Source organism: Streptomyces sp. NPDC020780, from assembly GCF_044334475.1.
GTDB lineage: Bacteria > Actinomycetota > Actinomycetes > Streptomycetales > Streptomycetaceae > Streptomyces.
In genome coordinates this window covers 686,709-742,442 of sequence record NZ_JBIRTB010000001.1, presented here as the reverse complement: position 1 = coordinate 742,442, position 55,734 = coordinate 686,709, and the positions used below count along the sequence as shown (strand labels likewise).

The 55,734-nt window shown below is 71.3% G+C and carries 52 protein-coding genes and 5 tRNA genes (2 of these 57 running past the window's edge); 11 read left to right on the top strand and 46 right to left on the bottom strand.

Annotated elements, in window-relative coordinates:
* The 9 genes from lepB (ACH4VO_RS03340) to ACH4VO_RS03300 all read right to left on the bottom strand — a co-directional run.
* A protein-coding gene (gene lepB, locus ACH4VO_RS03340) for a signal peptidase I (RefSeq protein WP_360997477.1) crosses the window boundary here: on the bottom strand, positions 1-171 show its beginning. It extends 753 nt beyond the left edge of the window; the window shows 171 of its 924 coding nt (coding positions 1-171); the start codon lies at positions 169-171; the stop codon falls past the left edge of the window.
* Positions 92-1,147: a signal peptidase I gene (lepB, locus tag ACH4VO_RS03335; protein ID WP_360997447.1), complete on the bottom strand. Its 1,056-nt coding sequence runs from the start codon at positions 1,145-1,147 to the stop codon at positions 92-94. The genes lepB (ACH4VO_RS03340) and lepB (ACH4VO_RS03335) overlap by 80 nt, the downstream gene beginning before the upstream one ends.
* The gene (gene lepB / locus ACH4VO_RS03330; protein ID WP_360997445.1) at positions 1,140-1,910 is read right to left on the bottom strand and encodes a signal peptidase I; all 771 of its coding nucleotides are present in this window, start codon (positions 1,908-1,910) and stop codon (positions 1,140-1,142) included. Before lepB (ACH4VO_RS03330) ends, lepB (ACH4VO_RS03335) begins: the two co-directional genes overlap by 8 nt.
* Positions 1,911-1,955: 45 nt before the next feature.
* Positions 1,956-2,306, bottom strand: coding sequence for a 50S ribosomal protein L19 (rplS, locus tag ACH4VO_RS03325; protein WP_069170461.1), 351 nt, complete (start codon positions 2,304-2,306; stop codon positions 1,956-1,958).
* A 124-nt stretch (positions 2,307-2,430) separates the two neighbouring features.
* The gene (trmD, locus tag ACH4VO_RS03320) at positions 2,431-3,252 is read right to left on the bottom strand and encodes a tRNA (guanosine(37)-N1)-methyltransferase TrmD (RefSeq protein WP_360997443.1); all 822 of its coding nucleotides are present in this window, start codon (positions 3,250-3,252) and stop codon (positions 2,431-2,433) included.
* Positions 3,252-3,893 carry a ribosome maturation factor RimM gene (gene rimM / locus ACH4VO_RS03315; protein ID WP_360997441.1) on the bottom strand — a complete coding sequence of 214 codons (642 nt, stop codon included), beginning with the start codon at positions 3,891-3,893 and terminating at the stop codon, positions 3,252-3,254. Before rimM ends, trmD begins: the two co-directional genes overlap by 1 nt.
* 105 nt (positions 3,894-3,998) lie before the next feature.
* On the bottom strand, positions 3,999-4,238 hold the full coding sequence (locus ACH4VO_RS03310; protein WP_014153811.1) for an RNA-binding protein: 240 nt from the start codon (positions 4,236-4,238) through the stop codon (positions 3,999-4,001).
* Between the two features lie 2 nt (positions 4,239-4,240).
* Positions 4,241-4,681, bottom strand: a complete 441-nt coding sequence (rpsP, locus tag ACH4VO_RS03305) for a 30S ribosomal protein S16 (RefSeq protein ID WP_069170464.1) — start codon at positions 4,679-4,681, stop codon at positions 4,241-4,243.
* Positions 4,682-4,836: 155 nt separating this feature from the next.
* Positions 4,837-5,430, bottom strand: a complete 594-nt coding sequence (locus ACH4VO_RS03300; protein ID WP_014153813.1) for a hypothetical protein — start codon at positions 5,428-5,430, stop codon at positions 4,837-4,839.
* 554 nt (positions 5,431-5,984) lie between these two features.
* Between ACH4VO_RS03300 and ACH4VO_RS03295 the strand changes: the two genes are divergently transcribed.
* Positions 5,985-6,854: a methyltransferase domain-containing protein gene (locus ACH4VO_RS03295; protein ID WP_360997440.1), complete on the top strand. Its 870-nt coding sequence runs from the start codon at positions 5,985-5,987 to the stop codon at positions 6,852-6,854.
* A gap of 354 nt (positions 6,855-7,208) precedes the next feature.
* Here the strand turns inward: ACH4VO_RS03295 and ffh are convergent, their stop codons facing one another.
* From ffh to ACH4VO_RS03270, 5 genes are all read right to left on the bottom strand, one after another.
* Positions 7,209-8,756, bottom strand: coding sequence for a signal recognition particle protein (gene ffh / locus ACH4VO_RS03290; protein ID WP_360997439.1), 1,548 nt, complete (start codon positions 8,754-8,756; stop codon positions 7,209-7,211).
* A 240-nt stretch (positions 8,757-8,996) separates the two neighbouring features.
* Positions 8,997-11,447: a [protein-PII] uridylyltransferase gene (locus ACH4VO_RS03285; protein WP_360997437.1), complete on the bottom strand. Its 2,451-nt coding sequence runs from the start codon at positions 11,445-11,447 to the stop codon at positions 8,997-8,999.
* A 55-nt stretch (positions 11,448-11,502) separates the two neighbouring features.
* Positions 11,503-11,841, bottom strand: a complete 339-nt coding sequence (locus ACH4VO_RS03280) for a P-II family nitrogen regulator (RefSeq protein ID WP_069170469.1) — start codon at positions 11,839-11,841, stop codon at positions 11,503-11,505.
* Entirely contained in the window at positions 11,838-13,190 is a 1,353-nt protein-coding gene (locus ACH4VO_RS03275; protein ID WP_360997434.1) for an ammonium transporter, read from the bottom strand. Before ACH4VO_RS03275 ends, ACH4VO_RS03280 begins: the two co-directional genes overlap by 4 nt.
* 342 nt (positions 13,191-13,532) lie before the next feature.
* Positions 13,533-15,008, bottom strand: coding sequence for a hypothetical protein (locus tag ACH4VO_RS03270; protein WP_360997433.1), 1,476 nt, complete (start codon positions 15,006-15,008; stop codon positions 13,533-13,535).
* Positions 15,009-15,428: 420 nt separating this feature from the next.
* On the opposite strand from ACH4VO_RS03270, the gene ACH4VO_RS03265 reads away from it, so the two are divergent.
* Entirely contained in the window at positions 15,429-16,076 is a 648-nt protein-coding gene (locus tag ACH4VO_RS03265; protein ID WP_360997431.1) for a bifunctional DNA primase/polymerase, read from the top strand.
* A 77-nt stretch (positions 16,077-16,153) separates the two neighbouring features.
* Here ACH4VO_RS03265 and ftsY read toward each other — a convergent pair whose 3' ends face one another.
* The 5 genes from ftsY to ACH4VO_RS03240 all read right to left on the bottom strand — a co-directional run bounded on the left by ftsY (position 16,154) and on the right by ACH4VO_RS03240 (position 24,647).
* Positions 16,154-17,359, bottom strand: coding sequence for a signal recognition particle-docking protein FtsY (gene ftsY, locus ACH4VO_RS03260; RefSeq protein ID WP_360997429.1), 1,206 nt, complete (start codon positions 17,357-17,359; stop codon positions 16,154-16,156).
* Positions 17,360-17,933: 574 nt separating this feature from the next.
* Positions 17,934-19,352 carry a sugar porter family MFS transporter gene (locus tag ACH4VO_RS03255; protein WP_360997428.1) on the bottom strand — a complete coding sequence of 473 codons (1,419 nt, stop codon included), beginning with the start codon at positions 19,350-19,352 and terminating at the stop codon, positions 17,934-17,936.
* A 250-nt stretch (positions 19,353-19,602) separates the two neighbouring features.
* On the bottom strand, positions 19,603-23,433 hold the full coding sequence (locus ACH4VO_RS03250) for an AAA family ATPase (protein ID WP_360997426.1): 3,831 nt from the start codon (positions 23,431-23,433) through the stop codon (positions 19,603-19,605).
* 282 nt (positions 23,434-23,715) lie between these two features.
* Positions 23,716-23,928, bottom strand: coding sequence for a hypothetical protein (locus ACH4VO_RS03245; RefSeq protein ID WP_360997424.1), 213 nt, complete (start codon positions 23,926-23,928; stop codon positions 23,716-23,718).
* Between the two features lie 437 nt (positions 23,929-24,365).
* Positions 24,366-24,647: an acylphosphatase gene (locus tag ACH4VO_RS03240; protein ID WP_360997422.1), complete on the bottom strand. Its 282-nt coding sequence runs from the start codon at positions 24,645-24,647 to the stop codon at positions 24,366-24,368.
* A 154-nt stretch (positions 24,648-24,801) separates the two neighbouring features.
* Between ACH4VO_RS03240 and ACH4VO_RS03235 the strand changes: the two genes are divergently transcribed.
* Together ACH4VO_RS03235 and ACH4VO_RS03230 are read left to right on the top strand one after the other, a co-directional pair.
* Positions 24,802-25,764 (top strand): CAP domain-containing protein, encoded by a 963-nt coding sequence (locus ACH4VO_RS03235; protein ID WP_360997420.1) that lies wholly within the window; start codon positions 24,802-24,804, stop codon positions 25,762-25,764.
* A 180-nt stretch (positions 25,765-25,944) separates the two neighbouring features.
* Positions 25,945-26,355, top strand: a complete 411-nt coding sequence (locus ACH4VO_RS03230) for a helix-turn-helix domain-containing protein (protein ID WP_360997419.1) — start codon at positions 25,945-25,947, stop codon at positions 26,353-26,355.
* Positions 26,356-26,384: 29 nt separating this feature from the next.
* On the opposite strand, the gene mutM is transcribed toward ACH4VO_RS03230, so the two are convergent.
* From mutM to ACH4VO_RS03185, 9 genes are all read right to left on the bottom strand, one after another.
* On the bottom strand, positions 26,385-27,242 hold the full coding sequence (mutM, locus tag ACH4VO_RS03225; RefSeq protein ID WP_360997417.1) for a bifunctional DNA-formamidopyrimidine glycosylase/DNA-(apurinic or apyrimidinic site) lyase: 858 nt from the start codon (positions 27,240-27,242) through the stop codon (positions 26,385-26,387).
* Between the two features lie 78 nt (positions 27,243-27,320).
* Positions 27,321-28,145 carry a ribonuclease III gene (rnc, locus tag ACH4VO_RS03220; RefSeq protein ID WP_360997415.1) on the bottom strand — a complete coding sequence of 275 codons (825 nt, stop codon included), beginning with the start codon at positions 28,143-28,145 and terminating at the stop codon, positions 27,321-27,323.
* A gap of 19 nt (positions 28,146-28,164) precedes the next feature.
* Positions 28,165-28,338 (bottom strand): 50S ribosomal protein L32, encoded by a 174-nt coding sequence (gene rpmF / locus ACH4VO_RS03215; RefSeq protein WP_003965982.1) that lies wholly within the window; start codon positions 28,336-28,338, stop codon positions 28,165-28,167.
* A gap of 2 nt (positions 28,339-28,340) precedes the next feature.
* Positions 28,341-29,006 (bottom strand): DUF177 domain-containing protein, encoded by a 666-nt coding sequence (locus ACH4VO_RS03210; protein WP_360997475.1) that lies wholly within the window; start codon positions 29,004-29,006, stop codon positions 28,341-28,343.
* 147 nt (positions 29,007-29,153) lie between these two features.
* The gene (locus tag ACH4VO_RS03205) at positions 29,154-30,287 is read right to left on the bottom strand and encodes a cell division initiation protein (RefSeq protein ID WP_360997413.1); all 1,134 of its coding nucleotides are present in this window, start codon (positions 30,285-30,287) and stop codon (positions 29,154-29,156) included.
* A gap of 97 nt (positions 30,288-30,384) precedes the next feature.
* Positions 30,385-30,864, bottom strand: a complete 480-nt coding sequence (coaD, locus tag ACH4VO_RS03200) for a pantetheine-phosphate adenylyltransferase (protein ID WP_360997473.1) — start codon at positions 30,862-30,864, stop codon at positions 30,385-30,387.
* Between the two features lie 26 nt (positions 30,865-30,890).
* Positions 30,891-31,475: a 16S rRNA (guanine(966)-N(2))-methyltransferase RsmD gene (rsmD, locus tag ACH4VO_RS03195; RefSeq protein WP_360997411.1), complete on the bottom strand. Its 585-nt coding sequence runs from the start codon at positions 31,473-31,475 to the stop codon at positions 30,891-30,893.
* A gap of 87 nt (positions 31,476-31,562) precedes the next feature.
* On the bottom strand, positions 31,563-33,830 hold the full coding sequence (gene recG / locus ACH4VO_RS03190; protein WP_360997410.1) for an ATP-dependent DNA helicase RecG: 2,268 nt from the start codon (positions 33,828-33,830) through the stop codon (positions 31,563-31,565).
* 52 nt (positions 33,831-33,882) lie between these two features.
* Positions 33,883-35,508, bottom strand: coding sequence for a DAK2 domain-containing protein (locus ACH4VO_RS03185; RefSeq protein WP_360997409.1), 1,626 nt, complete (start codon positions 35,506-35,508; stop codon positions 33,883-33,885).
* Between the two features lie 256 nt (positions 35,509-35,764).
* On the opposite strand from ACH4VO_RS03185, the gene rpmB reads away from it, so the two are divergent.
* Positions 35,765-35,950 carry a 50S ribosomal protein L28 gene (gene rpmB, locus ACH4VO_RS03180; protein WP_003965989.1) on the top strand — a complete coding sequence of 62 codons (186 nt, stop codon included), beginning with the start codon at positions 35,765-35,767 and terminating at the stop codon, positions 35,948-35,950.
* 91 nt (positions 35,951-36,041) lie between these two features.
* Here the strand turns inward: rpmB and thiD are convergent, their stop codons facing one another.
* The gene (gene thiD / locus ACH4VO_RS03175) at positions 36,042-36,860 is read right to left on the bottom strand and encodes a bifunctional hydroxymethylpyrimidine kinase/phosphomethylpyrimidine kinase (protein ID WP_360997408.1); all 819 of its coding nucleotides are present in this window, start codon (positions 36,858-36,860) and stop codon (positions 36,042-36,044) included.
* Between the two features lie 10 nt (positions 36,861-36,870).
* Positions 36,871-37,842, bottom strand: a complete 972-nt coding sequence (locus tag ACH4VO_RS03170) for a thiamine-phosphate kinase (protein WP_360997407.1) — start codon at positions 37,840-37,842, stop codon at positions 36,871-36,873.
* 317 nt (positions 37,843-38,159) lie between these two features.
* On the opposite strand from ACH4VO_RS03170, the gene ACH4VO_RS03165 reads away from it, so the two are divergent.
* Together ACH4VO_RS03165 and ACH4VO_RS03160 are read left to right on the top strand one after the other, a co-directional pair.
* Positions 38,160-38,393 (top strand): Lrp/AsnC family transcriptional regulator, encoded by a 234-nt coding sequence (locus ACH4VO_RS03165; RefSeq protein WP_069170487.1) that lies wholly within the window; start codon positions 38,160-38,162, stop codon positions 38,391-38,393.
* Between the two features lie 20 nt (positions 38,394-38,413).
* Positions 38,414-38,902 carry a DUF3515 domain-containing protein gene (locus ACH4VO_RS03160; RefSeq protein WP_360997405.1) on the top strand — a complete coding sequence of 163 codons (489 nt, stop codon included), beginning with the start codon at positions 38,414-38,416 and terminating at the stop codon, positions 38,900-38,902.
* Between the two features lie 167 nt (positions 38,903-39,069).
* Here ACH4VO_RS03160 and ACH4VO_RS03155 read toward each other — a convergent pair whose 3' ends face one another.
* From ACH4VO_RS03155 to ACH4VO_RS03145, 3 genes are read right to left on the bottom strand one after another with little or no spacing between them, the layout of a single operon-like run.
* The gene (locus tag ACH4VO_RS03155; protein WP_360997404.1) at positions 39,070-40,254 is read right to left on the bottom strand and encodes a D-alanine--D-alanine ligase family protein; all 1,185 of its coding nucleotides are present in this window, start codon (positions 40,252-40,254) and stop codon (positions 39,070-39,072) included.
* A 34-nt stretch (positions 40,255-40,288) separates the two neighbouring features.
* On the bottom strand, positions 40,289-41,299 hold the full coding sequence (locus ACH4VO_RS03150) for an NAD(P)H-dependent glycerol-3-phosphate dehydrogenase (protein WP_360997402.1): 1,011 nt from the start codon (positions 41,297-41,299) through the stop codon (positions 40,289-40,291).
* Positions 41,296-42,048: a lysophospholipid acyltransferase family protein gene (locus ACH4VO_RS03145; protein ID WP_360997400.1), complete on the bottom strand. Its 753-nt coding sequence runs from the start codon at positions 42,046-42,048 to the stop codon at positions 41,296-41,298. Before ACH4VO_RS03145 ends, ACH4VO_RS03150 begins: the two co-directional genes overlap by 4 nt.
* A 167-nt stretch (positions 42,049-42,215) precedes the next feature.
* On the opposite strand from ACH4VO_RS03145, the gene cofC reads away from it, so the two are divergent.
* Together cofC and ACH4VO_RS03135 are read left to right on the top strand one after the other, a co-directional pair.
* The gene (gene cofC / locus ACH4VO_RS03140; RefSeq protein ID WP_360997398.1) at positions 42,216-42,893 is read left to right on the top strand and encodes a 2-phospho-L-lactate guanylyltransferase; all 678 of its coding nucleotides are present in this window, start codon (positions 42,216-42,218) and stop codon (positions 42,891-42,893) included.
* Between the two features lie 74 nt (positions 42,894-42,967).
* Positions 42,968-43,171, top strand: coding sequence for a hypothetical protein (locus tag ACH4VO_RS03135; protein ID WP_360997396.1), 204 nt, complete (start codon positions 42,968-42,970; stop codon positions 43,169-43,171).
* Between the two features lie 80 nt (positions 43,172-43,251).
* On the opposite strand, the gene ACH4VO_RS03130 is transcribed toward ACH4VO_RS03135, so the two are convergent.
* The 4 genes from ACH4VO_RS03130 to leuC form a co-directional block, all read right to left on the bottom strand.
* Entirely contained in the window at positions 43,252-43,890 is a 639-nt protein-coding gene (locus ACH4VO_RS03130) for an HU family DNA-binding protein (RefSeq protein WP_360997394.1), read from the bottom strand.
* 143 nt (positions 43,891-44,033) lie between these two features.
* A complete protein-coding gene (locus ACH4VO_RS03125) occupies positions 44,034-44,261 on the bottom strand; it encodes a hypothetical protein (RefSeq protein ID WP_360997392.1) in 228 nt (75 codons plus the stop codon).
* Positions 44,262-44,365: 104 nt separating this feature from the next.
* The gene (gene leuD, locus ACH4VO_RS03120) at positions 44,366-44,974 is read right to left on the bottom strand and encodes a 3-isopropylmalate dehydratase small subunit (RefSeq protein ID WP_360997390.1); all 609 of its coding nucleotides are present in this window, start codon (positions 44,972-44,974) and stop codon (positions 44,366-44,368) included.
* Positions 44,975-44,976: 2 nt separating this feature from the next.
* A complete protein-coding gene (gene leuC / locus ACH4VO_RS03115) occupies positions 44,977-46,404 on the bottom strand; it encodes a 3-isopropylmalate dehydratase large subunit (RefSeq protein ID WP_360997388.1) in 1,428 nt (475 codons plus the stop codon).
* 175 nt (positions 46,405-46,579) lie between these two features.
* Between leuC and ndgR the strand changes: the two genes are divergently transcribed.
* Positions 46,580-47,296 (top strand): IclR family transcriptional regulator NdgR, encoded by a 717-nt coding sequence (ndgR, locus tag ACH4VO_RS03110; protein WP_360997387.1) that lies wholly within the window; start codon positions 46,580-46,582, stop codon positions 47,294-47,296.
* A 200-nt stretch (positions 47,297-47,496) separates the two neighbouring features.
* On the opposite strand, the gene ACH4VO_RS03105 is transcribed toward ndgR, so the two are convergent.
* The 9 genes from ACH4VO_RS03105 to ACH4VO_RS03065 all read right to left on the bottom strand — a co-directional run bounded on the left by ACH4VO_RS03105 (position 47,497) and on the right by ACH4VO_RS03065 (position 51,581).
* Positions 47,497-47,569, bottom strand: a tRNA-Glu gene (locus ACH4VO_RS03105).
* 18 nt (positions 47,570-47,587) lie between these two features.
* Positions 47,588-47,659: transfer RNA gene (locus ACH4VO_RS03100), tRNA-Gln, on the bottom strand.
* Positions 47,660-47,671: 12 nt separating this feature from the next.
* Positions 47,672-47,744: transfer RNA gene (locus ACH4VO_RS03095), tRNA-Glu, on the bottom strand.
* An 85-nt stretch (positions 47,745-47,829) separates the two neighbouring features.
* Positions 47,830-47,902 (bottom strand) — tRNA-Glu (locus tag ACH4VO_RS03090).
* 18 nt (positions 47,903-47,920) lie between these two features.
* A tRNA-Gln gene (locus tag ACH4VO_RS03085) sits at positions 47,921-47,992 on the bottom strand.
* 84 nt (positions 47,993-48,076) lie between these two features.
* Entirely contained in the window at positions 48,077-48,796 is a 720-nt protein-coding gene (locus tag ACH4VO_RS03080) for an HAD family hydrolase (protein ID WP_360997385.1), read from the bottom strand.
* A 136-nt stretch (positions 48,797-48,932) separates the two neighbouring features.
* Complete coding sequence (gene gltX, locus ACH4VO_RS03075) at positions 48,933-50,405, bottom strand: glutamate--tRNA ligase (RefSeq protein WP_360998274.1); 1,473 nt, start codon at positions 50,403-50,405, stop codon at positions 48,933-48,935.
* Complete coding sequence (locus tag ACH4VO_RS03070) at positions 50,398-51,174, bottom strand: fumarylacetoacetate hydrolase family protein (protein WP_360998272.1); 777 nt, start codon at positions 51,172-51,174, stop codon at positions 50,398-50,400. The genes gltX and ACH4VO_RS03070 overlap by 8 nt, the downstream gene beginning before the upstream one ends.
* A 224-nt stretch (positions 51,175-51,398) precedes the next feature.
* Complete coding sequence (locus ACH4VO_RS03065) at positions 51,399-51,581, bottom strand: hypothetical protein (RefSeq protein ID WP_360998270.1); 183 nt, start codon at positions 51,579-51,581, stop codon at positions 51,399-51,401.
* 609 nt (positions 51,582-52,190) lie between these two features.
* On the opposite strand from ACH4VO_RS03065, the gene ACH4VO_RS03060 reads away from it, so the two are divergent.
* Positions 52,191-55,734, top strand: partial view of a nitrate- and nitrite sensing domain-containing protein gene (locus tag ACH4VO_RS03060; protein WP_360998268.1) — the 5' portion only. 236 nt of this gene lie beyond the right edge of the window; the window shows 3,544 of its 3,780 coding nt (coding positions 1-3,544); it begins with the start codon at positions 52,191-52,193; the stop codon falls past the right edge of the window.

Below are 55,734 nucleotides of genomic sequence, written 5' to 3'. Positions count from 1 at the left end.
ACGCGGCCTGCGTTGCGCGGAACCGGCGTCTCCCGAGGAGTCGCCGCCCGGGTCCTCACCCGGCGGGAAGGCACCGCCCGCGGAGCCGCCGTCACCCGCCGCATCCGGTTCCCCGCCGTTCGAAGGCCGGTCCTCGGGCCCGTCGTGTCCGGATCGTGCGCCGACCGCCAAATCCCCCACATCCACTCCTCACTCCGTGCCACCGCCCGCGCCAGAACCGGCGCAGGCCCACCACTCCCATAACGAGCGGGAGTTCCGCAGGGGTCGGGAGCAGGACCGATCCGTTGCGATCCTGGGAGGACACACTATTCGACGGGCCGGGGGCCGCCGTCGTCCCGGCGCGCCCGTCCGGGACCGATGCGTACGTCGCGGGCTCCTCCAGCCTGCGCCAGTGGGCGAACGGCCAGGCGATGACGACGGCCCGGCCCACGACCTCGTCCTGGGAGACCGTGCCGTTGCCCGGGTCGTCGAGGTGGAAGCGCGAGTCGGCGGAATTGGACCGGTGGTCGCCCATGACGAAGATCCGGCCCGGTGGAACCTTTACCTCGAATTGGAGAGTGGACGGCCCGCTGTCCGGATGCAGGTACGGCTCGTCGAGCGCCGTGCCGTTGACCGTGACCCTGCCGTCCGCTCCGCAGCACTTGACGGTGTCGCCGCCGACGGCCACCACCCGCTTGATCAGGTCCTGCTCGTCGTCGGAGGGCAGCAACCCGATGAAGGTCAGCAGTTGCTCGGCCTGTGCGATACCGGCCGGCGGCTTCCCCGTGGGGGCTTCCTCCTTGGGCAGCCACCCGCCGGGGTCCTTGAAGACCACGACGTCACCACGCTGAGGTTCGGAGCCGAACCACGGCGTCAGCTTGTCCACCAGCACCCGGTCCCCGATCCGGATGGTCTGCTCCATCGATCCGGAAGGGATCACGAAGGCCTGGACGAGGAAGGTCTTGAGCACCAGTGCGATCACCAGGGCCACCAGGATGAGGAGGGGGATCTCCCTGAGCGCGGACCGGCGCCTGCGGCGCTTCACCTTGCGGGCCAGTCTGCGGCGCTCGGCCCTGGTCGGCAGCGAGCGGGTGGCGGTGGGCCGCGATCCGTCGGGCAGCGGTAGGTCCGTCTCCGGCGCTCCGCGCCTGCGGCCCCGGTTACCCATGTCCGGCGCCCGTGGGCCGTACGCCGGCGAAGGCGTCGGTCCCGGCGAGGGAGCCGAGCCTACCGATCGGCCAGCCGAGCCAGTCCACCCGCCCGATCACCTGGTCGACGGGCACCATGCCGCCGCCGGGCTGCCCCAGGTGGTCACGGGAGTCCCGGGACCTGCTCCGGTGATCGCCCATCATCCACAGCGTGCCGTCGGGGACCACGATGTCGAAGGGCACGTCGGACGGCCTGTCGCCCGGCTGCAGATAGTCCTCGTCCAGCGCGCTGCCGTTCACCTGGAGCCTCCCCTGCCTGTCGCAGCAGACCACCCGGTCGCCCCCCACGCCCACCACCCGCTTCACGAAGTCGGTCTCGGCGGGCTCGGTCAGCCCCAGGGAGGCGGCCGCTCCGCTCAGCAGCGCGATGACGGGGTTCTCCGCAGGCGGCTCCCGCACGAAGGAGCCTGTGCCGTCGAAGACGATCACGTCACCGCGTTCCGGCTCGGAGCCGAAACGGTACGCCAGTTTGTTGACGAGCAGGCGGTCCCCGACCCGCAGCGTGGGCTCCATCGAGCCACTGGGAATGAGGAAGGGCTGCAGCACGAACGCGCTGAAGAGGAGCAGAGCGCCCGTGGTGAGCGCGCCGAGGAAGGCGGCCCGGCTCCAGGACGTCGACGCGGGGAAGCGCTCCGGGACATGCGTGGAGCGCGACCCCTCCTCCTGTCCCTCGGCGGGGCAGGAGGAGCGATCGCGCTCCGTGTGCTGTGCTTCCGTGTCCATCGGGGCCGCATCCTATCCGGCCGCGCTGTGGACGCCGGAGGTGAATCAGCGGTCGCGCTTCTCCTTGATCTTCGCGGCCTTGCCGCGCAGCTCACGGAGGAAGTAAAGCTTGGCGCGACGGACGTCACCGCGGGTGACGAGCTCGATCTTCTCGAAGATCGGGCTGTGCACCGGGAACGTGCGCTCGACGCCGACGCTGAAGGAGACCTTGCGGACCGTGAAGGTCTCGCTGACGCCCGAGCCCTGACGGCGGATGACGATGCCCTTGAACTGCTGGATACGGGAGCGGTTGCCCTCGATCACGCGCACGTGGACGTTGACCGTGTCACCGGGGCGGAACGCCGGGAGGTCGGTACGGAGCGAGGCGGCGTTGACGCCATCGAGCAGGGAAGTCATGTTGTCTGCTTTCTTCGCCGATGCCACAGGTCATCGACGGGAGAGAGTGAGGTTCGGATGCTGATCACCTCGGGCGGGCGGCTTTCCCCCTGTGGCAGGGGCGCACACCGGACGCACAGCGGACCTATTCTTCCACGGCCTCGGGCCTGCGCCAAAATCGCCCGCCGGGCTCCGGCGACCAGCCGAGGATGGAGAGGATCTCGCGATCCTTCTTGTCGAAGCCGGCCGCCTCGCACCGCTCGATGAGATCGGGCCTGTTGAGGGCGGTACGGCGGAAGGCCTCGTCCCGGCGCCACCGGGCGATACGGCCGTGATGGCCGCTGAGCAGCACGTCCGGGACCCCGCGGCCGCGCCACCTGGGCGGCTTCGTGTAGACGGGCCCCTCCAGCAGGTCGGCCATGGCTCCGGGCGCGAAGGAGTCGTCCCGGTGCGACTCGGCGTTGCCCAGGACTCCGGGCAGCAGCCTGGCCACGGCCTCGGTGATCACCAGGCAGGCCGCTTCCCCGCCCGCCAGGACGTAATCCCCGATGGACACCTCCACGACGGGCATCCTGGTGGCGTACTCGTCCATCACGCGGCGGTCGATGCCCTCGTACCGGGCGGGGGCGAAGACCAGCCACGGCCGCTCGGACAGCGCGACGGCCAGTTCCTGGGTGAAGGGCCGCCCGCTGGGTGTGGGAACCACGAGGACCGGGCCGTGCGCGCCGGCCTCGTACCCGTCGGCCAGGACGTCGTCCAGGGCCTCACCCCAGGGCTCGGTCTTCATGACCATGCCGGGGCCGCCGCCGTACGGGGTGTCGTCCACGGTGTTGTGCCGGTCGTACGTCCAGTCCCGCAGGTCGTGGACGTGCACGTCGAGACGGCCGCCGGCGCGCGCCTTGCCGACGAGCGAGACGTTCAGCGGTTCCAGGTACTCGGGGAAGATCGTGACGACGTCGAGCCGCATCACGCGTCACCCTGTTTCGCCTCGCCGGAAGCCGAAGCCTCGCCCGGCAGCGAGCCGGAAGGCCCGCCGTCCGCCCCTCCGGAAGACCCGTCCTCGCTCTCAACGTCACGCGCGGAGGCGACCACGGCCTCGCTCTCGTCGATCAGACCGGGCGGCGGGGTGATGACGGCCCGCTGCTCCTCGAGGTCGATCTCGGTGACGATCTCCTCGACGAACGGGATCATCACCTCGCTTCCGTCCGGGCGCTCCACGATGAACAGGTCCTGGGAGGGCAGATGGGTGATCTCGGTGATCCGGCCGATCTCCGTGCCGTCCGCGAGCACCACGTCGAGGTCCATCAGCTGGTGGTCGTAGAACTCCTCGGGGTCCTCCGGCAGTTCGGCCGGGTCCACCTCGGCGATCAGCAGGGTGTTGCGGAGTGCCTCGGCGGCCGTACGGTCGCGTACGCCCTCGAAGCGCAGCAGCAGCCTGCCGCTGTGCACCCGCCCCGTCTCGATCGTCAGGGGCCCGGTCTCCGGCGGTTCCGTGGCCAGGACGGCCCCGGGCCCGAGCCGGAGCTCGGGCTCGTCGGTGCGCACCTCGACGGTGACCTCGCCCTTGATGCCGTGGGCGCGACCGATCCGCGCCACTACCAACTGCACGCTGTTCTCCCGTTGATCATGTACTGAGGAGGCGGTGATGTACGGACGACAAAGGCCGGGGACGGCTCGAAAGCCCTCCCCGGCCCCGGCCGGTGTTCAACTCTTTCAGCGAACCTGGTCCACATCGACGAGGTCGACCCGGATACCACGTCCGCCGATGGCACCCACGACGGTACGCAGGGCGCGCGCGGTGCGGCCGTTACGGCCGATCACCTTGCCGAGGTCGTCGGGGTGGACCCGGACCTCCAGCACCCGTCCACGGCGCAGGTCACGCGAGGCGACCTGCACATCGTCGGGGTTGTCGACGATGCCCTTCACGAGGTGCTCAAGAGCCTCCTCGAGCATGCTCAGGCCTCGGTCGACTCGGTGGACGCGGCAGCGTCGGCCGCCTCGTCCGCCTTCTTGTCCGACTTCTTGGCCTTCTGGGTGATGGCCTCACCCTTGGCCTCGTCGCCGTCCGTGTTCAGGGCCTCGAACAGGGCACGCTTGTCGGCCTTGGGCTCCGGCTGCAGCAGCGGCGCGGGGGCCGGAAGGCCCTTGTGGGCCTGCCAGTCACCGGTGAGCTTCAGGATCGCGAGAACCGGCTCGGTCGGCTGGGCGCCGACGGACAGCCAGTACTGCGCGCGCTCCGAGTTGACCTCGATGCGCGAGGGGTTCTGCACCGGGTGGTACAGGCCGATCTCCTCGATGGCCCGGCCGTCACGGCGGGTACGGGAGTCGGCGACGACGATGCGGTAGTGAGGCGAACGGATCTTGCCCAGACGCTTCAGCTTGATCTTGACTGCCACGGAAGTGGTGTCTCCTGGTCTCTGACGTGGTTGGGCACAAAAGATGCCACGTGGGGTTGCGGTACTCGGGTGCCCGATGGACGCGTCAGCCGGAGGAGAGAGGGGTCCTGTGCGACTGTCGAGTACAGCTGACCATTGTGCCACACCACATCGGATCACCCCACCGCGACCGCCCCTTCGGGGATCCGGAAGGGCTTGCCGCACCCCCCGCAGACGATCGGCGCCTGGGCGAGGACCGACGGGACGACCCGGACGTTGCGCCCGCAGTCGCAGACGGCCTTCACCCGCACGCCCCCTCCGGAGGACCCGTGCCGGGCGGCGGGGCCACGGAAGGAGCGCTTGGTGTCCGCGGCGGTGGCCACGGTGTGCGCCTTGAGCGCGCGCTGCAGCCGTTCCGCGGTCGGACGGTATCTGCGTTTGGCCTCGGGATTCAGCGTCACCAACGAGAATCCGCTACTGGGATGGGGCTCCTCGGCATGATCGAGGCCCAGCTCCTCGGCGATCGCGAGGAAGCGTCGGTTGTGGTAGCGGCCGGCCCGGGAGGTGTCCCGGACCCCTCTCGCGGCGGCGATGCCGTGGACTGCCTCGTGGAGCAGTCGTTCGAAGGAGAGCTCGGCGCCACAGGCGGACGAGGATTCTCCGATCAGGGACTCTGGCGCGGCAAGATCGGGCAGCTCGGGGTGGTACCGCTGAATGTCGGCCCACGCCTGTGCCAGCTCTGCGGCAAGTACAGGTGGTGTCGTGCTCACGTCGTGACAACGAGCCTGACTGCTCCGGTGTTCCTATTCCGGGGCATCCCAAATAATTTGCACGTACCAGTCAGTTGCCGTTGATGGGTCCGGACGAGGGCGGGTGACCAGATCTGCGGAGAAGTCACACAGCTCCCACCAAGGCGGTACGTAGCGTGCTGTACGCACCTGGGAGTCCGTGGCGTACGCACCCGGGCGTAGAAGGTCCGTCGGCAGGTCCTCGACGACGCCCCCTACCGACCCTACCCGGCGCGCGGGGGCAGCCCCGAACGCCCCCGCGCGGCCGGGCGGCGAGGCTCTCGACGTGCTGCCTCCCGCGTGTCGGGTAAGACTGTGAGGAAGCGAGCAGCGGGCGTGCCGGTCCCGGCCCCGCCGTCCCGACCGGAGCCGGGGGCGCACGACCGGAGCACGCGGGCACTGCCGTCCGACCCATCCACCCCCTGGACGGAACCGCTGAGGCGGGGTTCTCTGGCATACGGGGGTTGCGGGCGCACACACACCAGGGGGAGCGAACTCGGGCACGACCGAACTCTCGGCGGATTGGGGCGCATTCCATGACACCAACGCTCGTCCGGCACCGCAGGTATGCGGACTCGTCCGCCCCGGTGGACGCCGGAACCCGTGCCCGTGACTGGGCCGAGATCCAGGAGCGCATGCTGGCACCGCTCTACGAAGCGGTGTTCGACCGGCTCGAAGTGGGAACCGGCACCCGGATGCTCTCCATCGGCTGCGGTTCCGGGCTCGCGCTGCTGATCGCGGCCTCGCGAGGGGCGCGCGTCACCGGCGTCGACACCGACCGTGAACGGCTCGCCCTGGCGCGCGAGCGCCTCCTGTCCGACCCACGGCACGAGCCGGGTCCGGGCGGTGCGGAGCCGCGGGCGAGGCTCGTCGAGGGCGCCCCCGCGGCGGCCACGCCGACCGGACAGGCGCCGTACAACCTGCTCACCGTCTTCCAGCCGATCGGCTGCGCGACCGGTGACTCCGACGGACTCGCGCCCACGCTGGCCTCGGCCGTCCCGCTGGCCGTGCGCGGAGCGACCGTGGTGCTCACCGGGTGGGGGCCGCCGGAGCGCTGTGCCACCGCCCCGGTGCTCCGGGTGGCTAGCCGGCTCGCCGAGACGGCGCGTACGCCGCGTACCGAAGACGGCTGGCGGCCGGCGCTGCGGGACGATCTGGAGGAGGTCGCGGCACGGGCCGGGCTGAAGCCGGACGGCTCCGGCCGGGTGTCCTGCCCGTTCGGTTACGCGGACGTGGACAGCGCGGTGCGCGGTCTGCTCTCGACCGGGCTGTTCGAGGCGGCGATCCGGGCGACGGACCGCTCCCAGGTCGAGAAGGAGGTCGCGGAGGCGCTCCATCCGCACCTGCGGCCCGACGGCACGGTCTGGATGCCGAACGTCTTCCGCTACCTGGTGTGCGTCACGTAGACGCGGAGCGGGACCGCGTACCCGGCACGTGCGACGGGACCCGCCGCCCGGCCACGAGGACGGTGAAGGGGCGCCCCGCCGGCTTGGGTCCCAGCCGACGTCCGGTACTTCCCCAAGGGCACCGACCTCGCCGTCCCCACCCGCGAGCACGTCCACACCCGCGAGCACCTCGACGCCGTCGCCGCCGAACTGAACGGCCGACCACGCAAGGCGCTCGGCTGGGAAATCCCAGCCGAGCGCCTGCGTGAACTGCTCACGGCCTGATCAACACGACCACGTGGTGCAACGCCCCCTGAAAAGCACCCGGGCAGGGTGCCGCTTCACAGGTGTTACGGGTCCGCCCGGGGGCGCCGGTCAGCCCATGAACTTCTTGAACTCGTCAGGCAGCTCGAAGTTCTTGTCCTCCTGGGCGGGGAGACCGAACGCACCGGCCTGCGCCGCCTGCTCGCGGCGGGCCGCAGCGGCCTGCTCCTCCGCCTTGCGCTTCATCGGGTTGCCGCTCTTGCGCTTCCCCTTGGCCTGCTTGACCTGCTTCTTCTGCCGGCCGGGACCGCCACCCATCCCCGGCATCCCCGGCATCCCGGGCATGCCGCCGCCCTGGGCCATCTTCGACATCATCTTGCGGGCCTCGAAGAACCGTTCGACGAGGTTCTTGACGGCGGAGACGTCGACTCCCGAGCCCTTGGCGATACGGGCCCGGCGCGAACCGTTGATGATCGTCGGCTCGGCGCGTTCCTTCGGGGTCATCGACTTGATGATCGCCGCGGTGCGGTCCACGTCCCGCTCGTCGATGTTGTTGATCTGGTCCTTGATCTGACCCATGCCGGGCAGCATCCCGAGCAGCTTGGAGATGGAGCCCATCTTCCTGACCTGCTCCATCTGCGCCAGGAAGTCGTCGAGCGTGAAGTCCTTGCCCTTGCTCGACGCCAGCTTGGAGGCCATTTTGGCGGCCTCTTCCTGGCTGAACGTCTTCTCCGCCTGCTCGATCAGGGTGAGCAGGTCACCCATGTCGAGGATGCGGGAGGCCATGCGGTCGGGGTGGAAGGCGTCGAAGTCTTCGAGCTTCTCACCGTTCGACGCGAACATGATCTGCTTGCCCGTGACGTGGGCGATCGAGAGGGCGGCACCACCGCGGGCGTCACCGTCGAGCTTGGAGAGGACCACGCCGTCGAAGCCGACACCGTCGCGGAAGGCCTCGGCGGTGTTGACCGCGTCCTGGCCGATCATCGCGTCGACGACGAAGAGGATCTCGTCGGGGCTGACGGCGTCGCGGATGTCCGCGGCCTGGCGCATCAGCTCCTCGTCGATGCCGAGGCGGCCGGCGGTGTCGACGATCACGATGTCGTGGACCTTGGCCTTCGCGAACTCGACGGAGTCCTGGGCGACCTTGACCGGGTCGCCCACACCGTTGCCCGGCTCCGGCGCGTACACCGCTACACCGGCGCGGTCGGCCACGACACTCAGCTGGTTGACGGCGTTGGGGCGCTGGAGGTCACAGGCGACGAGCAGCGGGGAGTGGCCCTGACCCTTGAGCCAGAGGCCGAGCTTTCCGGCGAGGGTGGTCTTACCGGCACCCTGCAGGCCCGCGAGCATGATCACGGTCGGCGGGTTCTTGGCGAACCTGAGCCGCCGGGTCTCGCCGCCGAGGATGCCGACGAGCTCCTCGTTGACGATCTTGATCATCTGCTGCGCCGGATTCAGCGCTTGGGAAACCTCGGCGCCGCGCGCCCGCTCCTTGACCTTGGCGATGAAGGACCGGACCACGGGCAGGGCGACATCGGCTTCGAGCAGGGCGATACGGATCTCGCGAGCCGTGGCGTCGATGTCCGCCTCGGACAAGCGGCCCTTGCCCCTGAGGTTTTTGAAAGTCGCGCTAAGGCGGTCGGAGAGAGTATCGAACACGGCGCTCGTCGGTCCTCGGGGTCGGGGTCGGGTGATTGGTTCCTAGAGTATCCGGCTCGGGCAGACGTCGGCCCTCGCCGGTCGTATCCGACCGGCGAGGGCCGTCGACCCCGCACGCGCAGGGAGCACGTATCCTCTCCCGGCGCGAACGACGGGGACGCCGGGGACGCCGGGGGCATTCCCCGGGCCGGGGACCACCCGTACCCGCTCGACGCGTGACGGGTGCCGCTCGTCACGCCCTCATCGCAGGGCGTCCTCCAGCGTCTTCGCCAGCGCCGTCGCCTCGACGGCGGACAGCACCGTGCCGTCCTGACGGGTGACGTAGACCGTGTCCACGGCGTTCGCCCCGAGCGTCGAGACATGGGCGCTACGGACCCGTACCGCGCTCTGTTCCAGGGCCCGGCCGATCCGGTACAGCAGTCCCGGTGCGTCCTGGGCGCGCACCTCGATCACCGTGGCGAGCCGCGAGCCCGTCGGCGCGACGCTCACCCGCGGTGGCGGAGCCGTCACCCCGCGCCGGCGCGGATAGGCGGCCTCTCGTTCGGCGAGCCTGGCCCGGATGTCCAGGGTGCCGTCGAGGGCGCGTACGAGGTCGGAGCGGAGCCGGGCGGCCTGCGGGAGGGAGCCGTACGCGGCCGCGACCCGCCAGCTGAGGACCAGCAGCCCGGCCGATCCGCCCAGCTCGGTCGGGAGGTCGACGGCCCGCAGGTCGGCGGCCCTGACGGTGAGCCGGTGCAGGGCGAGCACCCCGGCCGCCGCGGGCAGCACCCCGGGGCGGTCGGGCAGGGCGATGAGGAGTTCGACGCCGACGGGTTCCGGTTCGCCGTCCTGCGGGGCGGGTTCCGACTGGGTGCGCAGGGCGAGGACGGGTCCGCCGGTGCGCAGGGCCTCGACGGCCAGGCGCTCCTGTTCGGCGCTGGGGGCGAGTGGCTCCGGTGCGCCGGGTTCCTCGCCGGCCAGCAGCGCCGCGACGCGCCTGACGAGGTCGGTGACGAGGGAGGCTCGCCAGGAGCTCCAGGCGGCGGGTCCGGTGGCCAGGGCGTCGGCCTCGGTGAGGGCGTGCAGGAGCTCCAGGGTGGAGGCACTGCCCACGGCGGTGGCGACGGCGCGCACGGTGGCGGGATCGTCGAGGTCGCGCCGGGTGGCGGTCTCGACGAGCAGCAGGTGGTGGCGTACGAGGGTGGCCACGACACCCACGTCCTGCTTGTCGAAGCCGATACGGGTGGCCATGTCCCGGGCGATGACCTCTCCGGCGACGGAGTGGTCCCCCGGCCAGCCCTTGCCGATGTCGTGGAGCAGGGCCGCGACCAGGAGGAGGTCGGGGCGGCCGACGCGACGGGTGAGGGAGGAGGCCCGTACGGCCGTCTCCACGAGGTGGCGGTCGACGGTCCAGGTGTGGACGGGGTTGTGCTGGGGGCGGCAGTGGACCCGCTCCCAGTCGGGCAGCAGCCGGGTGACGATCCCCTCCGCCTCCAGGGCCTCCCACACCCCGACGGTGGCCTCCCCCGCCCCGAGCAGGGTGACGAGTTCCTCGCGTGCCTCGGCGGGCCAGGGCACGGGCAGCGGCCGGGCCGCTGTCCTGAGGTGGCGTACGAGGTGCCGGGAGAGCGGCAGTCCGGACTCGGCCGCCGCCGCGGCGGCCCGGAGGGTCAGGACCGGGTCGCGCTCGGGGCGTGCGGTGCGGGCGAGGACGACCTCGCCGTCGGCTTCGACGACGCCGTCGGCGAGCGGGGTGCGTTCCGGGGCGGCCTTGGCGCCGCCGAGCAGGGTCCGCAGCCTGGGCCGTGCGGAGCGGGCGCGCAGCACCCGGCTGACCTCGCGCCAGGTGACGTCGGTGGCGTACGAGACGGTCCGGGCGGCCTCGTACACCTGGCGCAGCAGTGCGTCGGAGTCGAGGAGGCCGAGGGAGCAGGCGACCTGTTCCTGCTCCTGGAGGGCGAGGCGGTCGGTGGCCCGGCCGGTGGCGAGGTGGAGGGCGTCGCGGACGTCCAGGAGGGTACGGCGTGCTTCGGCGAGGCCTTCGCGGGGGGCGTCGGCGACCCAGGAGGCGGCGACGGCCCGTAGGGCGGTGGCGTCCCGGAGGCCGCCGCGGGCCTCCTTCAGGTCGGGTTCCAGCAGGAACTGGAGCTCGCCCATGCGTGCGGCCCGTTCACGGCAGAGCGCGTCGAGGGCGGGGAGGCGCCGGGGGGCCTGGTTGCGCCAGTCGGCGAGGACCGCGGTGCGGAGTCCGGCGACGAGACCGAGGTCCCCGGCGACGGGCCGGGCGTCGAGGAGCCCGAGGTGGACCTTGAGGTCCTCCCCCGCGGTCGCGCGCGCCTCGGCGGGGGTGCGTACGGAGTGGTCGAGTGCCAGGCCCAGGTCCCAGACCGGGTACCAGATCCGGTCGGCGAGTGCCGCGACGGCCGCAGCGTCGGCGCCGCCGTCGTGCAGGAGGACGAGGTCGAGGTCGCTGCGCGGGGAGAGCTCGCCGCGCCCGTACCCGCCGACGGCGACGAGGGCGGCGCCCCGGACGCCCGTCGCCTCGGCGGCGGAGGAGAACAGTGCGCTCAGCCAGTCGTCGGTGAGGCGGGCGAGGGCCGCACGGCGCGGCGGCCCGGACCGCGTCCTCTCCTGAAGAAGGCGCAGTCGGGCCGCCGCGTAGCCGCTGGGTCCCGAGTCCTCGGATTCGGTGGTCACTCCGGTGCTCGTCACCCGGCTGCCTTTCCGTCTGTTCGGCCGGCGCCGTGGCCGGCGCCTGATCCGTCGGTCAGAGTGCGTCCGGGCCGCGTTCGCCGGTCCGTACGCGGACCGCGGTCTCGACCGGGACGCTCCAGACCTTCCCGTCCCCGATCTTGCCCGTACGGGCCGCCTTGACGACGACGTCGATGAGCTGTTCGGCGTCCTCGTCCTCGACGAGGACCTCGATGCGGATCTTCGGTACGAGGTCGACGGTGTACTCGGCTCCGCGGTAGACCTCGGTGTGGCCGCGCTGACGCCCGTAGCCGCTGGCCTCCGTGACCGTGAGGCCCTGGACGCCGAAGGCCTGGAGGGCCTCCTTGATCTCGTCCAGCCTGTGCGGCTTCACGACTGCGGTGATGAGCTTCATGCGTCCACCTTCTTGTTCGTCGGGGCGGCCGTCGTACCGGGCGCCGGCGCCGTGGTGCGGGGGGCCGAGCCGCCGCCCGCGCCGCTGAAGTCGTATGCGGTCTCGGCGTGCTCGACCTGGTCGATGCCGGAGACCTCGTCGTCCTCGCTGACCCGCATCCCGATCGTCTTGTCGAGGAGGAAGGCGAGGAGGGCGGAGACGACCAGGGAGTAGGCGAGGACCGCGAAGACTCCGACGGCCTGCTTGCCGAGCTGGTCGAGGCCACCGCCGTAGAAGAGGCCCTTGGCGTCGGACTGCACACCGCCGGTGGCGAAGAGGCCGATGAGGAGGGAGCCCAGGATGCCACCGACGAGGTGGACCCCGACGACGTCGAGGGAGTCGTCGTAGCCGAACCGGTACTTGAGGCCGACGGCCATGGCGCACAGGACGCCTGCGATGACACCGATCGCGATGGCGCCGAGCGGGCTGACGGCGCCGCCCGCCGGGGTGATGGCGACGAGACCGGCGACGGCGCCGGAGGCGGCGCCCAGGGTGGTGAAGGAGCCGTGGCGGATCTTCTCGTAGGCGAGCCAGCCCAGGACGGCCGCGCCGGCGGCGACCTGGGTGTTGAGGAACATGACAGCGCCGACCCCGTCGTCGTTGCCGAGCCACGAACCCGCGTTGAAGCCGAACCAGCCGAACCACAGGAGGGCGGCGCCGAGCATGACGAGCGGCAGGCTGTGCGGCCGCATCGGGTCCTTCTTGAAGCCGACCCGCTTGCCGATGACGAGGATCACACCGAGTGCGGCGGCACCGGCGTTGATGTGGACGGCCGTACCCCCGGCGAAGTCGATGACACCCAGCTCGAAGAGCCAGCCGCCGGCGCCCCAGACCCAGTGCGCGACCGGGAAGTAGACGACGGTGACCCACAGGGTGATGAACAGGGCCCAGGAGGTGAACTTGACCCGGTCGGCGAGGGCGCCGCTGATGAGGGCCGGGGTGAGCACGGCGAACATCAGCTGGAAGACCGCGAAGACGTAGACGGGGATGGTGTAGCCGTCCCACAGCTCGGTGACACCGATGCCGCTGAGGCCCACGAAGTCGGAGCTCCAGCCGACGAGGGAGCCGACGTCGGTGCCGAAGGCGAGGCTGAATCCGTAGAGCACCCACAGGATCGTGACGATCCCGAGGCTGATGAAGCTCATCATCAGCATGTTGAGGGTGCTCTTGACGCGGACCATGCCTCCGTAGAAGAAGGCGAGACCGGGGGTCATGAGCATCACCAGAGCGGTGCAGACGAGCATGAACCCTGTGTTGGCGGCAGACAGCTCGGGGGCGTCTGCGGCAAGCGTCGTGATGCCTGGGGGCATCGGCGTCTCCTCGTCGTCGGTGCGGCCACGTGCGGGGGAGCGGGACCACTGGGAAAAGATGCGGGCCGGTTATGCGTCTTGAGATTGGCTCAGCACGGTTTCCACGGATGCCGCACGGTGTTTCACCGCAGTGACGAAGGCACCGGGCGTGTTACGTCCGGATGAACCCGGGGTGGCGGGCCCGGTGTGCTGCCTACCATGCGGCCCGCGCCGCATACGGTGCGCGACGGCCGGGGCGCGGCAGGACATGGACCGGCCACGGCAGCCGTCCGCTGACCTGGCGATGGGGGAGCCGGGTCGGGGTGTACGGGACGCTGTCGTGGCCGGTGGTACGGGGTGTGCTCAGACCGCTTCGGCGGTCTCCGGGAGCTGTTCGGTGAGCAGGTCGGTGAGCCGGGCCACCTCGGGGAGGTCGCCGAAGTCCCTGGCCGCGGTGTCGACGGTCTTGCGCAGCCGGGTGTTGACCCGCTCGGACCGGACCCTCCTGGCGATCTTCATGGCCTGGGCGGCCCGCACGGCGGACTCCTCGGGTTCACGCTTGAGGAGGTGCACGGTGGCCATGCCGATCAGGTTGAGGGCGTAGGACCTCTGGTGCTCGGCGTCCTCGCCGAACAGTTCCACGGCGCGGGCCATGACGGGTTCGGCGAGCGAGGCGTACGTGGGACTGCGACCGGCCACATAGGCGAGGTCACGGTAGGAGTGGGCGTTCTCGCCGTGCAGCTCGGCGTCGGAGAAGAAGCGGATCCAGTCGGGCTCCTCCTCGTCGTCGAGGACGGCGTCGGCGAAGGTGTCCTCGGCCATCCGGACGGCCCGCTTGCACTTGCTCGGCTGGCCCGTGTTGGCGTACGCCCGGGCCTCCATCGCATACAGCATGGCCTGGGTGCGTCCGGTGGCGCAGTCCCGGCTTCCGTACTGCGCGAGGTGGATGAGTTCGAGCGCGTCGTCGGGCCGCCCGAGGTGGATCATCTGGCGGCTCATGCTCGACAGGATGTACGAACCCAGCGGCTTGTCACCGGCCTCCTTGGAGGCGTGCAGGGCCAGCACGAAGTACTTCTGGGCGGTGGGCTGGAGGCCGACGTCGTAACTCATCCAGCCCGCCAGTTCGGCCAGTTCGGCGGCGCAGCGGAAGAGCCGTCGCGCGGTCGCCTCGGGATGCGGCTCCTGCAAGAGGTCGGTGACCTCGTGGAGCTGGCCGACGACGGCCTTGCGGCGCAGGCCCCCGCCGCACTGGGCGTCCCACTGGCGGAACATCGCCGTGGTGGACTCCAGCAGATCCAGCTGGGGTGGGGAGAGGCGCGAGGGCCGGCCGGCGGTGGATACCGGTCCCGGGTCCGCCGGTGCGGAGGGGGATACGGGCACCAGCCAGCGCTGCATCGGCTCGATGAGCGTGGGGCCCGCCGCCAGGGCCAGGGAGCTGCCGAGGAAGCCGCGCCGGGCGAGCATCAGGTCGCTGCGGGAGAACTCGCTGAGCAGGGCGACGGTCTGCGGGCCGGCCCAGGGCAGGTCGACCCCGGCGACCGAGGGCGACTGGTGGGCGGTCCGAAGTCCGAGCTCCTCGACGGCCACCACGGCGCCGAAGCGCTCGGAGAAGAGCTCGGAGAGGATGCGCGGGATCGGTTCGCGGGGTTGTTCGCCGTCGAGCCAGCGCCGCACCCGGGACGTGTCGGTGCTGATGTGGTGGGCGCCCATCTGGCGCGCCCGTCGGTTCACCTGGCGGGCGAGTTCGCCCTTCGACCAGCCGCTGCGGACGAACCACGATCCCAACTGCTCGTTGGGGCGCTTTCCGGCATTCGTCCCGCCTGCGCCGCTGCCACCCACTGGAACGCCCCCATCCCGCCGAAACCTGTCGCCGCGAACCTCTATCAGAATGCTGTGCGTGGGTGCCGTCCGTACGGCCGTCGCCGCCGTCGAACAGTAAGTCGGATTGCCCGGGGCATACCCCTGAGCGCACATGCAATTGCAGACTCGGATACCGACAGTAATCCACCGATCACCGCTGCGGCGAGGGCGATCACAGAAACGCCACCATTCGCCACCCCTTCGGATGAACGCACCACGCCCCGGCCGCGATTGACTTGACAGAGCGCGACCAGTGACGCGCGGATTGAAGCATTCAGGGGCGCGTGCCGAGGGCGCACGCCCTGCGGCATCACCCCGCGCCGCCGCATCGCCGGCGCCGGACGACGTCTGGGGCTCCGGGGTCGTAACCACCGCTGAGTCGGACCCGTTGGAGGGGGCATGGGCTTCACGATCGGCGGCATCCACGAGAGGCGGGCGGGCTCGCGGCGCCGCGGCCGGACGGCCGGGGCGACGGCGGTGGCCGAGTACACCGGGCTCTGGGGCTGGGCTGTGGCACCGGGCGCCCGGGCCGCGTCCGGTGCCTGTTCGTGCGGCGACGCCGCGTGCCCCGCTCCCGGGGCGCATCCGCTGGGCTTCGCCCCCGAGGTTCCGGCGGGCGCGCCCTTCCGGGTCGCCGCTGACGTCTGGGCGCGGGTGCCGGGTGCCTCGATGCTGCTACCCGTGGGACGGACCTTCGACGTGCTCGACGTCCCCGAGGGCGCCGGGCGGCGCGCCCTGGCCCGGATGGAGCGGATGGGCCTGCCGCTGGGGCCGGTGACGGTGACGCCGTCCGGACGGACCCAGTTCTTCGTCGCCCCCGGGGCCGCGGCCGGGCTGCCCGGGCTGCTCTACCGGATGGGCTGGGACGACGCGGACCTGGATCTGCGGGCCCTGGGCCCGGGGTCCTACATCACGGCTCCCCCGTCGGACCTGGGCGGCCTCGGCCCGGTCGGCTGGCTGCGCGAGCCGGTGCGGGAGACGGCCGCCACTCCCCCGCAGGCACGCCTGCTGCTGGGCACCCTGGCGTACATATGCCACCGCTGGTGAACGCCGAAGGGCGGTGACTCCTCCCGTGTTTCCGGGGAGGGTGCACCGCCCTTCGGGCGTCACGGCAGGTACGGGGGTCAGTCGCCGATCAGGGCGTCGACGAAGGCGCCCGGCTCGAACGGGGCCAGATCGTCCGGCCCCTCGCCGAGGCCGATGAGCTTCACGGGCACACCGAGCTCGCGCTGGACGGCGATGACGATGCCGCCCTTGGCGGTGCCGTCCAGCTTGGTGAGGACGATGCCGCTGATGTCGACGACCTCCGCGAAGACCCGGGCCTGCACCAGGCCGTTCTGCCCGGTCGTGGCGTCGAGGACGAGGAGGATCTCGTCGAGCGGTCCGTGCTTCTCCACGACCCTCTTGACCTTGCCGAGCTCGTCCATGAGGCCCGTCTTGGTGTGCAGCCGGCCCGCCGTGTCGATGAGCACCACGTCGGCGCCCTCGGCGATGCCCTCCTTCACGGCGTCGAAGGCGATCGACGCCGGGTCGCCGCCCTCGGGGCCGCGGACCGTACGGGCGCCGACGCGCTCGCCCCAGGTCTGGAGCTGGTCGGCGGCGGCGGCACGGAAGGTGTCGGCCGCGCCGAGCAGGACGCTGCGGCCGTCCGCGACGAGCACCCGGGCGAGCTTGCCCGTGGTGGTGGTCTTGCCGGTGCCGTTGACCCCGACGACCATCACGACGCCCGGCGTCTCCTCGCCGCCCTCCGTACGGACCGTGCGGTCGAAGTCGGGGCCCAGCAGGGCGACGAGTTCCTCGCGCAGCAGCGCGCGCAGCCCTTCGGGCGTACGGGTGCCGAGGACACGGACCCGTTCACGGAGCCGCTCCACCAGTTCCTGGGTGGGGGCGACGCCGACGTCGGCGGTGAGGAGTGTGTCCTCGATCTCCTCCCAGGTGTCCTCGTCGAGGTTGTCGCGGGACAGGAGCGTGAGCAGCCCCTTGCCCAGGGAGTTCTGCGAACGGGCGAGCCGGGCGCGGAGCCGTACCAGACGGCCCGCGGTGGGCTCGGGCACTTCGAGCGCGGGAGCCTCCGGCTCGACGACCACCGGGGCTTCCTCGACGGGGACCTCGGTGCCGGGGAGACCGACCTCCTCGATGGTGCGCCGCGCTTCGTCGCGCGGCGCCTCGGGTTCCTCGCCGACGCGTGGTTCGGCGGGGGGAGTGATGGTCGGCGTGCTCGACGGCGCCGAGGGCGGCAGCTGCTTCTTCTTGCGGCTGCTGACCACGAGCCCGCTGATCAGGCCGACCGCGACCAGGGCGATGACTACAGCAAGGATGACGATGTCCATAACGCGTCCAGTATCGGCCACGGCCGTGGTCCGGGCGCGGTTGCGGAGAAGGTGTGAGGGCCGCTTGATGCGTTATGCACCGTTTGGGAGTACACGCCTGCTGGTGCCTGGGGAGAACCGTGGCCTGAGCCCGATGACAGGCGCCGAGCAGATCCGGGGTCGCGCTCCCTTCCCGAGGTGGGTGGCGGTGGCTGTACGAGGAGGTCTCGCCGCAAGGCTCCCGGTCACCCGCTGGGCCGAAGACCGATGACGGGTGCCGGCCGTCGGCGTGCCCACACCGGTGCTTCCGTCCGGACCGGTCGGGCGGGGTCGATCGCCGGGAAGCGCGGGGGCGCGCCCGGCACGGGGCCTCGCGGCGGTCTTCGGCCGCCGCGGCACCCTCGCGCCCTGCGCCCTGATCCCCGCGCCCAGCGCCCCGCGCCCCGCGCCCTGTCGGCGTACGCGCTTCTCGCCGCTCCCGCGGCCGTGCGCTCTCGAGGGGGCACCCGGGCCGGTCCACGACAGCGCACCGCCCCGGTCCGGCGCGGGGCCGGACCGGGGCGGTGGCCGGTGCCGAGGAGAGGGACAGCGGGGATCAGCCCATCTCCTCCAGCGCCTTGCCCTTGGTCTCCTTCACGAACTTGAGCACGAAGGGGATCGACAGCACGGCGAAGCAGGTGTAGATGATGTACGTGCCCGAGAGGTTCCACTCGGCCAGGCTCGGGAAGCTGGCGGTGATCGCCCAGTTGGCGATCCACTGCGCCGAGGCGGCGACACCGAGGGCCGCGGCGCGGATGCGGTTGGGGAACATCTCGCCGAGGAAGACCCAGACCACGACCCCCCACGAGAGGGCGAAGAAGAGCACGAACACGTGGGCGGCGATCAGGGCGACGATGCCTTCCGCGGTCGGAAGCTTGCCGTCGACCAGGTCCGCGGAGAAGGCCCAGGCCTCGAAGGCCAGCGCGACGGCCATGCCGGTGGATCCGACGAGCGCGAGAGGCCGCCGGCCCACCCGGTCGACGAGGATCATCGCGATCACGGTGCCGATGATGTTGATGATCGACGTGGTGAACGAGTAGAAGAACGAGGCGGACGGGTCGATGCCGACGGACTGCCAGAGCGTCGCCGAGTAGTAGAACGCCACGTTGATGCCGACGAGCTGCTGGAAAACCGAGAGGCCGATACCGACCCAGACGATCGGCAGGAATCCGAGGCGGCTCCCGAGCAGGTCGCTGAACTTCGACTTGTGCTCGCGGCGCATGGCCGTCTCGATCTCGAGGACGCGCGCGTCGAGGTCGACGTTCTTGCCCTCGACCTCTTCCAGGATCTTGCGGGCCCGCTCTTTCTTCCCCACGGAGATCAGGAAGCGCGGCGACTCGGGGATCGCGAACGACAGGAGCCCGTACAGGACGGCGGGGACGACCATCACGCCGAGCATCCACTGCCAGGCCTCGAAGCCGAGGATCTTGCCGCGCTGGTCGCCGTCGGCGATCTGCAGGATGCCGTAGTTGACCAGCTGCGAGATGGCGATACCGACGACGATCGCGGCCTGCTGGAAGGAGCCCAGGCGGCCGCGGTAGGCGGGCGGCGAGACCTCGGCGATGTAGGCCGGGCCGATGACGGAGGCCATGCCGATGGCGAAGCCACCGATGATGCGCCACATGGCGAGGTCCCACAGCGCGAACGGCAGCGCGGAGCCGACGGCGCTGATGGTGAAGAGCACCGAGGCGATCTGCATGCAGCGGATGCGGCCGATCCGGTCCGCGATGCGTCCTGCCGTGGCCGCTCCGATCGCACAGCCGATCAGAGCGATGGCGATGACCTGGGCCAGGGTCCCCGAGCCGATGTCGTAGCGGTGACGGATGGCCTCCACGGCGCCGTTGATCACGGAGCTGTCGTAGCCGAAGAGGAAGCCGCCCATCGCTGCGGCTGCCGTGATGAAGATGACATGGCCGAGATGGTCCGGGTGCGCCTGTCTGGCTCCCGACTCCGGTCCGCGCTCTGTGCTGGTCACATGAATCTCCTGATGCCTGGCCGCAACGTCAGGCGTGGGGGGTGAGCCTTCCCAGTGGCGCACAACTTGCCGTCGACCACCACTTGAAGGCAAAAACAACATTGCCGAGAGTATGCGTTCAAGTTTCGAAGTCAATACCGGGGCATGGCCCGCGGTTACTCCCACATACCCCGAGACTTCCGACAGGCGCGTTGAAGGCTTGTAGATTCGGTGAAGACCGTGTGATCGACACACGTACCGCCGATCGGTCTCAGCGCAGGCGCTGGCTGATCACCTTGGAGACCCCGTCGCCCTGCATGGAGACGCCGTACAGCGCGTCCGCGACCTCCATCGTGCGCTTCTGGTGGGTGATCACGATGAGCTGGGAGCTCTCCTGGAGCTCCTCCATGATCCGGATCAGGCGCTGCAGATTGGTGTCGTCGAGCGCCGCCTCGACCTCGTCCATGACGTAGAAGGGGCTCGGCCTCGCCTTGAAGATGGAGACCAGGAGGGCCACGGCCGTCAGGGACCGCTCGCCGCCGGACAGCAGCGAGAGCCGTTTGACCTTCTTGCCCGGCGGCCTGGCCTCGACGTCCAGTCCGGTCGTCAGCATGTGGTCCGGATCGGTGAGGACGAGACGCCCCTCGCCCCCGGGGAAGAGCCGAGAGAAGACGCCTTCGAACTCGCGCGCCGTGTCGCGGAACGCCTCCGTGAACACCTGCTCCACCCGCTCGTCGACCTCCTTGATCACCTGCATCAGATCGGCCCGTGTCTTCTTCAGGTCTTCAAGCTGCTCGGAGAGGAACGTGTGCCGCTCCTCGAGCGCCGAAAACTCCTCGAGGGCGAGCGGATTCACCTTCCCGAGTTGCTGATACGCCCGTTCAGCCGCCTTCAGCCGTCTCTCCTGCTCGGTCCTGACGAACGGCACCGGCTGATTGCGGGGGTGGTCCGGATCCTGTGGCAGCTCCTCACCGTCGGCCGCCGGGGACGGCGGCACCAGCTGGTCGGGGCCGTACTCGGCGGCCAGACCGGCCGGCTCCACGCCGAACTCCTCCAGTGCCTTCGTCTCCAGCTGCTCCACGCGCAACCGCTTCTCGGCCCCGAGCACCTCGCCCCGGTGCACCGAGTCGGTGAGCCGGTCGAGCTCCGTCTTGAGGTCCCGGCCCCGGCCGCGTTCGGCGGCCAGCTCCCGCTCCCGCTCGGCCTTGGCCGCCTCCGCAGTGGCCCGCTCCTGCTGCGCCCGTACGACGGACACCTCGATGTGCGCCAGCAGCTGGCGGGCGCCGGACGCCACCGCCGTGGCGACCGCGGCCTCGTGGCGCAGCCGGGCGCGGCGCTGCTCGGCACGGACGCGGGCCTCGCGCTCGGCCCTGGCCCCGCGGTCCAGGGCGTCGGCCCGCCCGGCGAGGCCCTTGACCCGCTCCTCGTGGGTGCGGACCTGGAGACGGGCCTCCATCTCGGTCTGGCGGGCGTTGGCCCCGTCAGCGGCGAGCCGGTCACGTACGGAGGTGTCCGGTTCCTCCTCCACCGGCGTCTCCTGCGCGACCAGCAGCCGCTCCGCGAGCTCCTCGGCCTCCTCCGTGGCCCGCTCCAGCGCCTCTTGGGCGCGGGCCGCGGACGCGGTCATCCGTTCGGCCTCCCCGGCGGCGCCGCGGGCCTGGCCGGCCAGCCTGCCGAGTTGCTGGGCCACGCCGGACTTCTCCCGGTCGGCGGCCCGGCGCCGCTCCCCCAGCTCCTCCACCTCGGCGGCCGCCCGGTCACGCAGGGCGGCCGACCTGCACTGGGACGCGGCCAGTTCCTCGCACCGCACGGCCAGCTCGGCCAGCTCCGCGGCGGCCTCGTCGACGGAGGCCTGCACCTCCAGCAGGCTGGGGGCTCCGGCTGATCCGCCGTGCGCGAAGTGGGAGCCCAGTACGTCGCCCTCAGCCGTCACCGCGGTCAGCCCGGGGTGCGCCGCGACCAGGTCCTCGGCGTCCTCCAGCGTCCCCACGACGACCATGTCACGCACCAGCCGCCGCACGGCCGCCATGAGTTCGGCGGGCCCCTGCACCAGTGCGGCGACGGCCGGCGCGGCGGCTCCCTCCGTGGTGAGAGCCCGGCCGGTCGCCGGGGACGCCGTCTCCCCCGTCCGGGCCACCGGCAGGGCGTGGGCGCTCCCGCCTGTCCGGCCGGGCAGGAAACCGGCGGCCGGCTCGTCACCGGAGGCCGGTCGGAGTGCGGGCGCCTCACCGAGCGCGGGCACGTCACCGGGTGCGGGCACGTCATCGGCGGTCGGTCCCGATACGTGTGCCTCACCGAGTGCGGGCACATCACCGGACGCGTACACCGGGGCCGCGGGCGAGGTGGTCAGTTCCGCACTCGGGGCGGGGACCTGCCCGCCCCCGCTGCCGGCCGGTACCAGGGCCGCGCGCCCGCCGTCCTGCTTGCGCAGCAGGCGGATCGCCTCCGCCGCCGTGGCCGGGTCCGTCACCGCGACGGCGTCGGCCGCCGCACCCAGCGCCGCCGCCACCGCGACCTCGTACCCGGCGGAGACCGTGAGCAGTTCCGCCGCCGGCCCGAGGATTCCCGGCAGCCGGTCGCCCGCGCCGAGCAGGGCGCCCGTGCCGTCCTTACGCCGCAGCCCCAGGGAGAGCGCCTCGTGCCGGGCCGCGACCGCGGCGCGCTTGCGCTCCGCCGCGGTGGCCGCGTCCCGCGCGCCGCCGAGGGCGGTCTCCGCCCGGGCGAGTTCCCGCTTGGCGGCGTCGTGCCGCTCGGCCAGTTCCGCGTCGTCCGCGTCCAGGCCCTCGACCTCGGCCTTGAGCTGCTCGTACTCCTCCTGCGCGGCGACCGCCCGTTCCTGGGCGGCGTCCCGGGACGCGGCCAGCCGGTCGATCTCGGCCTGCGCCGAACCGGCCCGGCTGCGGGCGGCGTTGACCTGGCCGTTGAGCCGGGCGAGGCCCTCGCGCTGGTCGGCGATGGCCCGGGCCGCGTCCCGGAGCCGGCGCTCCTCCGCCGCCAACTCGCGTTCCAGTTCGGCCCGGTGCGCGGTGGTGTCCTCCAGGGCGTGCTCCGCCGCTTCGAGTGCGGCCTCCAGTTCCGCCTCCTGCTCGCGGATCCGGGCGGCCTCGCGCTCCATGTCCTGCGGGTCTCGCCCGCGCCGCTCCTCCTCCTGTGGCGCGGTGGCGCTCTTCACGCGCGCGTCGGCGAGCGAGACCGTGCCCCGTACCCGCTCGGCCAGCTGCGAGAGTTCGTACCAGGTCTGCTGAGCCCGCTGAAGGCGCGGCGCCAGCCTCCGGACCTCGTCCTCCAGGTCCGCCTCACGGGCGAGTGCCGCCTTGAGTTCGCCCTCCGCCGCTTCCCTGCGCCGCTTGAGGGCAGCCTCGTCGGCGATCTCGCCGCGCAGCGCCTCACGGAGGCGCGCCAGGTCGTCGGCGAGGAGGCGGAGCCGCGCGTCGCGCAGGTCGGCCTGGATGACGGCGGCCCTGCGGGCCACGGCGGCCTGCCGGCCGAGGGGTTTGAGCTGGCGCCGCAGTTCGTCGGTCAGGTCCTGGACCCGGGCGAGATTGGCGCCCATCGCCTCCAGCTTCCGCAACGCCTTCTCCTTGCGCTTGCGGTGCTTGAGCACGCCGGCCGCCTCTTCGATGAAGGCGCGGCGCCCCATGGGATCGGCCTGCAGGACGGAGTCCAGCCGGCCCTGCCCGACGACGACGTGCATCTCGCGGCCGATACCGGAGTCCGAAAGGAGTTCCTGGATGTCGAGCAGCCGGCAGGTGTCGCCATTGATCTGGTATTCGCTGCCGCCGTTGCGGAACATGATCCGGGTGATCGTCACTTCGGCGTACTCGATGGGCAGTGCACCGTCAGAATTGTCGATGGTCAACGACACTTCCGCGCGGCCCAGCGGTGGCCTGCCGGTGGTGCCGGCGAAGATCACGTCTTCCATCTTGCCGCCGCGCAGGGATTTGGCCCCCTGCTCCCCCATGACCCAGGAGAGAGCGTCCACCACATTGGATTTGCCGGAGCCGTTGGGCCCGACCACGCAGGTGATCCCCGGCTCGAAGCGCAGGGTCGTGGCGGAGGCGAATGACTTGAAACCACGTAGGGTCAGGGCCTTGAGGTGCACGCCGCCGGACTCTACCTTTCCCTCCCGGTTTCGCTGACGAAGGCGCAGGGCACATCAGACGGTAAGCGAAGAGCGCTCCATCAGGGGCAGGCCGGGGGGAATGAAAAAAGGGACGCCGAAGCGTCCCTTGTCCATCGTGCAGAGTCGGCGTGACGGATCGCGTGCGGCCAGGGATGACGAGCATTCCTCGGCGCCCAGGACGACGATCCGTGACGAAGACATTCCGGTGGTGATCTCGAGCGAGTGGCACGAGCTGTCCGACCGGCCCTGCCGGGCCGGCGATCAGGTCAGCGCGGGCTCCGCCTGGGGTACGTCGATGTCGATGCTGTCGAGCAGCGACTCCTGGTGCTGTGCGGCGGCGCTGAGCGCGTCGTTCTCGTCCTGGATCCGGGCAAGCTCGGATTCAAGATCCTGGACGCGCTGCTGAAGCCGTCGCATCTCGGCGAGGAGTCGCGGGTCGGAACCGCCGACGTAACCGAGAAGCGCCTTTGCCATGATGGATGGTCCTCCACACTGAGTGACCGACCGATGCGGTGTGGGTCGTGAGGGAATCGCACCCGCGGTGCTCGGCAGTGGCCGGTCGTCACTGCGGCTCTGCTGTCAACCAGCACTGCCGAACAGCCAAGGTGCGCGGGGATTTCAGCGTCTCACCAAAAAGTTTGACGGTCAACACGATCACGCCCCGTGAGGAGGGTGTCCCGGGGGCGCACGCCTGGACGATCATTCGGCGCGGCTCTCCTGCGGGACCCCGAGGGGCGTGGAGATCTTCGTTAATGCCGCACCCTCGCATGACATCCACTTCTTGGCAACCATGCTCCGCCGACGGCTGCTTTCGCAGGTCATTTCGGGTGCGCGCTTCCCGGGGCCCCTCGCGCCCGCCCCTCGCCACGCGCCGCACTCACAGAGGATCGGCCCCGCCTCCGCCGCCCGGATCAGCGGATCGCGAATCCTTCATAACCACCCCGGGGCGTGTCCCAGATCTCAGTCACACCTTCCACCTGGCCGGGTGTGTCGCCGGTTGCGAGCCAGTCGAGGAGACGGTGGCAATTCTCACGCGGCCCTTCCGCGACGACCTGGACACGGCCGTCGTCCAGATTGAGGGCGAAGCCGGTAAGACTTCCGATCTCCAAAGCATTTGCCCTGGTGAACCAGCGGAACCCTACTTGCTGTACTCGGCCGCGTACCCATACGACGAGTCGTGCGTCTTCGTTCATGCCCGAACGCTAACCGCCCAATTGATCGAGGAGCGCGTCGCCCGAATACGCCATGGCGTACAGTCCCGTCGCAATAGCTCACCCGATCGGGTGAGCCGGACGGTGGACACGGTGTCGTCGTAGCGGCGCTCCGAGCACGAGGAAGGCACAGCGCATGGGACGCCATCGACGCGCAGGCGCAGCCCCCGCAGCTGAGCAGCAAGCCGCGCGCGCTGCCGAAGCACCCCGCGGTTCCCGCCGGAAGAGGCGGAGCGGAGTGCCCCTGCGCACCGGCCTGCTCGGGGTCTCCGCGGCCGTGGCCGTCGGCGCCGTCGCCGTCGCGTCGGGTCTGCTGCCGGGTGGCGACACCTACAGCATCAGCGGTGGCTCCGCCCCGGACCAGGTCCGCACGGGCGGCGCTCCCGACCTGCTGACCCAGGGTGGCTCCTCCGCAGATCCCACCGGGCGCGCCTCCGCCTCCGCGTCCGCCCAGGCCGGAAGGGGTACGGACCGTTCCGCGGCGCCGTCGAAGTCCCCCTCCGCCACCCCGGACGGCAAGCCGTCGCCCACCGCGTCGAAGCAAGTCCGCCGGCAGACGGAGAAGCCGGCCGCCACGAGGAAGCCGGCACCGGCCAGGACGCCGGAGCGGACCACGGCACCGTCCGCGGAAGCGAAGAAGAGTGCGCCCCCGGCTTCGAAGGCCCCGGCGGCTCCCCGGGCCACCCCCGCCTCGCCGAGCCACGCACCCTCCTCACCGGCCGCCGCCTCCGCGCAGGACGCCGTGCTCGCTCTCGTGAACGAGGAGCGCTCCAAGGTCGGCTGCCGCCCGGTCACCGCCAGCGCGTCCCTGACCGCTCTGGCCCAGGACTTCAGCGAGGACATGGCCGCGCGCGGCTTCTTCGACCACACCGATCCGGACGGCGCCACCCCCTGGGACCGCGCGGCGAAGGCCGGTGTGACGGGGCTCGGCGGCGAGAACATAGCCCGCGGCCAGGCCGACGCACAGGCCGTGATGGACGCCTGGATGAACAGCGACGGCCATCGCGCAAACATTCTCAACTGCGATTACACGACACTCGGCGTGGGTGTGCACTTCGGCTCCGGCGGCCCCTGGTGGACGCAGGACTTCGGCTTCTGAGGCCCGGCCGGCCGGTCCCGCCCGAGCGCGACCGGTGGGAGGGGCAAGGCCGACCGGACGAACCGGCGCCTCACTCATGCGGTGAAGGCGCGACAGCCCCCGAGCTGCGGCCTTGCCCACGCGCATCCTACGGTCCAGCACTCTCCGCGAGTAAGCGCTGTACGGGCGTAAGCTGGCGCCATGGACGAGTCGGAGACGAACGGCGACGGCCTGAACGGCGACGGCCTCTGCCCCTTCGATGTCTTCTCCCGTCAGTGCCCCTCGCGCAAAACACTGGAGCACGTCACGGGCCGCTGGGGCGGTCTCACCCTGGGGGCCCTCCTCGAGAGCGGCCTCCGCTTCAACGAACTGCGCCGCCGCGTCGACGGGGTCAGCGAGAAGATGCTCTCCCAGACCCTGCACGCCCTGGAGCGCGACGGCCTGGTGCTCCGGGAGGCCCGCCCCACCAACCCGCCGCGCGTCGACTACGAGCTGACCGGTCTGGGGCGTGAGGTGGCGGGCAGGCTGCTGGACCTCATCCAGCTCGTGGAGGGCCGGATGCCCGAGGTGCTCGACGCGCGCGGCCGTTACGACGCCGCCCGCGAGGGCTGACCCCGCCGGCCCGTACGGTCCCCGCGCGTTCAGCCCGCCCGCGGCGGGCGCTGGCAGCGGGGGCAGAAGTAGCTGGACCGGTTCATCCACGGCCGGCGGCGCATCGGCGTACCGCAGCGGTGGCAGGGCTCGCCCTCGCGGCCGTACGCGTCGAGCGACCGGTCGAAGTAGCCGGATTCACCGTTCACGTTGACGTACAGACTGTCGAAGCTGGTCCCGCCCTGGTCGAGGGCCTCGCGCATCACGTCCCGGACATGGCCGAGCAGCCCGGCGGTCACGGGGCGGGTCAGCGTCGCCGTCGGCCGTTCGTAGTGGATCCTGCTGCGCCAGAGCGCCTCGTCCGCGTAGATGTTGCCGACTCCGCTGATCAGCGACTGGTCGAGCAGGGCGCGTTTGACCGTCGTACGGCGCAGGCGCAGCGCCGTGTGGAACGCGGTGTCGTCGAAGGCCGGGTCCAGGGGGTCGCGGGCGATGTGCGCGATGACGTCGGGCAGTCCCTCGGGGGTGTTGTCGTGGAGCGAGAGCCCCCCGAAGGTGCGCTGGTCGACGAAGCGCAGCTCCGTGCCGAGGACGTCGTCGAAACGGAATCTGATGCGCAGGTGCTTCTCGTCCGGGGCCGCCTCCGGCCGCACGAGCAGTTGGCCGCTCATGCCGAGGTGGCCGAGCATCGAGAACTCCCCCTCGTCGAGGGGGACCCAGAGGTACTTGCCGCGGCGCATCGCCGTGCCGAAGCGCAAGCCGCGGAGGCGGGCCGCGAAGTCCACCCCACCCGCGAGGTGCCGGCGCACGGCACGCGGGTGCAGCACCTCGACCTCGTCGACGGTGCGCCCGGCGACCCAGCGCTCCAGGCCCCGTCGCACGACCTCGACCTCGGGCAGTTCCGGCACGGTGAACACTCCTTCGGGACGGGAAGACACAGCGAGAGCCCCCCGGTGCACCAGGCACCGAGGGGCTCCCCGAAACGCTCAGGCCGGAGCGGCGTCCGTGTGCGGCGCCGGAGTGGCAGGGGTGTCGGCGGCCCCTGCCTCCGCGGCGGTCTTCGCCGCCGCCTCCCGTGCCTCCGCGGCGGCGCTGATCTCGCGCCAGGCGGATTCCGCCGCCTGCTGCTCCGCTTCCTTCTTGCTACGGCCGGTGCCGGTGCCGTACGAGACACCACCGACGCGAGCGGCAGCAGTAAAGGTCTTCTCGTGGTCGGGGCCGGTCTCCGTGACGAGGTACTCGGGGACTCCGAGGCTCTCGCTCGCGGTGAGCTCCTGGAGACTGGTCTTCCAGTCCAGGCCGGCTCCGAGGTTCGAGGACCTGTCGATCAGCGGGTCGAAGAGCCGGTGAACCAGCTCCGAGGCCGCGCCGAGGCCCTGGTCGAGATAGACGGCGCCGATCACCGCTTCCAGGGTGTCGGCGAGGATGGAAGCCTTGTCCCGGCCCCCCGTACCCTCTTCACCGCGGCCGAGCCGGATGAAGGAGCCGAGTTCGAGGCCGCGGCCCACTTCCGCAAGCGCACGCGAGTTGACCACCGCGGCCCGCAACTTGGCCAGCTGGCCTTCGGGCAGGTCGGGGTGGGTGCGGTACAGCGTGTCCGTGACCACCAGGCCGAGCACCGAATCCCCGAGGAATTCGAGCCGCTCGTTGGTGGGCAGACCGCCGTTCTCGTACGCGTACGAACGGTGGGTCAGCGCACGCACCAGAAGGGCGGACTCGAGGTGATACCCGAGCCGCCCTTCCAGAAGCGTGTGGGACGAGGCTGTGTTGACGTTGTCTGCCTGCTTCTTGGCGCTGGACAACTCAGACATCGGGCCTCTCACCAGCCGCTCAGACCTCGAGGACCTGGCGCTTGTTGTAGGTGCCGCAGCTCGGGCACGCAATGTGCTGGAGCTTCGGCTCCTGGCAACGCTCGCACGAAACCAGGGTGGGGACCGCAGCCTTCCACTGCGACCGGCGGTGGCGCGTGTTGCTGCGCGACATCTTCCGCTTCGGAACAGCCACGGCTACTTCTCCTGCTTCTCGTCGACGCCCGGTTCGGCGCCGCCCATGTTGTCCTTCTCGCCGTCCTGAACGGTCTCGGCGAGTCCTTGCAGTGCCGCCCAACGGATGTCGACGGCATCGTGGTGGTGGCCCGGATTCTCGTCCAGCCTGATTCCGCACTCGGAACACAGACCGGCACAGGTCTCCTTGCACACCGGCTGCAGCGGCAGTGCGAGCACCACCGCGTCGCGCAGCACAGGCTCGAGGTCGAACAAGCCGTCCTCGAGAAAGAACCTGTCCTCGTCGTCCTCGGCGTCGTCGACCGGGTCCGCGGTCCTGCTGCGGTTCCGGTCATCGGCGTCAGGGTACGAGAACATCTCCTGGAAGTCCGCTTCCACATCGAGGTGCAGCGGCTCCAGACACCTTACGCACTCCCCCTCGGCCGTCGCACGGGCGGTACCCGTGACGAGCACCCCTTCCATGACCGATTCGAGGCGGAGGTCCAGCGCCAGGGGCGCGTTCTCCGGCACACCGATGACCCCGTCGATACCGAGGTCCTTCGGCGCCTCGACCGAGCGGGTCAGCCGCTTCAGGGCACCAGGACGCCGACCCAGCTCCCGCGTATCGAACACGAGGGGGTTGCGGTGGTCGAGGTGGCCGTTCAGGGCTTCTCCTGCTTTCGGGATCATGCGCGAGGTGGGGCTTCGGGAGGGCCGCCCCGGTCCGGAGAGGATGCGGGCAGCCGGGATCGCGGACATACGCGCGACCGAAGAGCCAGGATACTGGACGTACCGCCCAGCTCCCAATCCGGTCCGCCCGCCCCCCGGGCCCCGGCCTCAGCGGCCTTGCTCGTACCGGCGGAGCTGCTCCAGGTCGATCATGCTCGTGTCGAACAGACTGGTCTCGTCGAGCGCGCTCTCACCCTGCTGCGCGGGCGCCTGGGCCTGCTGCGGCCAGGCGTGGTCCTGCTGCTGGTTCGGGTCGTAACCGCTGTGCTGCTGGTTCGGGTCGTAACCGCCCTGCTGCTGGTAGGCGGCGTACGGGTCGGGCTGCTGGTAGGCGGGATAGGGGTCCGCCTGCGGGAGCGGCTGGTCCTGGTAGGCGTACGTCTGCGCGTACTGCGGCTCGGGCTGCGCCTGGACGGGGAAGCCGGTCTGCGAGGGGTCCTGGTAGTCGGCCGCCGGCGCGTAGTCCGGCTGTGCGGGCTCGGTGTACTGCGGCTGCGGAGCCGGTGTGGCGAGCTCCGCGAGACCCGCCCAGTGGTCCTCGTCACTGGTGCGCAGCGTGGCGCCCCCGGCCTCCTGCGCCGCCATGTGCGCCCCGAGCTCGTCGGTGGCCACCCGGCCGTGCAGCTTCTGCCTGCCGCGGCCGACGGCCTCCAGCGTCTTGGCCAGCACGGCCTCGAAGGCGCCGAGTTTCGTGTCGACATAGTCGTCCGCGCGCCGCCTGAGCGTCTCGGGGTCCGCGCTGCGCTCGGGCGCCTCCGCGAAGTCCGGGTCCTCGTAGCCCTGCTCGTCGAGCCCCTCGCCGCGGCCCAGGAGCTTCTCCCGGCCGCGGTCGACGGAGCCGATGGTCTTGGTGAGGACGACCTCGAAGTTGGCGAGCTTGCTGTCGACGTACTCGTCGGCCTCGGCCCGGACCTGGTCGGCCTCCCGGCGGGCCTCGGACAGGATCCGGTCCGCCTCCGCCTGGGAGCGCCGGGCGATCTCGGTGCCGGAGATCAGGGAGCCCCGCTCGGCGCGGGCCGACTCGATGATCCGCTGGGCCTCCTGCCGGGCCTGCTCGACGAGCTGCTCCCTGCCGCCGATGAGCTCCTCGGCGTGGGCGAGGGAACCGGGCAGGGCCTCGCGCACCTCCTCGAGCAGCGCGAGCAGCTCGGCGCGGTTGACCACGCAGGAGGCCGACATGGGCATGGAGCGGGCGTTCCCGACCGTTTCGACGATCTCGTCGAGCTTCTTCTGCACGTCCACCGTGTGCTCGCCACTCTCTGCTGCTGTTGGAGACGGACGGGACGACTGTAAGGCCAGTCGCCTCCCGCCCGACACCTGGTGACGGGTGGTCAGCCCGTCACGCGCGGCGCAGCCGTTCCACCAGGGCGTCGTGGACCGCCGGGGGCAGCAGGTGCGAGACGTCGCCTCCCCAGGTGGCGACCTCCTTGACCAGGGAGGACGACAGGAAGCTGTAGGTGGGGTTCGTGGGCACGAAGAGCGTTTCCACCCCCGAGAGCCCGTTGTTCATCTGGGCCATCTGCAGTTCGTAGTCGAAGTCGCTGACGGCGCGCAGGCCCTTCACGATGGCCGGGATCTCGCGCTGCTTGCAGAAGTCGACCAGCAGGCCGTGGAAGGACTCGACCTGGACGTTGCCGAAGTCGGCGGTGACCTCGCGGATCAGCTCGATCCGCTCCTCGACCGTGAACAGCCCCTTCTTGGACTGGTTGATCATCACCGCGACGTGCACGACGTCGTACAGCTTCGAGGCTCGGCCGATGATGTCGAGATGTCCGTTGGTGATGGGGTCGAACGACCCCGGACAGACGGCGCGGCGCAACGTGGTTCCCTCGCTCTCCGGTGCGGTCATCGTGCGTCGTCGCACGTGGAAGCGGCGCGACCGTACCAAAGCGTTCCCTCGCCGTAACGACGGGCCCGCAGTGGCTCGAATCCCGGCGGCCAGCTGAATTCTCCGCCCCGTGTGCTCCGTTCCACCGTGACGAGGGCTTCGCCGGAGAGCCACCCCTCAGCACGGAGTGTGAGCAGGATCTCGCCAAGATCGTCATCTGTGACGGCGTACGGCGGATCGAGGAACACCACGTCGTACGGCATCTCCGGTGCCGGACCTGTCACGATCTGCTCGGCTTTGCCTGCCCGGACCTCGGCACCCGGCAGGCCCAGGGTGCGGACGTTGTCGCGGACGGTGCGGACGGCCTTGGCGTCGACCTCGACGAGCAGCGTGTGGGACGCCCCGCGCGAGAGCGCCTCCAGGCCCACGGCGCCGGAGCCGGCGTACAGATCGGCGACGCGGATGCCGTCGAGCGTGCCCAGGAGCGCCTCCCACGTGGAGAACAGGCCCTCGCGCGCCCGGTCGGAGGTGGGTCGGGTGCCGGTGCCGGGCGGGACGGCCAAGCGGCGGCCGCCGGCCTCACCTGCGATCACGCGGGTCATGGGTGTCTGGTCCTCGGGTCGCGGGCGGCGCGCAGGACGGGACGCGCGCCGTGCTCCCACGATATGGCGTCGGGGTGGATGCGGCCCTCACCCCTTGTCGAGGTACTCCTCGCGCTCCTTGTCCAGGAGGGCGTCCAGCGCGGTGCGCAGCTCCGGCAGGCCGTCGAGGTCCGGATCGGCCGCGACGACGCGGACGGCCTCCTCGCGGGCCGCCGCGATGACCTCCTCGTCGTCGATGACGCTGAGCACCCGCAGGGAGGAGCGGACGCCGGACTGGGCCTGGCCGAGGACATCGCCCTCGCGGCGCTGTTCGAGGTCGATCCGGGAGAGCTCGAAGCCGTCGAGGGTGGCGGCGACCGCGGAGAGCCGGGCCCTGGCGGGACTCGCCTCGTGGGCCTCGCTGACCAGCAGGCAGAGGCCGGGGGCCGAGCCGCGCCCGACCCGTCCGCGCAGCTGGTGCAGCTGGGAGACGCCGAAGCGGTCGGCGTCCATGATGACCATCGCGGTGGCGTTGGGAACGTTGACCCCGACCTCGATGACGGTGGTGGCGACCAGCACGTCGACCTCGCCGGCGGCGAACCGGCGCATCACGGCGTCCTTGTCGTCGGGGTGCATCCTGCCGTGGAGCACCTCGATCCGCAGACCGGCCAGGGGACCCCGGGAGAGCTGGTCCGCGATCTCCAGGACCGCGAGCGGCGGGCGTTTCCCGGCCTCGTCCTCGGGGGCCGTCTGCTTCTTCTTCCCCTTCTTCCCCTCCGCCTCGTCGGCGTCGTCACCGATGCGGGGGCACACCACGTACGCCTGGTGGCCGTTCTCGGTCTCCTCGCGGACGCGCTCCCAGGCGCGGCTGAGGAAGTGGGGTTTGTCCTTGGCGGGGACGACATGGCTGGCGATGGGCGAACGGCCGGCCGGCAGCTGGTCCAGGACGGAGGTCTCCAGGTCACCGAAGACCGTCATCGCGACGGTGCGGGGGATGGGGGTGGCGGTCATCACGAGGAGGTGCGGCGGCTGCTTCCCCTTGGAGCGCAGGGCGTCGCGCTGCTCCACGCCGAAGCGGTGCTGTTCGTCGACGACGACGAGGCCGAGGTCGTGGAACTTGACCTTGTCCTCGATCAGCGCGTGGGTGCCGATGACGATCCCGGCCTCGCCGGTGACCAGGTCGAGCAGTGCCTGGCGGCGGGCCGCGGTGCCCATGGAGCCGGTCAGCAGGACGACCTTGGTGCCCCGGGCGGAGCCGCCGGGCGCCCGCCCGGCGCCCGGCCGCGGCCCCTCGTCGGGAGGCGCTTCGCTCCACAGTCCCCAGTTCCCGGCCAGCTCGCCCATCATCTCGGTGATGGAGCGGTGGTGCTGCTGGGCGAGGACCTCGGTGGGGGCCAGCAGCGCGGTCTGCCCGCCGGCGTCGACGACCCGGAGCATGGCGCGCAGGGCGACCAGGGTCTTGCCGGAGCCCACCTCACCCTGGAGCAGCCGGTGCATGGGGTGCTCGGTCGCCAGGTCACCGAAGATCTCCTCGGTGACCTTCTGCTGGCCCGCGGTCAGGGTGAAGGGGAGACCGGCGTCGAAGGAGTCGAGGATGCCGTCGGCGACGGCTCCCCGGGCGACCGCCGGGAGCTGCTTGTCGGCGTACCGCCGGCGGGCGAGGGCCACCTGGAGGACGAACGCCTCGTCCCACCGCAGCCGCTCGCGCGCGGCGGCGATGTCCGCCTTGGTACGCGGCCGGTGGATCTTGAGCAGGGCCTCGGGCAGCGGGACGAACCCCCGCCCTTCGCGCAGGGACGCCGGCAGCGGGTCCACGGCGTCCCCCGCGCTCGGCAGAACGGTGTCGACGGCCTTGGCGATACGCCAGGAGTCGAGCTGCTTGCAGGCCGGGTAGATCGGCAGGAGCTGCCCGGCGAAGGCGTCGACGGCCTCGGTCGCCTCGTCCTCGCCATGGGCGTCGAGGAGTTGGTACGTGGGGTGGGCGAGCTGCATCCTGCGGTTGAAGACGGACACCTTGCCGGCGAACATCGCGCGCCGGCCGGGCAGGAGCTCCTTGTGGGGCTTGTGGACGCCGTGTCCGAAGAAGACCAGCTGGAGCCTGCCGCTGCCGTCGGTGAGGGTGACTTCGAGGCGTTTGCCGCGGCCGTTGTTGAACATCATGATCCGCGCGTCGGCGACCTGGGCGACGACCGTCACGTGCTCGTCCAGCGGGAGTTCGGCGAGCGCCGTGAGGCGGCCGCGCTCCTCGTAGCGCCGCGGGTAGTGGTGCAGCAGGTCACCGACCGTGTGCAGGTCGAGGTGTTCGGCCATCACCTTCGCGGTGGCTCCGCCGAGCAGCTTCTTGAGGGGTTCGTCGAAAGCGGACACGCGGTCCATTGCACACCACACCACTGACAGATGTCGCGGGGCGCCGGACCACGGAGGGTCGTCACTCGACGCCGATCAGCAGGGGTGCCGTCTGGTGGCCGCCCCGGTAGACCACCGTGTCGACGGCCAGGTGGCCGTCGCGGACGTGCGCGCACAGGGCGTCGGCGACGGCGTCGGGGACGCCCTCGCCGAGGACGAGGGTGACGAGTTCGCCGCCGGCCGACAGCATCCGGTCCAGGACCGTGCGGGCGGTGCCGGGGACGTCCTCGCCGATCACGGCGACGTCCCCGTCGATCAGGCCGAGGACGTCACCGGCCTGGCAGACGCCGGCCATGGTCCACGACTGCCTTTCGGCGACGGCCAGTTCGGCGTACCGGGTGGCGCCTGCCGCCGCTGTCATGGCGACGACGTCCTCGTCGAAGCTGCGGTCCGGTTCGTGGACGGCGAGCGCGGCGAGGCCCTGGACGGCGGCGCGGGTGGGGATGAGGGCCACGCGGACGCCTTCGGTCCTGGCCTGCTCGGCGGCCGCGGCGGCGGTGTGGCGCAGCTGGGCGTCGTTGGGCAGCAGGACCACCTCGCGGGCGTGGGCCCGGCGGATCGCGTCGACCAGCTCCCCGCTGGCGGGCGGCTCTCCCGGGCGTGCCAGCACGGCGGTGGCTCCCGCCTCCGCGCAGAGGCCCGAGAGGCCGTCGCCGGGGACGACCACGACGACCGCGCGCTGGGCCGGCTCCTGGCGGGTACGGACGCGGTCGGCGGCGAAGTGGGTGATCCGGATGCGGTAGGGCCGGCCGGCCTCGACCCCGGCCTCGACGGCCGCCCCGGCGTCGTCGACATGGACGTGGACGTTCCACAGGCCGTCGCCGCCGACCACCACGAGGGACTCCCCCAGGGCGTCGAGCCGGCCGCGCAGCCGGGCGACGTCGTCGTCCCCGGCCTCCAGCAGGTAGATCACCTCGAAGGCGGGGCCGCCCTCGGGGTCCGGCTCGGCGCAGTTCCCGGTCAGGAGCAGGGCGTCGGGGTCCGCCGTCCTCACCACCTGGGCCGGGGCCCGGCCGCCGACCGCCTCCAGCAGCGCCCCGAGGACGGCCACCAGGCCCTGCCCGCCGGCGTCCACGACGCCCGCGCGCCCGAGGACGGCGAGCCGGGCGGGAGTCGCGGCCAGGGCGGTGAGCGCGCCTTCGTACGCCGCGTGGAGCACCTCGGTGAGGTCCGTGGCCGGGGCGGTGGCGGCCGCGGCTTCGGCGGACGCGGTGGCCACGGTCAGCACGGTGCCCTCGACGGGGTGGGCGACGGCCTGCCGGGCGGCGGCGGCGGCCTCGGTCAGCGCCCTGCGCAGGTGGTCCGCGTCGCCGCCCTCGGCCAGCACGCCCGCCATACCCCGCAGCAACTGGGCCAGGATGGTCCCGGAGTTGCCGCGGGCACCGATCAGGGCCCCGTGTGCCATGGCGCGTACGGCGTCGGCGGGGGCGGGCGAGGTGCTGCCGGTCTCGTGGGCGGCGAAGACGGCTTCGACGGCCGCCGCCGCCGACTCGACGGTCAGGTAGAGGTTGGTGCCGGTGTCCCCGTCGGCGACCGGGAAGACGTTGATCGCGTCGATCGCCCGGCGCTCGCGGCCCAGTGCCTCCAGGGCCAGGGAGCACCAGGTGCGCACCGCGACGGCGTCCACATCGTCGGGGGGCTGCGGCACCGTCGGTCCTCCTTGGGGCGGCCGTGGGGGGCGGGCTGCACCGCAGGGTAGCCCTGCGGGGAGCGTCCGCCGGGGACAGGGGCGGGACAGCCGGCCCGGCAACCCGTGGTAGTTTCGTATCTCCGGAGCAGGCGTTGTATGCTGCTTCGGTTGCCCGGCGAGAGTCGGGCCATTCCTCCGGTACCGCCACTTCAGTAAAATGATTCCGGCGCGCCGGAATTCACTGTAAGTGCATCTGAAGTCTTTGGAGTGACCCGTGGCTGCCAACTGCGACGTTTGCGGCAAGGGGCCGAGCTTCGGCAACAGCATTTCGCACTCGCACCGCCGTACGTCCCGTCGCTGGAATCCCAACATCCAGCGCGTGCGTGCCGTGGTCGGTCGGACGCCGAAGCGGCTCAACGTCTGCACCTCGTGCATCAAGGCCGGCAAGGTCGCGCGCTGACGTTCCCGTCGTAGCGCAGCCTTCCGGTTGCCCAAAAGGCCGGTCCACCTCGGTGGACCGGCCTTTTGCCACGCTCCGGGGCAGGTACGCCTCAGCCGGTCGCCGTACCGCTGCGCGTCGCCCACCCGTGGTCGACGGGGCCGATGCCGCCGCCCAGCGCGAACCCCGCCCGGATCGCGCCGGTGACGTACGCCTTCGCGCCCCGTACGGCGGTCGGCACGTCCTGGCCCCCGGCGAGCCCGCACGCGATCGCGGACGCCAGGGTGCACCCCGTGCCGTGGGTGTGCCGGTTGTCGAGCCGGGGTGCGCGCAGCCAGTGTTCCTCGCTGCCGTCCGTCAGGAGGTCCACGGCCTCGCCCGGCAGGTGCCCGCCCTTGACGACCACCCAGCGCGGCCCGTAGGAGAGCATCGCGGCAGCGGCTCGCCGCATCCCCTGTTCGTCGGTGACCTCGACACCCGTGAGCTGGGCCACCTCGTCGAGGTTCGGGGTGGCCACCGTCGCACGGGGCAGCAGTTCGGTGCGTACGGAGTCCAGCGCCTCGGCCGCGAGCAGCGCGTCGCCGTGCTTGGAGACTCCCACCGGATCCACGACGACGGGGGCGTCCGTCTCCGCGAGGAGCGCGGCGACGGTCCCGACGAGTGCGGCCGAGGACAGCATGCCGGTCTTCACGGCCTGGACGCCGATGTCGTCGACGACACTGCGGTACTGGGCGCGCACGGCCTCCACCGAGAGGTCCCAGGCCCCCTGCACGCCCAGCGAGTTCTGGGCCGTCACCGCGGTCAGCACGCTCATCCCGTGGGCGCCGAGGGCGAGCATCGTCTTCAGGTCGGCCTGGATGCCCGCACCGCCGCCGGAATCGGATCCGGCGACGGTGAGCACGCGGGGCGGTACGGCGGTGTTCCCGGTCATGACCGGGAATCTACTGGGCGTCCTCTATCGACCCGAAATGGTCCCAGCCGCCCTTGCTGCTCCACGGGGCCCCGTCGACGGTGACCTGCGGCAGGGCCGACGGGTTGAGGACCTCGCCGATCACCCTCCAGCGGGCGGGGAGCTTCACGTCCGGCGGGAACGTCGCCACGATCGCGTGGTCCTCCCCTCCGGTGAGCACCCACTGCAGCGGGTCCACGCCGACGGCCTGCCCGATGTCGGACATCTGCGAGGGGATGTCGATGAGCCCGGAGCGCAGATCGATGCGGACCTTGCTGGCCTCCGCGATGTGCCCGAGATCGGCGACGAGCCCGTCACTGACGTCGGTCATCGCGGTGGCGCCGAGTCCCGCGGCCGCGGGCCCCGCGTGGTAGGGCGGTTCGGGACGCCGGTGGGCCTCCACGAAGGCGCGCGGCGAGCGGAAGCCCCGGGACAGCACGGCGAACCCGGCGGCCGACCAGCCGAGCCAGCCGGTGACGGCCACCACGTCTCCGGGCCGGGCGCCGGCCCGGGTGACGGGCTCGTGGTTGCGCAGGTCGCCGAGCGCGGTGATCGAGACGGTGATGGTGTCGCCGCCCACGACGTCGCCGCCGACGACGGCCGCCCCGGCGACCTGGCACTCGTCCCGCAGCCCGTCCATGAGCTCGGTGGCCCAGGTGACGGGGAGATCGGCGGGTACGACCAGACCCAGGAGCAGAGCGGTCGGTACGGCGCCCATGGCCGCGATGTCGGCGAGGTTCTGCGCGGCCGCCTTGCGCCCGACGTCGTACGCCGTCGACCAGTCGCGGCGGAAGTGCCGCCCTTCCAGCAGGATGTCCGTACTGGCCACGACCCTGCGGTCGGGGGCGGCCACGACCGCGGCGTCGTCGCCGGGTCCCAGCCGCACCGCCGGAGTGGTGGTGAGCCGGGACGTGAGCTCTCTGATGAGCCCGAACTCCCCCAACTCGCCCACGGTTCCCTTCACCGAGTCTCACCTCTCATCTATCGCACCGGACAGGTGTCCGGGCTGCTTCAGCGGCCGGTTGTCCGGGCCGTGGACGGGCGGGTGACGGGTGCCGGCAGCCCCTCGGCGTACGGGCATCGTCCCTCTTCCGCTCCGGCGGGCCCGCGGTCGCGGGCCCTCGCCGCTGTCGGTAACGTCAGGAGATACGTCAACTTCTGTGGTGCGTACGCCACACCGTCGGCGTCAACAGGCCCGCAGGTCTCCCCGCGGCCCGCGGCGACGCGATACCGTGGCGTCCCTTTCCCCCACATGATCCTCGTGGCCGTCCTGGAGGTTCCGTGGTACAGGCGTACATCCTCATCCAGACCGAGGTGGGCAAGGCGTCGTTCGTCGCCGAGACCATCGCAAAACTCCCGGGAGTGATCCAGGCGGAAGACGTCACAGGCCCCTACGACGTGATCGTGCGCGCGCAGGCCGACACGGTCGACGCCCTCGGTCGCATGGTGGTCGCCAAGGTCCAGCAGGTGGACGGCATCACCCGAACCCTGACCTGCCCGATCGTCCACCTCTGACCCCCGTCTACGCTGGGCCGGTGACGTACAACTGCCGCCGGTTCCGCCGCTCCGTACTGCTCGGTCCGTCCGCCGCTCTGGCCGTCCTGGCCGCGGCGGGCTGCTCCGCGGGGGACGCGGCTCCCTCGGTCGCGGTCCCCACGCCCTCGTCGGAGGAAGCCGCGTACTGCGAGGCGCTGCACAAGGAGCTGCCCAGGACCGTCACCGGCCTGGAGCGGAGTGATCCCGGACCGGAGTCGGTACTGACCGCCGGCTGGGGGGACGGGGCGATCGTACTGCGCTGCGGCGTGCCCCGGCCCCCGAAGATGGATGACGCCCAGTCCAAGGGTGTCGACGCGGACGGCGTCAACTGGCTGCTGGAGCAGCGGGATGACGTCGGTCCCCGGTTCACGACGACGTACCGCAAGGCGTACGTCGAGGTCACGCTCTCGAAGGCGTACGCCCACGACATCACCCCGCTGTCGGCGTTCGCCGCCCCGGTCAGGAAGACGGTCCCCGGCAGCGTCTGAGGCGTGACCGGCCCTGCCTGCCCCCGAAGGGCGTCGTCCGGTGCGCGCGAGTGCCCGGTGGGCGTCCTCGCACCGGACGTACGCGGACGGCACCGGCCACGCGCCCGGTACGCGCGCGAGGCACCCGGCCGGGCGGCACCTCGCGGGCGCACCCGGCCCGGTACGGGTCAGCGCAGGCCGGTGGAGCGGTCGAGCGCCGCCTGGATGAGCCGGTCCACCAGCTCCGCGTAGTCCACACCGCTCTCCTGCCACATGCGGGGGAACATGGAGATCGGGGTGAAGCCGGGCATGGTGTTGATCTCGTTGATGACGAAGTCGCCGTCCTCGGTGAGGAAGAAGTCGGCGCGCACCAGGCCTTCGCAGGACGCGGCTTCGAAGGCCTCGACGGCGAGCCGCCGCACCTCGGCGGTCTGCTCCTCGGTCAGGGGCGCGGGGACCAGGCCGGCCGCCGAGTCGATGTACTTGGCCTCGAAGTCGTAGAACTCGTGGGCGGTGACGGGGGGAATTTCGGCGGGGACGCTCGCGCGGGGCCCGTCCTCGAACTCCAGCACGCCGCACTCGATCTCTCGGCCGCGCAGCAGGGACTCCACCAGGAACTTGGGGTCGTGCCGGCGGGCCTCCTCGATCGCCTCGTCGAGGCCGGAGGGATCGTCGACCTTGGTGATGCCCATGGAGGAGCCGCCGCGGGCGGGCTTCACGAAGAGGGGCCAGCCCTGCTCGGCGGCGAACTCCATGAGGCGCTTGCGGGCGGCGGGCCGGTCCGACTCCCACTCGCGGGGGCGGACGACCTCGTACGGGCCGACCGGCAGCCCGAAGGAGGTGAACACCCGCTTCATGTACTCCTTGTCCTGGCCGACCGCCGAGGCGAGGACGCCCGCGCCGACGTAAGGGACACCGGAGAGCTCCAGGAGCCCCTGTAGCGTGCCGTCCTCGCCGTACGGACCGTGCAGCACGGGGAAGACGACGTCGACCTCGCCGAGCGCCCTGGGCAGCGCCCCCGGCTCGCTGACGAGGACGTCGCGGTTGCCGGGGTCGACGGAGAGCGTCACCGATCCGTTCGCGGACTCGGCCAGTTGGTCCACGTCGGGGACCTGCCGGTCCGCGATCGCCATGCGGGCCGGATCGTCGGCCGTGAGGACCCACCGCCCGTCCCTGGTGATACCGATCGGCAGGACGTCGTACTTCGTCCGGTCGACGGCCCTCATGACGGCGCCGGCGGTGACGACGGAGATGCCGTGTTCGGAGCTCCGGCCGCCGAACACGACGGCCACACGCGGCTTGCGGCGCTGCTCGGAGCTCCCGGAGGTCGGCTCGGCGCTCTCAGGGCTCTGGGGGAGGTTCTGGCTGCTCATATCGCGTCGAGCGTACCTGCTGGTAGAGCTCGAGTCAGCGCCGCTCGGGCTTGGCGCTGCGCGACATCAGCTCCTTGACCGCGACGACCGGCGACTTGCCCTCGTGGACGATTCCGACGACCGTCTCGGTGATCGGCATGTCGACCCCGTGCCTGCGCGCCAGATCGAGCACGGATTCGCAGGACTTGACCCCCTCGGCGGTCTGGTTCGTGACGGCGACGGTCTCCTGGAGCGTCATCCCCCGGCCGAGGTTGGTGCCGAAGGTGTGGTTGCGCGACAGCGGCGAGGAGCAGGTCGCCACCAGGTCGCCCAGCCCCGCGAGCCCGGAGAAGGTCAGCGGGTCGGCGCCCATGGCGAGGCCCAGCCGGGTGGTCTCGGCGAGGCCGCGGGTGATGAGCGAGCCCTTGGCGTTGTCGCCGAGGCCCATGCCGTCGGCGATGCCCACGGCGAGGCCGATGACGTTCTTCACCGCGCCGCCGAGCTCGCAGCCGACCACGTCGGTGTTGGTGTAGGGCCGGAAGTACGGGGTGTGGCAGGCGGCCTGGAGGCGCCGGGCGACGGTCTCGTCGGCGCAGGCGACGACGGCGGCCGCGGGCCGGCGTTCGGCGATCTCCTTGGCGAGGTTGGGGCCGGTGACGACGGCGACGCGGTCGGCGGTGGCCCCGGTGACGTCCTCGATGACCTCGCTCATCCGCTTGGCGGTGCCGAGTTCGACGCCCTTCATCAGGGAGACGAGGACCGTGCCCGCCTCCAGGTGCGGTGCCCAGTCCGCGAGGTTGGCGCGCAGTGTCTGGGAGGGCACGGCCAGGACCGCGAAGTCGGCGCCGCGCAGGGCCTCCGCCGCGTCGGTGGTGGCCCGGACCGAGGCGGGGAGCTCAATTCCCGGCAGGTACCCGGGGTTGGTGTGCGTCGTGTTGACCGCCTCGGCGACTTCGGCGCGACGGCCCCAGAGGGTGACCTCACAGCCTGCGTCGGCGAGGACCACGCCGAAGGCCGTACCCCATGAGCCGGTTCCGAAGACGGCCGCTTTGCCGGGGTGCGTCACGTGGGTCCCTTTCCCTCTGCCTTGCGCCGCTGCTGCGCACGGGCCTTGCGGTGATCGTAGAGCTCGGCCGGGGCCTTCTCGCCGCGCAGGTCCTCCAGCTCGGCCGTGACGGCCGCCATGATCGCCTCGGTCGCCTGACGCAGCACCTCGGGGGTCTGCTCCAGTCCGTAGAAGCGGGAGAGGTCGACCGGCGGCCCGGCCTGCACCGAGAGGGTCTTGCGGGGGAACAGCCGGAGCCTTCTCTCCTTGGCGTAGGGCGGCATCGCGAGGTTGGCGCCCCACTGGGCGACGGGGATGACGGGGGCCTTGGTCATCAGCGCGACCCGGGCGGCGCCGGTCTTGCCGGCCATCGGCCACATGTCGGGGTCACGGGTGAGGGTGCCCTCGGGGTAGAAGGCGACGCACTCGCCCCGCTCGATGGCGTCGACGGCGGCGCGGAAGGCGTCGAGCGCGTCGGTCGTCTCGCGGTAGACGGGGATCTGTCCGGTGCCGCGCAGGATCATTCCGACGAAGGGCGTCCTGAACAGTCCGGCCTTCGCGAGGAGCCTCGGTACCCGGCCCGTGTTGTACTGGAAATGCCCGTACGAAAGCGGGTCGAGGTAGGAGTTGTGATTGACGGCGGTGATGAATCCGCCCTCGGCCGGAATGTGTTCCATCCCCCGCCAGTCGCGCTTGAACAGAACCACCAGGGGCGGTTTTGCGATGGCTGCCGCCAGGCGGTACCAGAAGCCGATTCTGCGGCGGGACACTCGGACGCCTTCCTCTAGGAACTGATCTGCTGCCCGGCCGATGACGGTGACATGCCGCCCCGGGCCCCTCTTGTGTGGAGAACACCGTACGCCTCACCGGTGGGGGCGGACCTCCGGGTCGTCGTACCGGCAGGCGAGAATAACGGCCGCGGAAGTCCGGTACGCGTATGGAGAGGGAGATCGCCACGAACACCGACCCGACCGGCCCCTGGTCCCTGGTCGTCCCGCTCAAACCGCTCGCACGGGCCAAGAGCAGGCTGGGGCGTACGGCGGGTGAGGAACTGCGCCCGCGCCTCGCCCTGGCGTTCGCCCTCGACACGGTGTCGGCGGCGCTGTCCTGCCCGGCGGTACGGGATGTGGTGGTCGTCACGGACGATCCCGTGGCCGGTCCGGCGCTGGCCGCGCTCGGGGCGCGCACGGTGGCGGACTCACCGGCGGCCGGTCTTGACGCCGCTCTGGAGCACGGCGTGCGGTCGGTGCTCTCGCGGCGACCCGCAGCGGCGGTGGCCGCGCTCAACGCGGACCTCCCCGCACTACGGCCCGGCGAATTGGCGCGGGTACTCGATTTCGCCTCCGCATTCCCCCGCGCATTTGTCAGCGACGCACAGGGAATCGGTACGACATTTCTGTCGGCGATGCCGGGCGTGGAATTGCGGCCGTCGTTCGGCGGGCCGTCCCGGGCTCGGCACCTTGCGTCGGGCGCGGGCGAGATCGCCGCTCAGGGACTCGATTCGGTGCGCAGGGACGTGGACACGGGCGACGACCTGCGGGTGGCGCTGGCACTGGGCGTGGGGCGGTTCACCGCCGGTCTGACGACCTCCGTCGCCCCGGTCACCGACCGCTAGTGCCGTGACCAGCGATGTTCGCCCCATGAGGCGACGGGGCGAAGCTTGCCGGGAGGGGCACTAGGCTGCGGTGCATGCAGGCGACCTCGTACACGTACGACCCCGGGAACCGGACCGGCAGTGTGCTGCTCGACGACGGCACCCCGGTGGACTTCGACGCCCCCGCCTTCGACGCCGGCGGCCTGCGGCTGCTGCGGCCGGGGCAGCGGGTACGGATCGAGACCGAGGGCGAGGGCGCCTCGGTGCGCATCACCCTGGTGACGCTCCAGACGTTCTGAGCGGCTCCTGACAGCCCGCGGGCCGGGCTCCCCGAGGGGAGCCCGGCCCGGCGCGTAGGAGAAGCGAGCGGCGCCCGGTCTCACTTCTTGCGTGCGGTGGCCTTCTTGGCCGCGGTCGTGCGTGCCGTGGTCTTCTTCGCGGGCGCCTTCTTCGCCGTGGCCTTCTTGGCGGGCGCGGTCTTGGCGGCGACGGCCTTCTTCGTCGTGGCCTTCTTCGCCGGGGCGGTCTTCTTCGCCGCCGGGGTGGCCTTCTTCGCCGCCGCGGAGGTCTTCTTCGCGGCGGGCGCGGTCTTCTTCGCCGCGGCCGTGCTCTTGCGCGCCGTGGCCTTCTTGGCGGTGGCCTTCTTCGCGGCCGCCTTCGCCGTCGTACGGGTGGAAGAACCGCCCGACAGGCTGCCCTTGGGTGCCTTCTTGACCGACACCTCGCCCCCCTTGGGGAGCTTCTTGGAGCCGCTCACCAGGTCCTTGAAGCCCTGTCCCGCACGGAAACGGGGGACGGACGTCTTCTTGACCCGTACGCGCTCACCCGTCTGCGGGTTGCGGGCGTAGCGGGCGGGGCGGTCGACCTTCTCGAACGAGCCGAAGCCGGTGACCGAGACACGATCCCCCGCGACAACCGCACGGACGATCGCGTCGAGCACCACGTCGACGGCGTCAGCGGCCTGCTGACGGCCACCGACCTTGTCGGCAATCGCTTCTACGAGCTGCGCCTTGTTCACGTCTTCCCCTTCGGAGACATCGCCGGAACCATATCGTTCAGGCCTTTTCGCACGTTAGGCAGATATATACCGCAAATCAAACACGAAACGGGCTAATCACCCCAGTGCCGCAACGAAGTCGACCGCCGCGCAGTTCCGCGGAGTCAGTCACCTTCGGGGAATCGGCCCTCGTCGAGGTCCTTCATCAACCGGTCCAGACGCCTTGCCGCGCCAGGGAGATCGTGCTTAGCCGCGGCCGTGACGACCAACAGCTTCCGGGAGAGCGCCATCCGTACGTCCTCCGGGACTTGCAGTGCGCGCACCTTCGCGTGCGCTTCCTTCAGTCGGTCGGCGACGATGCCGTAGAGCTCGAGTTGGCTGTCGCGTCCCATGCACCGATTGTGCCATCTGGGGCGAGTTGTCGCCCGAGGGGGTCTCAACAAGCGACTGCGCCCCCTGCCGGGAGGCAGGGGGCGCGGCTCGGGAAAAGCGCTGCTCAGGCGTCAATCGTGCGCGGCTTGTGGGACGGCCTGGCCGCCTCGTACGTCGCGATGTCCGCTTCGTTCTGAAGGGTGAGGCTGATGTCGTCCAGGCCGTTCAGCAGGCGCCAGCGGGCGTTCTCGTCGAGCTCGAAGCCGGCCGTCAGCGTGGATCCGTCGGGGGCCTGGGCCAGGACCTGGCGCTTCTCGAGGTCGACGGTGACCTCGGCGGTCGGGTCGGCCTCCGTGATCTCCCAGAGCCGGTCGACGACCGCCTGGTCGAGGACGACGGTCAACAAACCGTTCTTCAGCGAGTTGCCGCGGAAGATGTCGGCGAACCTGGAGGAGATGACGGTCCTGAAGCCGTAGTTCTGCAGGGCCCAGACCGCGTGCTCGCGGGAGGATCCCGTGCCGAAGTCGGGGCCGGCCACCAGGACCGAGGCACCGTCGCGCTCGGGGCGGTTGAGGACGAAGTCCTCGTCCTTGCGCCAGGCCTCGAACAGGCCGTCCTCGAAGCCGTCGCGGGTGACCTTCTTCAGCCAGTGCGCGGGGATGATCTGGTCGGTGTCGACGTTGCTGCGGCGCAGCGGGACGGCACGGCCGGTGTGTGCGGTGAATGCTTCCATGGCTATCGGACTCCGGCAGGCGTACGGGCTTCGGACAGGTCGGCGGGCGAGGCCAGATGGCCCAGCACGGCGGTGGCGGCGGCGACCTGCGGTGAGACGAGGTGGGTGCGGCCGCCCTTGCCCTGCCTGCCCTCGAAGTTGCGGTTCGAGGTGGAGGCGGAGCGCTCGCCGGGGGCCAGCTGGTCGGGGTTCATGCCGAGGCACATCGAGCAGCCCGCGTGCCGCCATTCGGCGCCGGCGGCGGTGAAGACCTTGTCCAGGCCCTCCTCCACGGCCTGCAGGGCCACCCGGACGGATCCGGGGACGACCAGCATCCGTACGCCGTCGGCGACTTTGCGCCCCTCGATGACCGAGGCGGCGTTGCGCAGGTCCTCGATGCGGCCGTTGGTGCACGAACCTACGAAGACGGTGTCCACGCTGATCTCGCGCAGCGGCTGCCCGGCGGTCAACCCCATGTACTCCAGGGCCTTTTCGGCTGCGTGGCGCTCCGAGGCGTCCTCGTACGAAGAGGGGTCGGGGACGCTGGCCGACAGGGGCGCGCCCTGGCCGGGGTTGGTGCCCCAGGTGACGAACGGCGCGAGTTCCGCGGCGTCGATGACGACCTCGGCGTCGAAGACGGCGTCGTCGTCGGTGCGCAGCGTCTTCCAGTACGCGACGGCGGCGTCCCAGTCCTCGCCCCGGGGGGCGTGGTCGCGGCCCCGGAGGTAGTCGAACGTGGTGGCGTCGGGGGCGATCATGCCCGCGCGGGCGCCCGCCTCGATCGACATGTTGCAGATGGTCATCCGGGCCTCCATCGAGAGCTTCTCGATGGCGGATCCGCGGTATTCGATGATGTAGCCCTGGCCGCCGCCGGTGCCGATCCGGGCGATGATCGCCAGGATCAGGTCCTTGGCGGTGACGCTGTCGGGGAGTTCGCCCTCGACGGTGATCGCCATCGTCCTGGGGCGGGCCATCGGCAGGGTCTGGGTGGCCAGGACGTGCTCGACCTGACTGGTGCCGATACCGAAGGCCAGCGCACCGAACGCGCCGTGGGTGGAGGTGTGCGAGTCACCGCAGACGACCGTGGTGCCGGGCTGGGTCAGGCCGAGCTGGGGGCCCACCACGTGCACGACGCCCTGCTCGACGTCGCCGAGCGGGTGCAGCCGGACGCCGAAGTCCGCACAGTTCTTGCGCAGGGTCTCCAGCTGGGCGCGCGAGACGGGGTCGGCGATCGGCTTGTCGATGTCGAGGGTCGGGGTGTTGTGGTCCTCGGTGGCGATGGTGAGGTCGAGGCGCCGCACCGGCCGGCCGGCCTGGCGCAGGCCGTCGAAGGCCTGCGGGCTGGTCACCTCGTGCAGCAGGTGCAGATCGATGAAGAGAAGGTCGGGCTCGCCCTCCGCGCGCCGGACGACGTGGTCGTCCCAGACCTTCTCCGCGAGTGTCCTACCCATCGCTTTCCCTCCGGCCGGCGTCCTCGCCGGCCCAACTAGAGATTTCGGTGCGCCACCGTCCGGACCCCCGAGCGGTGCGGCGACTACGAGCCGTGGTGGGGCCGCCCGTACAGGTTCGCAACTTCCGGGGAAAATTGAACTTGCGTTTCACAGAGTGAGACGCGAATATCGTCGTATGGACAACTCTAGCGGCGTCGGCGTTCTCGACAAGGCAGCTCTGGTATTGAGCGCCCTGGAGTCCGGTCCGGCCACCCTCGCCGGGCTGGTCGCGGCGACAGGGCTCGCACGGCCCACGGCACATCGGCTGGCCGTGGCACTCGAACACCACCGCATGGTGGCGAGGGACATGCAGGGCCGTTTCATTCTCGGCCCCCGGCTCGGGGAACTCGCGGCCGCGGCCGGCGAGGACCGCCTCCTGGCGACGGCCGGGCCCGTGCTCACCCACCTGCGCGACATCACGGGCGAGAGCGCGCAGCTCTACCGCAGGCAGGGCGACATGCGGATCTGCGTGGCCGCCGCGGAGCGGCTGTCCGGACTGCGGGACACCGTGCCGGTGGGCTCCACGCTCACGATGAAGGCGGGCTCCTCCGCGCAGATCCTGATGGCCTGGGAGGAGCCGGAACGCCTGCACCGGGGCCTGCAGGGCGCCCGCTTCACGGCGACGGCACTGTCGGGTGTGCGGCGCCGGGGCTGGGCCCAGTCGATCGGTGAGCGCGAGCCCGGTGTGGCCTCGGTGTCGGCTCCGGTCCGCGGACCGTCGAACCGCGTGGTCGCCGCCGTCTCCGTGTCCGGGCCGATCGAGCGGCTGACCCGCCATCCCGGCCGGATGCACGCCCAGGCGGTCATCGACTCGGCCGCGCGGCTGAGCGAGGCGCTGCGCCGCACCGGCTGACACACCCGCACCGCTGACACATCCGCACCGCTCCTTCCGGCCGCCCCAGTGTCGTGGCGGCCCCAAGTCACCTGCCCCGTAACTGAGATGAGCCGGAGCGCTCCTTGCGGGGCGCCTGCGCGCCTGCGGGGACGCGCCCGCCCGCGTACACGAAGAAGGCCCTCCACCGAGGTGAAGGGCCTTTCCCTACTGCCGTGTTGTACCCCCGACCGGATTCGAACCGGCGCTACTGCCGTGAGAGGGCAGCGTGCTAGGCCGCTACACAACGGGGGCTTGTCCTACGGTCTTGCGCTGGGCTACCAGGACTCGAACCTAGAATGACGGTACCAGAAACCGTAGTGTTGCCAATTACACCATAGCCCATGGTGATTCACGTACCCCCGACCGGATTCGAACCGGCGCTACTGCCGTGAGAGGGCAGCGTGCTAGGCCGCTACACAACGGGGGCCCTAGCGATCCTCATCCGGCGTGAGCCGGATGATGTCTCCGCGGGAGCGTGGGTGCGACCCTGACGTTCTCGCGGGATGGATCTGTACCCCCGACCGGATTCGAACCGGCGCTACTGCCGTGAGAGGGCAGCGTGCTAGGCCGCTACACAACGGGGGCTTGTACTTCGATCTTGCGCTGGGCTACCAGGACTCGAACCTAGAATGACGGTACCAGAAACCGTAGTGTTGCCAATTACACCATAGCCCACTGAAACGCAACCCCTGAGGGCTTTGTCTCTGTCGCGCTTCCCGACCGGATCTTCCGGCCCGCTCGGGCGGCGCAGGAAGAACATTACCTGAAGGTGTCCGGCGCTCCAAAACGGGTATCGCCCGCCAGCAGGCCGGGAAGCTCGTCGAGCCCGGTGATCCGGACCAGCTCGGGCCGGCCGCCGAGCCCCGCGCGGTCCAGCCAGATCCCGGTGAGCCCCGCGGCCACGGCACCGCCCGCGTCGATGTCGGGCTCGTTACCCACGTACGCCACCTCGTGCGGGTCCAGCGCGAGCGCCCGGCACGCCGCGTGGAACGCCGCCGCCTCCGGCTTGGAGACCCCGAGCTCCACAGCGCACACCACCGCCTCGAAGCGGTCCCGCACGCCGAGTGCCCGCAGCTTGCGGTCCTGGTTGTGGATGCTGGAGTTCGACAGGACGGCGTGCCGGAAGCTTCCCGCCAGGCGGTCCAGGGCCGGCAGGGTATCCGGGAAGAGCTGCCAGGCGGCCTCGTAGTGGGCGGCGTGCCGGCCGAACCAGCTGTCCGCCTCCCCGTCGCTCAGCCACCTCCCCAGGAACGCCCGTACACGCTCCCGCCGCTGCCCCGGGAAGTCGATCTCCCCGGCGGCGAAACGCGCCCACTGCACGTCCGTGACCGCTTTCCAGGCGTCCAGTGCCTGGCGCGTGGAGGCGTACCCCTCGGGCAGACCCTCGATCTCCAGATGCTTGCGCATCCCGACGCGGTCGGCCCCCGAGTAGTCGAAGATCGTGTCGTCGATGTCCCACAGGACGGCGCGGATGGCCATGGTCCCGAACCTACCGCCCGCCCTCGCCGCCCGCTGCGAAGTGCCGGAACTCCGCCGCGGATGTGGGCCTTCCCGTCCGGAAAACGCCGGTGGGCGGTCACGGGACGCGCCCGTGACCGCCCACCCGGGGCATCGGCTACGCGGCCAGCTTCGCCAGCGCCGCGTCGATGCGGGCGATCGTCTTCTCGCGGCCCAGGATCTCCAGGGACTCGAAGAGCGGGAGGCCCACCGTACGGCCGGTGACGGCCACGCGGACCGGGGCCTGCGCCTTGCCGAGCTTCAGGCCGTGCTGCTCGCCTGCGGCCAGGACGGCGGCCTTGAGGGCCTCGGCGTGCCACTCGGCGGCGATCAGCTCGGCACGGGCCGTCACGAGGAGGGCGTCGGAGCCCTCCTTCATGGCCTTGTTCCAGGACGCCTCGTCCTCGACGGGCTCGTCCAGGAAGAGGAAGTCGACGTTGGCCGTGATGTCGGAGAGAACGGTCACACGGGTCTGCGCGTGCGGGGCGATCTCGGCGAACTGCGCGGCGTCGAACGCCTCGGGGTCCCAGGGGGCGAACGGAGCCCTCAGCCACGGACCGCACGCCTCGGTGAACGCCTTCACGTCCATCGCGCGCAGGTGCTCGGCGTTGATGTGCTCGCACTTCTTCAGGTCGAAGCGGGCCGGGTTGGCGTTGACGTCGGCGATGTCGAACGCGGCGACCAGCTCGTCGCGGGTGAAGATGTCGCGGTCCTCGGCGATCGACCAGCCCAGCAGCGAGAGGTAGTTGAGCAGCCCCTCGGGCAGGAAACCGCGCTCGCGGTAGAGGTTGAGCGAGGCCTGCGGGTCACGCTTGGAGAGCTTCTTGTTGCCCTCCCCCATGACGTAGGGGAGGTGACCGAAGGCGGGGGTGTCCTTGGCGATGCCCAGCTCGATGAGCGCCCGGTACAGGGCGATCTGGCGCGGGGTGGAGGAGAGCAGGTCCTCGCCGCGCAGGACGTGGGTGATCTCCATCAGCGCGTCGTCGACCGGGTTGACCAGCGTGTAGAGCGGGGCGCCGTTGGCGCGGACGATGCCGTAGTCCGGCACGTTCTCCGGCTGGACGGTGATGTCGCCGCGGACCAGGTCGGTGAAGGTGATCGCCTCGTCGGGCATCCGGAAGCGGACGATCGAGGTGCGGCCCTCGGCCTCGTACGCGGCCTTCCGCTCGTCGCTCAGGTCGCGGCAGTGACCGTCGTAGCCCGACGGCTTGCCGGCCGCGCGGGCGGCGTCGCGGCGGGTGTCGAGCTCCTCGGTGGTGCAGTAGCACGGGTAGGCGTACCCCCCGGCCAGCAGCTTGCCCGCGACGTCCTTGTAGAGGTCCATCCGCTGCGACTGGCGGTACGGGGCGTGCGGGCCGCCGGTCTCGGGGCCCTCGTCCCAGTCCAGTCCCAGCCATCGCATCGACTCCAGCAGCTGGTTGTAGGAGTCCTCGGAGTCACGGGCCGCGTCGGTGTCCTCGATACGGAAGACCAGGGTGCCCTGGTGATGCCGGGCGAAGGCCCAGTTGAACAGGGCGGTGCGGACCAGGCCCACGTGGGGGTTGCCGGTCGGGGAGGGACAGAAACGTACGCGGACTGGTGCGTTAACCACGCTTGATCACCTTGTTGGTGAGAGTGCCGATGCCTTCGATGGTGACGGCGACCTCGTCGCCGACGTGCAGGGGCCCGACCCCTGCGGGGGTTCCGGTGAGGATCACGTCGCCCGGAAGCAGCGTCATGGCTTCGGTGATGTGGACGACCAGGTCCTCGACGGACCGGATCATGTCGCTCGTGCGGCCGAGCTGGCGCTGCTCACCGTTGACCGTGGCCTGGATCGCCAGGTCGGAGGGGTCGATGTCCGTCTCCACCCAGGGCCCCAGGGGGCAGGAGGTGTCGAAGCCCTTCGCCCGGGCCCACTGGTTCTCACGGCGTTGGACGTCGCGGGCGGTGACGTCGTTGGCGCAGGTGTAACCGAAGATGACGTCCTTGACGCGCTCACGCGGGACTTCGCGGCACATGCGGCCGATCACCACGGCCAGCTCGGCCTCGTGGTGCAGCTCCTCCGAGAAGGAGGGGTACACGACGGAGTCGCCCGAGCCGATCACCGAGGTGGTGGGCTTGAAGAAGGCGACGGGCACATCCGGGACCTCGTTGCCGAGCTCGGCGGCGTGTTCCGCGTAGTTGCGGCCGATGGCCACGACCTTGTTGGGGAGCACGGGCGGCAGCAGCCGGACCTTCTTCAGCGGGACCTTGGTCCCGGAGAGTTCGAAGTCGGCGTACGGGATGCCCTTGATGATGTCGAGGACGAGGCTGTCGGGGCTGTCGCCCTCGACCGCGCCGAAGGCGACATTGCCGTCGATGGAGAACCTGGCGATGCGCACGGGATGCTGTCGCCCCTCACTTGCTGGCTGACTGAAGACTGACGCTCCAGGCTATCGCCTTGCCCGGCACGGTTCCCCCTGGCGGGAGCGCCGTCCGGTGCCGGTGCGGCGCGGTACGGCCGGAAGCCCTGGCAGCGGGGCCACCAGGGCTTTGTTCCGGAGCCGCGCGCCGAGGCGGGGCGGGTGCCGCGGGAGCCGGGCCGGGAGGAGGCCGGCCCGGCGTGTCAGTCGCCGGCCGGAGCGGGGGCTTCCATGAGGATGGTGCGGCGGGGGTTGGCCGTCTGGGTGGGCAGGTCGACCGCGTGCTCCGGCCGCTCCGGTGTGCGCAGCGCCTCGGCGTCCTTGAGGTGCGCCAGCGTGGTGCGCCGGGGGTTGGCAATGTTGCGGAACGTCATCGTCGTCTTCATCTGCCGTTCGGACCCTTGTCGCCGGGGCGCCGCCCGGAGGGGACGCCGGTTGTCGGTTTCGCTATCCCTGTAAAGCGCCAGGCTAAACATCCGATTCCCCCGCGGAGTCGGGATGAGACGGCGATCATGATGTGAGTTTGCTCACGAAGTTGCCGACAATTCACCCATAGCGGACGGCCGATGGCGCGATCCAAAACGGACAATGCGTAAGCGAATCTCTCATTCCGCTGCCGATCATGTCGACTGGGACACCCCGGAGCGCCGTGCGGCCCACCCTGAATCATCCGGTTCGTACCGGAACGCGCTCCACCGCTTGTTACGCGTCCATCACACCGTGTCATCCAGGTCACAGCCCGGTACGTGGGCCTTGTTGGAGATCCGCCACTGTGCTGGAATTCCACGCACCGCCGCGGGTTCAGACCCGGCGCGCAGGGGCGCAACGCAGCGCCGAGTGAGCGGCGGTGAGGGGGAAGTACGCCGGTCACTCACGACCACCATGGGGCGCGTCCAGCGCCCCGAGACGCCGACACCGTCCCGCCCGCACCAGCGGGAGGGACGCCTGGTCCAGAGGTTGCGACGCTAGTGCAGGGACGTTTCAAGAGGGATGGCATGGGGTCTCCCCAGCCCCGCCAGGGCCGAGGGGATGCTCCGGCGGATCAGGAGCCGCGCGGCGGGAACGACCGCGGTTCCTCGCCCCAGCATGCCCAGACTCCCGGGCAGTCCGCGGCCGGCGAGGGCGGCGACCGGGCCCAGCGTCCGGGAGCGGCGGGCGGAGGCGCCGACGCCGCGCCGTCCCTGAAGCCGGTCGGGCCCCCCAGCACCGGTTCCCGTATGGCGCTGCGCAACTGGCGCATCAGCACGCGTCTGGTCTCCCTGCTCGCCCTGCCGGTGGTCGCGGCGACCACGCTGGGCGGACTGCGCATCAACGAGTCCATGAACGACATGGACCAGCTCGAGCACATGCAGCTGCTCACCGAGATGACCAAGCAGGCGACCGCGCTGGCCAACGCGCTCCAGGAGGAGCGCGACAGTTCGGCCGGCCCCCTGTCCAACGGCGGTAAGGCCACCGACTTCGAGGTCTCCGAACCCCGCAAGCGGACCGACCGGGCCAAGGACGCCTTCTTCGAGGCCACCGACGAGATCGGCAACACCCCGGGCGACGCGGCCCTGGACAGCATCCACGCGAGCGTCAGCCAGATCGGCAACCAGCTCGGCGACATCACGAGCATCCGCAAGGACGCGTACGCGGCCGACGCCCCCAGCCTCAACACGATCGACCGGTACAGCCAGCTGATCACCTCGCTGCTGAGTCTGTCGCAGGACATGGCGCAGGCGACCAGCAACCCGGACATGATCAAGCGGACCCGCGCCCTGGCGGCCTTCTCCTCCTCCAAGGAGTACGCGTCGATCCAGCGCGCGGTCATCGCGGCGGCCCTGCCCGGCGGTGGCAGCACCAAGACGGACCTCGACGAGAACGAGCAGGCCTTCGGCCGCAACGCGCTCACCAAGGAAGACCTGGCGCGCAAGACGTTCGAGACGACGTACGAGACCACCGGCAACAGCTCGGCGGAGCTCATCGCCCCGCTGGAGAACGGCAACCCCGAGATCACGGCTGCCGACATGTACGCGAAGAAGGTGCTCGACAGCCCGCTGGGCATGGAGGGCAGCAAGACCCGCTCGTACAAGGACTGGTACGACCAGGCCTCGAACGAGATCCAGGCCATGAAGACCATCGAGTCGACCCTGCTGGGTCAGATGGACAGCAAGGCCCGTGAACTCCGTGAGGAGTCGCAGCGCGACGCCATCCTCAACGGTGCCGTCATCCTCATCGTCCTCGGCGTCTCGCTGGTCGGCGCCTTCGTCGTGGCGCGGTCCATGATCCGCTCGCTGCGGCGGCTGCAGGACACCGCGACCCGGGTCGCCCAGGACCGGCTGCCCGAGCTCGTCAAACAACTCTCCGAGACGGACCCGCAGGACGTCGACACCTCCGTCGAGTCGGTCGGTGTGCACTCCCGGGACGAGATCGGCAAGGTGGCCGCGGCCTTCGACGACGTGCACCGCGAGGCGGTCCGTCTGGCCGCCGAGCAGGCGCTGCTGCGAGGCAACGTCAACGCGATGTTCACCAACCTCTCGCGCCGCAGCCAGGGGCTCATCCAGCGTCAGCTCTCGCTCATCTCCGAACTGGAGTCCCGCGAGGCCGACCCGGACCAGCTGTCCTCGCTCTTCAAGCTCGACCACCTCGCGACCCGTATGCGCCGGAACGGCGAGAACCTCCTCGTCCTCGCGGGCGAGGAGCCCGGCCGCCGCTGGACGCGGCCCGTGCCGCTCGTCGACGTCCTCCGGGCCGCCGCCTCCGAGGTGGAGCAGTACGAGCGCATCGAACTGGCCGCGGTGCCCGCCACCGAAGTGGCCGGCCGCGTCGTCAACGACCTCGTGCACCTGCTCGCCGAGCTGCTGGAGAACGCCACGTCGTTCTCCTCGCCGCAGACGAAGGTCCGGGTCACCGGTCACGCGCTGCCCGACGGGCGGGTGCTCGTCGAGATCCACGACACCGGCATCGGCCTCTCCCCGGAGGACCTGGCCGCGATCAACGAGCGGCTCGCCTCGCCGCCCACCGTGGACGTCTCGGTCTCCCGCCGCATGGGCCTGTTCGTGGTCGGCCGGCTGTCGCTGCGCCACGGCATCCGGATCCAGCTGCGCCCCTCCGACTCCGGCGGTACGACCGCGCTGGTCATGCTGCCCATGGAGGTCGCGCACGGCGGCAAGCAGCCGCCGGCGAAGCCCGGTCAGGGACAGCAGGGCGGTGCCCCCGGCGGTCTCCTCGCCGGTGGCGCGGCCGGCGGCCAGCGCCCCGGCCTCGGTGGCGGCCCTGCGGCTCCCGCCGAGGGATTCGGGTCGGGTGCCCCGCGCGGAGTCGCTGCGGGCTCGGGTCCGCGGGCCGCGCTGCCCTCCCGTGACGGCGGGCCGCGCCCGCCGCAGCAGGGCGCCGACGCGGGCCGGCAGGGCCCCGGGCTGCCGAACCGGGGCAGGCCCGAGGCACCCCGTCAGGGCGGCGGGCTCTCCGGCGCCTTCGGCGGCACCCGGTCGGGCGCCCACGGCCGGCAGGACCCCTCCGGCGGTGCGGAAGCCAGCGGCACGAACCTGTTCGGTCACTCCGGTCCGGGTCAGCCCGGCCGGCAGAGCGGCCTGCCCGCACGCCAGGCCCCGCAGCCGCAGCAGGCACAGCACGACCAGGGCGGGCAGGGCGGCTTCCAGCAGCCCGGCGGCCCCGGGCGTCAGCTCCCGCCGTCCGGCGGACCGCGTGCGGAGCTGCCCGGTGGCACCCCGCAGCCGCAGCGCCCCCAGAGCACGAGCTGGGGCGTCGAGGAGCAGGGCGCGCCCCGTCGTACGCCGCTGGATTCCCCGCGCGGCCACGAGGACTCCGACACGGGCGCGTTCACCCGCCAGGGCGGCCCTGGCCGGCCGTTCGACACGCCGGACCAGCGCCCTCCGACGTACGACCGTCAGGGCCCCGACGCCACCGCCGAGTTCGCCCGCCCGGACTTCTCCGCGCCGCAGCCGCCGCAGGGTGCGGACCCGGCGAGCACGGCGCAGTTCGCCCGCCCCGACTTCGGCGCGCCCCGGCCGCAGGACCAGGGGTTCGGGAACCATCAGGCGCAGCAGGGCCAGAGCTTCGGCCAGGTCCCGCAGAACCAGGGCTTCGGCGGCCAGGACCAGAGCTTCGGCCAGGTCCCGCAGAACCAGGGCTTCGGCGGCCAGGACCAGGGCTTCGGCCAGGCGTCCCAGCACCAGCAGATGCACCCGCCCCGCCGGCAGGGCGGCCCCGACTTCGGCGCACCGCACGTGCCGGCCCCGTCCGCGGGTGAGCCGCCGCGCCGCCCGGCGCTGCCGGAGGCCCTGCCGCCGGCCGGTCCGGGTGACGGGCGCACGCCGCTCTACGACACGCTGGAGACGAACTGGTTCCACGGCCCGCAGCAGGGCGGCCAGCAGCCGCCCGCCGCCGAGCCGCAGGCACCGGACGCTCCGGAGTCCGCCGGGGACCCGGCTCCGTCCGCGCCCCGGCGCGGCGCGGCCGACACCGGCGCCACCAGTTCCTGGCGCGCTTCGCCCAACGACGAACTCGTACGGCAGGCGGAGCGGGTCAAGAAGCCCG

What these genes read in the sequence shown, in the direction of transcription:
- lepB (WP_360997447.1), bottom strand. Translation starts at nt 1,147, where the DNA reads ATGGGTAACCGGGGCCGCAGGCGCGGAGCGCCGGAGACGGACCTACCG.
- lepB (WP_360997445.1), bottom strand. Translation starts at nt 1,910, where the DNA reads ATGGACACGGAAGCACAGCACACGGAGCGCGATCGCTCCTCCTGCCCC.
- rplS (WP_069170461.1), bottom strand. Translation starts at nt 2,306, where the DNA reads ATGACTTCCCTGCTCGATGGCGTCAACGCCGCCTCGCTCCGTACCGAC.
- trmD (WP_360997443.1), bottom strand. Translation starts at nt 3,252, where the DNA reads ATGCGGCTCGACGTCGTCACGATCTTCCCCGAGTACCTGGAACCGCTG.
- ACH4VO_RS03310 (WP_014153811.1), bottom strand. Translation starts at nt 4,238, where the DNA reads ATGCTCGAGGAGGCTCTTGAGCACCTCGTGAAGGGCATCGTCGACAAC.
- ACH4VO_RS03295 (WP_360997440.1), top strand. Translation starts at nt 5,985, where the DNA reads ATGACACCAACGCTCGTCCGGCACCGCAGGTATGCGGACTCGTCCGCC.
- ACH4VO_RS03280 (WP_069170469.1), bottom strand. Translation starts at nt 11,841, where the DNA reads ATGAAGCTCATCACCGCAGTCGTGAAGCCGCACAGGCTGGACGAGATC.
- ACH4VO_RS03275 (WP_360997434.1), bottom strand. Translation starts at nt 13,190, where the DNA reads ATGCCCCCAGGCATCACGACGCTTGCCGCAGACGCCCCCGAGCTGTCT.
- ACH4VO_RS03265 (WP_360997431.1), top strand. Translation starts at nt 15,429, where the DNA reads ATGGGCTTCACGATCGGCGGCATCCACGAGAGGCGGGCGGGCTCGCGG.
- ftsY (WP_360997429.1), bottom strand. Translation starts at nt 17,359, where the DNA reads ATGGACATCGTCATCCTTGCTGTAGTCATCGCCCTGGTCGCGGTCGGC.
- ACH4VO_RS03245 (WP_360997424.1), bottom strand. Translation starts at nt 23,928, where the DNA reads ATGGCAAAGGCGCTTCTCGGTTACGTCGGCGGTTCCGACCCGCGACTC.
- ACH4VO_RS03240 (WP_360997422.1), bottom strand. Translation starts at nt 24,647, where the DNA reads ATGAACGAAGACGCACGACTCGTCGTATGGGTACGCGGCCGAGTACAG.
- ACH4VO_RS03235 (WP_360997420.1), top strand. Translation starts at nt 24,802, where the DNA reads ATGGGACGCCATCGACGCGCAGGCGCAGCCCCCGCAGCTGAGCAGCAA.
- ACH4VO_RS03230 (WP_360997419.1), top strand. Translation starts at nt 25,945, where the DNA reads ATGGACGAGTCGGAGACGAACGGCGACGGCCTGAACGGCGACGGCCTC.
- rnc (WP_360997415.1), bottom strand. Translation starts at nt 28,145, where the DNA reads ATGTCTGAGTTGTCCAGCGCCAAGAAGCAGGCAGACAACGTCAACACA.
- ACH4VO_RS03210 (WP_360997475.1), bottom strand. Translation starts at nt 29,006, where the DNA reads ATGATCCCGAAAGCAGGAGAAGCCCTGAACGGCCACCTCGACCACCGC.
- rsmD (WP_360997411.1), bottom strand. Translation starts at nt 31,475, where the DNA reads ATGACCCGCGTGATCGCAGGTGAGGCCGGCGGCCGCCGCTTGGCCGTC.
- recG (WP_360997410.1), bottom strand. Translation starts at nt 33,830, where the DNA reads ATGGACCGCGTGTCCGCTTTCGACGAACCCCTCAAGAAGCTGCTCGGC.
- thiD (WP_360997408.1), bottom strand. Translation starts at nt 36,860, where the DNA reads ATGACCGGGAACACCGCCGTACCGCCCCGCGTGCTCACCGTCGCCGGA.
- ACH4VO_RS03155 (WP_360997404.1), bottom strand. Translation starts at nt 40,254, where the DNA reads ATGAGCAGCCAGAACCTCCCCCAGAGCCCTGAGAGCGCCGAGCCGACC.
- cofC (WP_360997398.1), top strand. Translation starts at nt 42,216, where the DNA reads ATGGAGAGGGAGATCGCCACGAACACCGACCCGACCGGCCCCTGGTCC.
- ACH4VO_RS03135 (WP_360997396.1), top strand. Translation starts at nt 42,968, where the DNA reads ATGCAGGCGACCTCGTACACGTACGACCCCGGGAACCGGACCGGCAGT.
- ACH4VO_RS03125 (WP_360997392.1), bottom strand. Translation starts at nt 44,261, where the DNA reads ATGGGACGCGACAGCCAACTCGAGCTCTACGGCATCGTCGCCGACCGA.
- leuD (WP_360997390.1), bottom strand. Translation starts at nt 44,974, where the DNA reads ATGGAAGCATTCACCGCACACACCGGCCGTGCCGTCCCGCTGCGCCGC.
- leuC (WP_360997388.1), bottom strand. Translation starts at nt 46,404, where the DNA reads ATGGGTAGGACACTCGCGGAGAAGGTCTGGGACGACCACGTCGTCCGG.
- ndgR (WP_360997387.1), top strand. Translation starts at nt 46,580, where the DNA reads ATGGACAACTCTAGCGGCGTCGGCGTTCTCGACAAGGCAGCTCTGGTA.
- ACH4VO_RS03080 (WP_360997385.1), bottom strand. Translation starts at nt 48,796, where the DNA reads ATGGCCATCCGCGCCGTCCTGTGGGACATCGACGACACGATCTTCGAC.
- ACH4VO_RS03065 (WP_360998270.1), bottom strand. Translation starts at nt 51,581, where the DNA reads ATGAAGACGACGATGACGTTCCGCAACATTGCCAACCCCCGGCGCACC.